At 62.6% G+C, this 47,030-nt stretch carries 44 protein-coding genes and 2 pseudogenes; 20 read left to right on the forward strand and 26 right to left on the reverse strand.

Features of this window, described 5'->3' with window-relative positions:
• Window positions 1–65: 65 nt before the first annotated feature.
• The 5 genes from U5A58_RS26365 to U5A58_RS26385 all read right to left on the reverse strand — a co-directional run bounded on the left by U5A58_RS26365 (window position 66) and on the right by U5A58_RS26385 (window position 5,812).
• Window positions 66–854 carry a helix-turn-helix domain-containing protein gene (locus U5A58_RS26365; RefSeq protein WP_321963601.1) on the reverse strand — a complete coding sequence of 263 codons (789 nt, stop codon included), beginning with the start codon at window positions 852–854 and terminating at the stop codon, window positions 66–68.
• Between the two features lie 13 nt (window positions 855–867).
• Complete coding sequence (locus tag U5A58_RS26370) at window positions 868–1,275, reverse strand: response regulator transcription factor (protein WP_321915650.1); 408 nt, start codon at window positions 1,273–1,275, stop codon at window positions 868–870.
• A gap of 137 nt (window positions 1,276–1,412) precedes the next feature.
• Window positions 1,413–2,066: a response regulator transcription factor gene (locus U5A58_RS26375; RefSeq protein ID WP_321915649.1), complete on the reverse strand. Its 654-nt coding sequence runs from the start codon at window positions 2,064–2,066 to the stop codon at window positions 1,413–1,415.
• A complete protein-coding gene (locus U5A58_RS26380) occupies window positions 2,063–4,156 on the reverse strand; it encodes a PAS domain S-box protein (RefSeq protein ID WP_321915648.1) in 2,094 nt (697 codons plus the stop codon). Before U5A58_RS26380 ends, U5A58_RS26375 begins: the two co-directional genes overlap by 4 nt.
• A 216-nt stretch (window positions 4,157–4,372) precedes the next feature.
• Window positions 4,373–5,812, reverse strand: a complete 1,440-nt coding sequence (locus U5A58_RS26385) for an MBL fold metallo-hydrolase (protein ID WP_321915728.1) — start codon at window positions 5,810–5,812, stop codon at window positions 4,373–4,375.
• 200 nt (window positions 5,813–6,012) lie between these two features.
• On the opposite strand from U5A58_RS26385, the gene U5A58_RS26390 reads away from it, so the two are divergent.
• The gene (locus U5A58_RS26390; protein ID WP_321915647.1) at window positions 6,013–6,486 is read left to right on the forward strand and encodes a hypothetical protein; all 474 of its coding nucleotides are present in this window, start codon (window positions 6,013–6,015) and stop codon (window positions 6,484–6,486) included.
• Window positions 6,487–6,503: 17 nt separating this feature from the next.
• Here the strand turns inward: U5A58_RS26390 and U5A58_RS26395 are convergent, their stop codons facing one another.
• The 4 genes from U5A58_RS26395 to U5A58_RS26410 form a co-directional block, all read right to left on the reverse strand.
• Complete coding sequence (locus tag U5A58_RS26395; RefSeq protein ID WP_321915646.1) at window positions 6,504–7,628, reverse strand: PAS domain-containing sensor histidine kinase; 1,125 nt, start codon at window positions 7,626–7,628, stop codon at window positions 6,504–6,506.
• 157 nt (window positions 7,629–7,785) lie between these two features.
• Window positions 7,786–8,811 carry an Acg family FMN-binding oxidoreductase gene (locus tag U5A58_RS26400; RefSeq protein ID WP_321915645.1) on the reverse strand — a complete coding sequence of 342 codons (1,026 nt, stop codon included), beginning with the start codon at window positions 8,809–8,811 and terminating at the stop codon, window positions 7,786–7,788.
• Between the two features lie 43 nt (window positions 8,812–8,854).
• Complete coding sequence (locus U5A58_RS26405) at window positions 8,855–9,661, reverse strand: universal stress protein (RefSeq protein WP_321915644.1); 807 nt, start codon at window positions 9,659–9,661, stop codon at window positions 8,855–8,857.
• Window positions 9,662–9,718: 57 nt separating this feature from the next.
• Complete coding sequence (locus tag U5A58_RS26410) at window positions 9,719–10,537, reverse strand: universal stress protein (protein ID WP_321915643.1); 819 nt, start codon at window positions 10,535–10,537, stop codon at window positions 9,719–9,721.
• A gap of 234 nt (window positions 10,538–10,771) precedes the next feature.
• Between U5A58_RS26410 and U5A58_RS26415 the strand changes: the two genes are divergently transcribed.
• A complete protein-coding gene (locus tag U5A58_RS26415; RefSeq protein ID WP_321915727.1) occupies window positions 10,772–11,518 on the forward strand; it encodes a beta-ketoacyl-ACP reductase in 747 nt (248 codons plus the stop codon).
• 59 nt (window positions 11,519–11,577) lie between these two features.
• Here U5A58_RS26415 and U5A58_RS26420 read toward each other — a convergent pair.
• Window positions 11,578–11,802, reverse strand: a pseudogene (locus U5A58_RS26420) (hypothetical protein); the annotation flags it as partial.
• A gap of 150 nt (window positions 11,803–11,952) precedes the next feature.
• On the opposite strand from U5A58_RS26420, the gene U5A58_RS26425 reads away from it, so the two are divergent.
• Window positions 11,953–12,897 (forward strand): 1-phosphofructokinase family hexose kinase, encoded by a 945-nt coding sequence (locus U5A58_RS26425; RefSeq protein WP_321915641.1) that lies wholly within the window; start codon window positions 11,953–11,955, stop codon window positions 12,895–12,897.
• A gap of 70 nt (window positions 12,898–12,967) precedes the next feature.
• Here the strand turns inward: U5A58_RS26425 and U5A58_RS26430 are convergent, their stop codons facing one another.
• On the reverse strand, window positions 12,968–13,810 hold the full coding sequence (locus U5A58_RS26430) for a universal stress protein (RefSeq protein ID WP_321915640.1): 843 nt from the start codon (window positions 13,808–13,810) through the stop codon (window positions 12,968–12,970).
• A gap of 199 nt (window positions 13,811–14,009) precedes the next feature.
• Between U5A58_RS26430 and U5A58_RS26435 the strand changes: the two genes are divergently transcribed.
• The 5 genes from U5A58_RS26435 to U5A58_RS26455 all read left to right on the forward strand — a co-directional run bounded on the left by U5A58_RS26435 (window position 14,010) and on the right by U5A58_RS26455 (window position 18,987).
• The gene (locus U5A58_RS26435; protein WP_321963607.1) at window positions 14,010–15,146 is read left to right on the forward strand and encodes an ABC transporter permease; all 1,137 of its coding nucleotides are present in this window, start codon (window positions 14,010–14,012) and stop codon (window positions 15,144–15,146) included.
• Between the two features lie 4 nt (window positions 15,147–15,150).
• Window positions 15,151–15,852, forward strand: a complete 702-nt coding sequence (locus U5A58_RS26440; RefSeq protein ID WP_321963602.1) for an ABC transporter ATP-binding protein — start codon at window positions 15,151–15,153, stop codon at window positions 15,850–15,852.
• Window positions 15,849–16,934 carry an HlyD family secretion protein gene (locus tag U5A58_RS26445; protein ID WP_321915638.1) on the forward strand — a complete coding sequence of 362 codons (1,086 nt, stop codon included), beginning with the start codon at window positions 15,849–15,851 and terminating at the stop codon, window positions 16,932–16,934. Before U5A58_RS26440 ends, U5A58_RS26445 begins: the two co-directional genes overlap by 4 nt.
• Window positions 16,912–18,447 (forward strand): efflux transporter outer membrane subunit, encoded by a 1,536-nt coding sequence (locus U5A58_RS26450; RefSeq protein WP_321915637.1) that lies wholly within the window; start codon window positions 16,912–16,914, stop codon window positions 18,445–18,447. Before U5A58_RS26445 ends, U5A58_RS26450 begins: the two co-directional genes overlap by 23 nt.
• An 81-nt stretch (window positions 18,448–18,528) precedes the next feature.
• A complete protein-coding gene (locus U5A58_RS26455) occupies window positions 18,529–18,987 on the forward strand; it encodes a universal stress protein (protein ID WP_321915636.1) in 459 nt (152 codons plus the stop codon).
• Here U5A58_RS26455 and U5A58_RS26460 read toward each other — a convergent pair.
• The 5 genes from U5A58_RS26460 to acs form a co-directional block, all read right to left on the reverse strand.
• Complete coding sequence (locus U5A58_RS26460; protein WP_321915732.1) at window positions 18,981–19,181, reverse strand: hypothetical protein; 201 nt, start codon at window positions 19,179–19,181, stop codon at window positions 18,981–18,983. The two genes, U5A58_RS26455 and U5A58_RS26460, sit on opposite strands and share 7 nt — an antisense overlap.
• 132 nt (window positions 19,182–19,313) lie before the next feature.
• Complete coding sequence (locus U5A58_RS26465) at window positions 19,314–19,754, reverse strand: hypothetical protein (protein ID WP_321915635.1); 441 nt, start codon at window positions 19,752–19,754, stop codon at window positions 19,314–19,316.
• A 51-nt stretch (window positions 19,755–19,805) separates the two neighbouring features.
• A complete protein-coding gene (locus U5A58_RS26470; protein WP_321963603.1) occupies window positions 19,806–20,456 on the reverse strand; it encodes a nitroreductase family protein in 651 nt (216 codons plus the stop codon).
• 22 nt (window positions 20,457–20,478) lie between these two features.
• Window positions 20,479–21,075 carry an acetate uptake transporter gene (locus U5A58_RS26475; RefSeq protein WP_321915633.1) on the reverse strand — a complete coding sequence of 199 codons (597 nt, stop codon included), beginning with the start codon at window positions 21,073–21,075 and terminating at the stop codon, window positions 20,479–20,481.
• A gap of 16 nt (window positions 21,076–21,091) precedes the next feature.
• Entirely contained in the window at window positions 21,092–23,068 is a 1,977-nt protein-coding gene (gene acs, locus U5A58_RS26480; protein WP_321915632.1) for an acetate--CoA ligase, read from the reverse strand.
• A 226-nt stretch (window positions 23,069–23,294) separates the two neighbouring features.
• Between acs and U5A58_RS26485 the strand changes: the two genes are divergently transcribed.
• Window positions 23,295–23,750 (forward strand): universal stress protein, encoded by a 456-nt coding sequence (locus U5A58_RS26485; RefSeq protein ID WP_321915631.1) that lies wholly within the window; start codon window positions 23,295–23,297, stop codon window positions 23,748–23,750.
• A 40-nt stretch (window positions 23,751–23,790) separates the two neighbouring features.
• On the opposite strand, the gene U5A58_RS26490 is transcribed toward U5A58_RS26485, so the two are convergent.
• Window positions 23,791–25,134, reverse strand: coding sequence for a cation:proton antiporter (locus tag U5A58_RS26490; RefSeq protein ID WP_321915630.1), 1,344 nt, complete (start codon window positions 25,132–25,134; stop codon window positions 23,791–23,793).
• Between the two features lie 577 nt (window positions 25,135–25,711).
• Between U5A58_RS26490 and U5A58_RS26495 the strand changes: the two genes are divergently transcribed.
• Window positions 25,712–26,698 carry a zinc-dependent alcohol dehydrogenase family protein gene (locus U5A58_RS26495; RefSeq protein WP_321915629.1) on the forward strand — a complete coding sequence of 329 codons (987 nt, stop codon included), beginning with the start codon at window positions 25,712–25,714 and terminating at the stop codon, window positions 26,696–26,698.
• 48 nt (window positions 26,699–26,746) lie between these two features.
• Here the strand turns inward: U5A58_RS26495 and U5A58_RS26500 are convergent, their stop codons facing one another.
• Window positions 26,747–26,995 carry a hypothetical protein gene (locus U5A58_RS26500; RefSeq protein WP_321915628.1) on the reverse strand — a complete coding sequence of 83 codons (249 nt, stop codon included), beginning with the start codon at window positions 26,993–26,995 and terminating at the stop codon, window positions 26,747–26,749.
• 268 nt (window positions 26,996–27,263) lie between these two features.
• Here U5A58_RS26500 and adk point away from each other — a divergent pair, with 268 nt between their 5' ends.
• The 4 genes from adk (at window position 27,264) to U5A58_RS26520 (ending at window position 30,869) form a co-directional block, all read left to right on the forward strand.
• Complete coding sequence (gene adk / locus U5A58_RS26505; protein WP_321915627.1) at window positions 27,264–27,926, forward strand: adenylate kinase; 663 nt, start codon at window positions 27,264–27,266, stop codon at window positions 27,924–27,926.
• Between the two features lie 74 nt (window positions 27,927–28,000).
• Window positions 28,001–28,945: a histone deacetylase family protein gene (locus tag U5A58_RS26510; protein ID WP_321915626.1), complete on the forward strand. Its 945-nt coding sequence runs from the start codon at window positions 28,001–28,003 to the stop codon at window positions 28,943–28,945.
• Between the two features lie 47 nt (window positions 28,946–28,992).
• Window positions 28,993–30,501, forward strand: a complete 1,509-nt coding sequence (locus U5A58_RS26515; protein WP_321915625.1) for an acetyl-CoA hydrolase/transferase family protein — start codon at window positions 28,993–28,995, stop codon at window positions 30,499–30,501.
• A 209-nt stretch (window positions 30,502–30,710) separates the two neighbouring features.
• Window positions 30,711–30,869 (forward strand): hypothetical protein, encoded by a 159-nt coding sequence (locus tag U5A58_RS26520; RefSeq protein ID WP_321915624.1) that lies wholly within the window; start codon window positions 30,711–30,713, stop codon window positions 30,867–30,869.
• A 566-nt stretch (window positions 30,870–31,435) separates the two neighbouring features.
• On the opposite strand, the gene U5A58_RS26525 is transcribed toward U5A58_RS26520, so the two are convergent.
• Complete coding sequence (locus tag U5A58_RS26525) at window positions 31,436–31,999, reverse strand: YSC84-related protein (RefSeq protein ID WP_321915623.1); 564 nt, start codon at window positions 31,997–31,999, stop codon at window positions 31,436–31,438.
• A gap of 619 nt (window positions 32,000–32,618) precedes the next feature.
• Here U5A58_RS26525 and U5A58_RS26530 point away from each other — a divergent pair.
• The gene (locus U5A58_RS26530; RefSeq protein WP_415774295.1) at window positions 32,619–34,151 is read left to right on the forward strand and encodes a diguanylate cyclase; all 1,533 of its coding nucleotides are present in this window, start codon (window positions 32,619–32,621) and stop codon (window positions 34,149–34,151) included.
• Between the two features lie 41 nt (window positions 34,152–34,192).
• Here the strand turns inward: U5A58_RS26530 and flhD are convergent, their stop codons facing one another.
• On the reverse strand, window positions 34,193–34,513 hold the full coding sequence (gene flhD, locus U5A58_RS26535) for a flagellar transcriptional regulator FlhD (RefSeq protein ID WP_321915622.1): 321 nt from the start codon (window positions 34,511–34,513) through the stop codon (window positions 34,193–34,195).
• A 106-nt stretch (window positions 34,514–34,619) separates the two neighbouring features.
• Window positions 34,620–34,766 carry a hypothetical protein gene (locus tag U5A58_RS26540; RefSeq protein ID WP_321963604.1) on the reverse strand — a complete coding sequence of 49 codons (147 nt, stop codon included), beginning with the start codon at window positions 34,764–34,766 and terminating at the stop codon, window positions 34,620–34,622.
• Between the two features lie 656 nt (window positions 34,767–35,422).
• On the opposite strand from U5A58_RS26540, the gene U5A58_RS26545 reads away from it, so the two are divergent.
• Window positions 35,423–37,570, forward strand: coding sequence for an EAL domain-containing protein (locus U5A58_RS26545; protein ID WP_321963605.1), 2,148 nt, complete (start codon window positions 35,423–35,425; stop codon window positions 37,568–37,570).
• Between the two features lie 141 nt (window positions 37,571–37,711).
• Here the strand turns inward: U5A58_RS26545 and U5A58_RS26550 are convergent.
• Window positions 37,712–37,903, reverse strand: a pseudogene (locus U5A58_RS26550) (IS6 family transposase); the annotation flags it as partial.
• Window positions 37,904–38,530: 627 nt separating this feature from the next.
• Here U5A58_RS26550 and U5A58_RS26555 point away from each other — a divergent pair.
• Window positions 38,531–39,544: a LysR family transcriptional regulator gene (locus U5A58_RS26555; RefSeq protein ID WP_321915619.1), complete on the forward strand. Its 1,014-nt coding sequence runs from the start codon at window positions 38,531–38,533 to the stop codon at window positions 39,542–39,544.
• Window positions 39,545–39,569: 25 nt separating this feature from the next.
• Here the strand turns inward: U5A58_RS26555 and U5A58_RS26560 are convergent, their stop codons facing one another.
• The 4 genes from U5A58_RS26560 to U5A58_RS26575 all read right to left on the reverse strand — a co-directional run bounded on the left by U5A58_RS26560 (window position 39,570) and on the right by U5A58_RS26575 (window position 43,285).
• The gene (locus tag U5A58_RS26560; protein WP_321915618.1) at window positions 39,570–40,745 is read right to left on the reverse strand and encodes a porin; all 1,176 of its coding nucleotides are present in this window, start codon (window positions 40,743–40,745) and stop codon (window positions 39,570–39,572) included.
• 182 nt (window positions 40,746–40,927) lie between these two features.
• The gene (locus U5A58_RS26565) at window positions 40,928–41,278 is read right to left on the reverse strand and encodes a hypothetical protein (protein ID WP_321915617.1); all 351 of its coding nucleotides are present in this window, start codon (window positions 41,276–41,278) and stop codon (window positions 40,928–40,930) included.
• A gap of 344 nt (window positions 41,279–41,622) precedes the next feature.
• On the reverse strand, window positions 41,623–41,934 hold the full coding sequence (locus U5A58_RS26570; RefSeq protein WP_321915616.1) for a DUF4148 domain-containing protein: 312 nt from the start codon (window positions 41,932–41,934) through the stop codon (window positions 41,623–41,625).
• Window positions 41,935–42,313: 379 nt separating this feature from the next.
• Window positions 42,314–43,285 carry a LysR family transcriptional regulator gene (locus U5A58_RS26575; RefSeq protein WP_321915615.1) on the reverse strand — a complete coding sequence of 324 codons (972 nt, stop codon included), beginning with the start codon at window positions 43,283–43,285 and terminating at the stop codon, window positions 42,314–42,316.
• A 208-nt stretch (window positions 43,286–43,493) separates the two neighbouring features.
• On the opposite strand from U5A58_RS26575, the gene U5A58_RS26580 reads away from it, so the two are divergent.
• From U5A58_RS26580 to U5A58_RS26590, 3 genes are all read left to right on the forward strand, one after another.
• The gene (locus U5A58_RS26580; protein WP_321915614.1) at window positions 43,494–45,707 is read left to right on the forward strand and encodes an FUSC family protein; all 2,214 of its coding nucleotides are present in this window, start codon (window positions 43,494–43,496) and stop codon (window positions 45,705–45,707) included.
• A gap of 129 nt (window positions 45,708–45,836) precedes the next feature.
• Complete coding sequence (locus U5A58_RS26585; protein ID WP_321915613.1) at window positions 45,837–46,058, forward strand: hypothetical protein; 222 nt, start codon at window positions 45,837–45,839, stop codon at window positions 46,056–46,058.
• Window positions 46,059–46,424: 366 nt separating this feature from the next.
• Window positions 46,425–46,859 carry a hypothetical protein gene (locus U5A58_RS26590; protein WP_321915612.1) on the forward strand — a complete coding sequence of 145 codons (435 nt, stop codon included), beginning with the start codon at window positions 46,425–46,427 and terminating at the stop codon, window positions 46,857–46,859.
• Window positions 46,860–47,030: the final 171 nt, after the last annotated feature.

Below are 47,030 nucleotides of genomic sequence, written 5' to 3' on the forward strand. Positions count from 1 at the left end.
TGAGGCTTACTGCGCCAACACCAGTGAGCGGTCCCAACGCCGCGATTCGTGCACCACACCTTGCGTCACACGCGCGCGAGTCCCTCGACGTCGACGACGCGAATCTGCTTGCCGTTCGGTTCGACGAGGCCTTCGCGCTGAAAGCGCGAGAACATCCGGCTCACCGTTTCGAGCTTCATGCCGAGGAAACAGCCGATTTCCTCCCTGCTCATCTTCAGGTTGAATTGCGCGCCGGAGTAGCCGCGCGCCTGGAAGCGCGCCGCGAGATCGAGCAGAAACGTGGCGAGGCGCTGTTCGGCGGTCATCGTGCCGAGCAGCATCATCAGGCTGGATTCGCGCACGATCTCGCCGCTCATGAGCTGGTAGAGATGGCGCTGCATGCGCCGGCTCTCGCGGCAGAACGCTTCGAGCTGACCGAACGGCATGATGCAAACCGTGCTGTCTTCGAGTGCGATGGCGTCGCAGCTGTGTGTGCCGGAGCAAACGCCGTCGAGCCCGAGCGGCTCGCCCGGAATCTGGAAGCCCGTGACCTGCTCGCGCCCGTCCCGATGCATGACGACCGTCTTGAACGATCCGGTGCGTACGGCATAGAGGCTCTGAAAGGCGTCGCGCGCACGAAACAGCGTTTCGCCGCGGCGCACATTGCGCGTGGTGAGAACCACAGCGTCGAGTTGCTGGAGTTCGGTCGACGTGAGGTCCGGCGGCATGCAGACCGCGCGCAGCGAACAGGTCGAGCAGCGCGTAGCCGGCTGGCGCGGCGCGGCCTCGCGAACGGCTGGCTGCAGCGGCACCGCGTGCCAGCTCGCGGACGGCGGCGTAGATAGTGAGGTTTCGCAGTCGGGCTCGGCGTACATGATCGTCTCCAGTTCAGCGCGCGGGTGTGACGCGCTGTTTCACTAACGCTTCAATGGCTTCGCAGGCGGCTTCGAACTCGGACGTCTTGTCGAAGAAAAAATGGGCTCCCGCTCGTTGGCAGGCTGCGCGAAACGGTGCGCCGGAGTGATTCGTCAACACGACCGTCACGACCGAGGGTTGCTCGAGAGCAAGCAGGGAGAGCAATTCGATGCCGCTGCCGCTCGCGAGCCTCACATCGACCACCGCGACGTCGGCACCGCTTTGCGCGATGCCGGTCAGGGCGCTAGCCGAATCCTCGGCTTCGCCAATCACGCTCACATCCGGAATAGCCGACAACGCCTCGGCGATTTTCCTGCGCACCGCAGTCGCATCCTCGACGAGGAAGACCTGCAGGCGCTGACGGACAGGACTGGCTTTCATGTAGCCAGTATTGGCAACGCCGCCTCAAAAAAATATCGGCGGCGATGGAAATTGACGTACGCGGAACGGAAGACGTGTAGGGCGATTCCTACAGTCATGCGGCAATCGGCCGCGACACCCCAGCGTCAGGCCGAGCGTCAGGCTTCGTCGGGATCGTCGACGAGCTTGTGCCGCATCGCGTAGCGCACGAGCGCGGCTTCGTGCGGCATCTGCATCTTTTCGAGGATGCGCACCTTGTAGGTGCTGACGGTCTTCGCGCTCACGCAAAGCTCTTGCGCTATTTGGGTAATCGTCTGGCCGGCCGCGATACGCCGGAATACCTCGAACTCGCGGTCGGAAAGCCGCTGGTGGGGAAGCGTGTCGGCGGGCTCGTTCAGGCTCTGCGCGAAGCGCTCGGCCAGCGTCATGCTGATGTAGACTCCACCGGAAGCAATCTTCGTCACGGCGGTGACCAGCTCCGTGCTGGCGCATTCCTTGGTGAGATAACCCGAAGCCCCCGCCTTGAAGGCGCGCACTGCGTATTGCTGCTCCGCATGCATGGTCAGCACGAGAATGCGCAATTCGGGTTTTTCGTCCTTGATCTGCTTGACGAGATCCACGCCGCTGCGTCCCGGCATCGAGAGGTCGAGCACCAGGACCTGGGCTGCGCGCTCACGCACGAGCGCGAGTGTGGTCGCGCTGTCGCAACTTTCCCCTATGACTTCGAACTGGGTGTCGCGCGCGCTTTCCAGTATGCGGCGCAGACCGTCGCGCATAAGCGCATGGTCGTCGGCGATGATCACCTTGATCATGAAGCGGCCTCTTCGGGCAGGAGAGCATGGAGTGCGAACGTGATCGTCATGGCAAAACCCTTGTCGGGCGCTGTGTCGATTAGAACGGTGCCGTCGAGCATGCGGGCGCGCTCGCGAATGCCAAGCAGGCCGAACGACTTGTCCCGCAAGGCGTTGCGCTGCGGGCCGGTGGGATCGGCTGGGTCGCCGGTCGCACCAAGCCCGTCGTCTGCGATGCGCAGGACGCAGATTGGGCCGTCCACCTTGAGTGTAATCTCGACCAGGCTCGCTTCGGCATGGCGGGCGACATTGGTCAGGGCTTCCTGAACGATACGAAAGAGTGCAGAGGAAGCGGCGTTTGAAAACATCGTGGCGTCGGCGTCCAGATCATGCTCGACGGCAATACCGTAACGGCTCGTGAAGTCGTTTGCCAGCCACTCGATGGCCGGCACGAGGCCGAGGTCGTCGAGCATGACCGGCCGCAGGTCGGCCGCGATACGCCGCAGGGCCGCCACCGTCGCATCGATCAGGTTGCGCATGCCGGCGATGCGCGCGGGGACGTCGGTGGCGTTGTCCTCCCCGAGCCTGCGCTCGAGCGTGGAGAGATCAATCTTGAGCGCGGTGAGCTGCTGGCCGAGATCATCGTGCAGCTCGCGCGCAATGCGTGTTTTTTCGGCCTCGCGCACGTTCTGGAGATTGGCCGATAGCTCGCGGAGCTCTTCGCGCGAACGCTTGAGCGCTTCCTCCGCGCGCACGCGTTCGGTGATGTCGCGCAACATGACCGTGAAAAGCTTGCCTGAGTCGTCACGGATCTGCGAAATCGATGCTTCGATGGGAAACTCCTCGCCGTTAGTGCGCAGCCCGTGGAGCACACGTTGCGGACGGCCCATCTGGCGCTCGGTGACGCCGGTCTCGCCAAACTGTTCGACATGCTGCGCGTGTGCAGCCCGAAACCGCTCGGGAATAAAGCGCGAAAGCGGTGAGCCGATCGCCTCCATGGCGGACAGGCCAAACACCTGTTCGGCGGCTGGATTGAAGATCACCACGCGCTGGGTTTCGTCGACAGTGACGATCGCCTCCATCGACGAGCGGATGATCCCCATCATGCGCGCTTCGTTGAGCCGCGCGTCGCCCGCGACCCGCTTGGGCACCAGGTTCGCGCGCATGAGGCGTTGCGTGAGAAACGCGAGCGCGGCGGCGCCGAGCGCACCGGCGAGCAGAATGGCCGTGGTGCACGCAGCTGCACCCGTGAGCAGAGGGCTGGCGTCGGCGCTGACGTCGAGTGCGAGCGTCGCGCCGCCAAACAGGAAGGAATCGCTGCGCTGGAACCGCATGCCGGGCATCACCTCGTCTTCTTCGCCGCGCTCACTCGTGTAGAGATCCAAAGGCGGCGATCCAATCCGGGCGCTAATCGCAAGTCCGGGATCGGCGGCGGCGAGCGGCGCAAACAGCCGCCGTGCGTCCAGCAAGGCGACCGCGAAGCCAATCACCTTCTGAGCATTGTTTTGTGCATTGGGCGCCGTCTCGTACACGGGCAGCCAGAGCGTGAGGAGCGCAGGCGCACCGGCCACCCCCGGCACCGCCGCGAGCGCGGCGGTGCCGGTTTCGGCGGCGTAGCTGCGCGCGGCACGCGTCGCTGAGGTCTCCACGAGCGCTTCTTCGGGCACGGTGGCGCTCAGCCCGGCCCATTGCGTCGTGACTCCTGCGCTGTCGGCCGCGCTTGCCGTCGGGTTTGCGTGCGGGGTGACGTAACCCAGTGCGGTAATCGCCGAACGGGAGTTGTCCAGATCGATCGCTGAAACGAAGCGTTTCCACGCCGCCGCATCGGGGTCAGGCGTTTGCGAGAGCGAAGCGCGGGCGCCGCGCACTATGGCCTCGTCGGCAATCAGCGCCTGCCTGAGCGTTGTCTGCAACGCCACTGCGCGCCGTGTGAACCGCTGTTCCGCCGCCGCTTGCCACTGCCGCGTAACGAACGTTGCGATCACGCCAGCCAGCGCAAAGGCCACGACGAACGCCAGTACCGCCGAGACGGCTGGATCGCGCAGGCGGGCGGCAATTGGCAGATGGGCGCCTTGTCCGGCGCGCATACGCGGGTCAGCGCCGGAGCCCATGACGTCTGTCCGGGGCGCGACGCTTGCGCGAAATCGATGCGTAGGCCATTCGCATAGGTAGTACCGACTCCAGTGGGAGGGACACCGGTATCCCGTGCCACGAGGGATGTATGCCCATTTTATGAGCCACCTGGAACAGTGTCCCAAAAAGTTTGGCACTTGTCCTGCCAGCACCCGCAGGGCGTGCAGTGCCCAGTGCCGTCTTCCGGAAGCCTTTCAGGGCGCCGCGCCTGCCCCCGGTGCGCACGCCAGTGCATCCGGTGGGCACGGCGGGCAGGGGTGGGTTCGCACGGATTCCTCGGCGAGTTCAACCGACTGACCGTATTCCGGCACGCAGCAATCCCAATGGAGCGTCTCGACGATGCGCCGACGCAAGGCGTCGGCCGCCGCGGGATCGCCGTGCGTGACGAACGTGCGAATGGGCGGGCACGTCATGCTGGCCAGCCAGCGCAGGGTCTCCCGGTAATCGCTATGTGCGGAGAGAGAGGTGATCGAGGAAATCTCGGCGCGCACGCGCACGTAGTCGCCGTGCAGCTTGATGGCGGGCGCGTGGGCCTCGAGCGCCGCGCCGCGCGTGCCGGGGGCCTGGTAGCCGACGAGCGCGATCGTGTTGCGCGGGTCGGAAGCGTACAGATTCAGATGATGCAATACCCGACCTCCCGTCGCCATGCCGCTGCCGGCAATGATGACCATCGGGCCGTGGCGACCGGCAATGGCCTTCGATTCCTCCACGGTTCGAGCCATGAACGCCGCATGATCGATGGCGTGCAACTGCGACACCGTCAGCCGATGGTCACCCATGTGACCTCGGTAAAGCTCGGTCACGCTGATTGCCATCGGGCTGTCGAGGTAGACCGGGACATTGGCCATGCGCCCGGACTGTTTCAATCGCGCGATGTAGTAAAGAACTTCCTGCGCGCGTCCCACGGCGAAGCAGGGCATCACCACGATGCCGCCACGCGCGAAAGTGCGCGCGAACATCTCGGCAAGTTCGTCCTCGGGGTTGAGCGCGTCGTGCAACCGGTCGCCGTAGGTCGATTCGACCACCAGGTAGTCCGCATGCACAGGCGGCGATGGCGCGCGAACGATGGGATCGTCGGGGCGCCCGAGGTCGCCGGAAAACGCAAGCACCGTATGCCCGTTGCACAGCACGACGCTCGCCGCGCCTAGGATATGGCCAGCTGGCAGCAGCCGAAACGTCAATTGCTCGCCGAGCGCAACGGGCTCGTCGAACGGGCGCGGCGCGATGAGCCGCAATGCCTGTTCGGCGTCCTCCAGGGTGTAGAGCGGAAGGGCGGGATGGTGTTTGGAGAAGCCGTGGCGGTTCGCAAACGCCGCGTCTTCCTCCTGCAAACGTGCGCTGTCGCGCAGCATGATGCCGCACAGGTCCGCTGTTCCGGGCGTGCAATAGACGGGGCCGCGATAGCCGTTGCGCGCGAGGACTGGCAGGTAGCCGCAGTGGTCGATATGGGCGTGCGTGAGGATCACTGCGTCGAGCGAGTCGGCTGGAAAGGGCAGTGGATCCCAGTTGCGCAGGCGCAGGTTTTTGGTGCCCTGGAAGAGCCCGCAATCGATCAGCACCCGCTTGCCCGCCGCCTCCAGCAGGTAGCGCGACCCGGTGACCGTCTGTGCCGCGCCCAGAAACGTCAGCTTCATCATGCTCTCCTCGCTTCACGCGCCACGTGCGCGCCTGACATCGATTGGAGCGCGTGCCAGCTCGGCAGCTTTGACTTGCATCAGAGGAACGGGCTTCGCCTCTCCTTGAGGCAGATCAATCGAAGCACGCGGGGCGATTCATACATTGGAGTGAATGGGTGGCCCGCAGTCGCGGGCCGGTTCTCGGACGGGGGCGAAAAATGTCGAGCAGGTTGTCCTTTGGCTGGGCGCTTGGTCTGGTGCTGTTGATCGCACCGCTTTCGGCCTGTACCACGTACAGCGACATGCACCACGACGAAAATGTTGCGTTTCGTCGTTCGGAGACCGAACTGGAAGCTCGGCGAGAGCAGAGCGCGATCAAGTGCGCCACGCCCGAAGACTGCGCAGAGGCCTGGAACCGTACCCAGCGCTTCGTCCAGCGGCACTCCCCCACGCCTATCGAACGTGCGACCGACGAAACGATCGAGACACGCGTGCCGCATGAATTCGGCATTGCCTACTTCTGGGCGGTGCGGCAGATGGCGGAGGACGGGACCACGACAATCAGGCTCAAGGGCTTGTGCCGCGGCATGTACAGCACCGACAACGGGCCCGGATGGCTCTACGCGCGCTGCGCCGAACAGCTCGAGCAGGCGCAGCTCGAATTCGTTCGCGAAGTGAGTGGCGTCAGATGAGCGAATGGGGATGTTTGCTAGCGTGCAGCGCCAGTGAGCGCCGAATGAATGTCCAGCGGCAAGCGAAGCTCCGCCGAAATCGTGACGCCCGTGCCAGGACGGCTCTCAACCGTCAGCAAGCCGCCGAGCTGCAAAATACGTTCGCGCATGCCCATGAGCCCGAATGCATCAGGACGTGCCGCCGCAAGCGGGTCGAAGCCGACGCCGTCGTCGCTGACGCGAAGCCTGCAATCTTTCGCGTCGTTCTCAAGCTCGATAGTCACACGGTGCGCGTGAGCATGGCGCGCGACATTCGTCAGCGCTTCCTGAACGACGCGAAAGAGGGCCGTTGCCGCGAATTCGCCAAGATCAGGCTCCGAGATAGCCAGTTGACACTGGATCGTCACGCCGTAGCGGCTCTGAAAGTCCTCTGCCAACCATTCCAGCGCGGCCTGCAGCCCGAGATCGTCGAGCATGGCGGGACGCAGGTCGGCGGCAATGCGCCGGACCGCTACAGCAAGCGCGTCGATCTGCGTGCCGATCTGTGCGATGGCCTCCAGTTCACCGTGCATTTGCGTCGGCAATGCATGCGCGAGTTCGGTCCCGTGGAGGGTGAGCGCCATCTTCAGTGCTGCGATCCGCTGTCCGAGATCGTCGTGCAGTTCGCGGGCGATGCGCTTCTGCTCATTCTCGCGCGCCTGCTGGGTGAGCGCCGACGCCGCATGAGCGCGCTCGAGTTCTTCGAGCCTGCGCCGCTCGGTCATGTCCCGCGTAATCTTGGCGAAACCGACAAGCACATCCTGGTCGTCGTGCACAGCGGTGATGACGACGTTCGCCCAGAAGCGGCTACCGTCCTTGCGTACCCGCCAGCCCTCGTCCTCAATGCGCCCGTAAAGCGCCGCAGCCTCCAGCAGGCGCGAGGGCTTGCCTGAGGCGATATCGTCCGGTGTGTAGAACACGGAGAAGTGCTGACCGACTATTTCATCTGACGAATAGCCTTTGATGCGTTGCGCGCCCGGATTCCAGCTCGCAACGCGTCCGCCTGGGTCGAGCATGAAAATGGCGTAGTCGCGTACAGCGTCGATCAGGAGACGATACCGGTCGACGATCGCAATATCGCTCTCGTTGCGTGCAAGCCAGGACTTGGGCTCTGCCGTTTGCATGTAGCGCTCCGGAAGATTGGCCGAATCTCCAGGTATCGTGCGCATCCTGGTGTGCCAGGCGTGTCACGCCGATAGGGCGCATGGTAAGGCAAATTGCTTGCTGTAGCCTGACAGACCGCACGCCGCGGGTTTCCCGCGGTCTTGTACGTGTTGACGCTTACGCCACGACCTCGCTGAGCGGCCGGCGCGGTGACGGTGCATCCGGCGTACCGTGCCCGATGCGCAGCAGAAGCTGCGGACACGCGGCTTTCGGCATGCCGAGGAGCGCACTGAGCTGCGCGCGGAGTTCGACCACCTCGATGGGCTGATTCAGATAGGACGCGCACAGGCCGTGCGAAGTCAGCACAAGCAGCACCCTCTCGAGCGCCTCGCCGGCGGCGAGCCACGCCTGCGCGTCGTCGACGCTCGTCGCGATGCACAGCAACAGGGGCGATCCTGCCGCGAGCTGCCGGTGGGTCGCCGCCACCCCGCCACCCACGTCGAATGTGCGTATCGCGGAGGCGACGAGCGGTGTTGCGAAGTCGAGCAGGGAACCCAGTCCGGCCGCATAGGCCGGCATGCCGTCGCCAGTGTGGCGCGGGTGGATCCATTTCGCCAGTTCGCGGCGAAACCTCGGATCGGCGAACTGCCGGTGGTCGGCTTCGGCGACGAGATCGGCGATTGCCTCGCGCGTTCTGGCTTCGGTTGCGCAGGCAACTTCGACACCCTCCGCGCGGGCCGCTTCGACCAGTTCGTGTTCGACGGCTGCCGAGACCGGCGCCGGCGAAAACGGTTGACGTGTGGTGACCCTCAGGGAAATTGCACTGACGAGCGGAGCCAGCTCCGCGCCGACGGGCCGCTCACGAAGCAGGCGCACATCGGCGAGCAGGTCGGGATCGAGGCTCGTTGGAAAGAGCGTGATCGCATAGCCAATGCCTAAGCTCGCGAGCGCCACGCGCAGATTGAAGAGCGCCGCGCCGCAACTGATGATCAGTTCCCGATCGAACGGATCGACAACGGGCAGCGCCCGCAGACGGTCGGCGCACAGCAGGATCCGGTCGTGGCTGGGGACGAATCGCCACGGCTGGCTGTTGTGGCTCGAGGGGGCGAGCGTGGCGTGGCGCACGGCGTAACGCAACGCGTAGTCGTCGAGCTTGTCGAGCGGTGTGGCGCTGGCGGCAGGGTCGTGTGGATGGTCGAGCATGGTGAATTCCCGCCTCTTTAAAGGTGCTGCGCGCCAGATGGATTCAATGGGACATGAGGACCGGAACCGTCATCGCTTCCAGCAATGTGCGCGTCACGCCGCCGAGAACACTTTCATGAACCCGGGAATGCGCATAAGCGCCTGCCACGATCAGGTCAGCGTGCAGGTCGCTGGCGCGGCTGAGCAGCGTCGCTCCGGTCAGGACCCCGGGATCCTTCGCACTTTCGTGAAACGACGCCTGCACGCCGTGCAGATCGAGCCATGCGGCTGCCTCGATGGCTTCGCTCTCGGCGCGCGCGCGCTGCGCGCCACGGTGCGAGGAGACGACTTCGATCGAGACGGACTGGGCACGCTGTAATAACGGAAACGCGTCGGATACGGCGCGCGCCGCCTCACGGCTGCCGTCCCAGGCGACCAGAATGTTTTGCGCGAATTCCGTGAAGGCGCCGGAATAGGGAACCACGACGGCCGGTCGTCCGGCGGTCATCAACAGATCCGCGACGAAGCCGCCTGTGCTTTGAGCGACCCAAGCCGCGGCTTCTGGCTGCCCCAGCACGAGCAGGTCGGCATGGCGAGCGTGCAGTGTCGCGATCGCGGCGTCGCAAGGCTGCGGCGCGCGCCACTCGGCAATGCGGCCCGCACGCTCCGCAGCGAGGAGAAAGCGTTCATGCGTTCGCGCAAGGCGCGCCTCTGGCGTTGGCGCGGCTTCGGAGGTTTCCCGGTGCGCATGCGACACGTACAGTCCGGTCAGATGCGCATCGAAGCGTTCCGCCAGGTCGAGCGCGAGCGCAAGGCGCACCGCGCACTGTTCCGAGTCGTCCAGATGAACGAGCAGGCTCTTGTAGCACATGGCGATTTTTCCTTGAACCTGAGCGAATGCGCCGGGCAACGCAGGCGCACGATACGCTCAATGCGACATCAAAACCGGGATCGGCATTGACCCGAGCACGGTCTGCGTGACGCCGCCGAGCACGAGCTCCTTCCAGCGCGCGTGACCGTATGCCCCCATCACGAGCAGGTCGCTGCCGACTTTGCCCACGCGCGAGAGAAGGGCATCGGGAATCGACACCGTGGGGGGCGTGTGCAAATGGGTAACTTCCACGTCAATGCCGTGGCGCGCGAGGACGAGTGCAATGTCGGCGCCTGGTATGCGGCCTTCCCGCTCGGCGTTAAGGGTGACGACCGTGGTATGCGCGGCCAGCCGCATGAAGGGCAGCGCGTCGTACAGCGCGCGCGTGGCCGATTGACCTGCGTCCCACGCAACGACGATCCGTTCGCCCACAGTGGGAAACGTCCCGACATAGGGCACCCATAGCACCGGCCGTCCCGCTGCAAGCGTCACCTGGATCTGCAGGCGGCTTCTGGGTGATGCGTCAGGATCGTTTGGATCGCTTTGGCCCACCACGATGAGATCCGCAAACGGCGAGAGGGCGAGCAACTCATGCTGGGCGTGATGCGTGGCAGTACGCCAGGTGCCTTTGAGGTTCGCCTGCGAGAGTCCGTTGAGGAACTGATGTTCGAGCGCTCGGCGCTTGTCTTCCCGGGTCCGGAAGCGATACCCCGAATCGAGCGTGATCGACCATGCGCTTTCATGGTCAATCGTGACTGGTGCGAATAGCGCATTGACGTGGGCGCCGTGCTGCCGCGCAACAAGCAATGCAAGATCGATGCATGCGCTCGCGCGCTCGCTGCCGTCCAGATGAACAAGGATGCTGCGGTACTCCATGATCGGCGCTCCACGATTGAGAAAACCGCGAACCAGAGTGGCGTGGGATCAGTCTAGGTTCGGCCAGGGAGTCGCAATTGATTTGAGTCAAACCCTCGCGGATACGGATGGCTTCCGCTGCGCAGGCCTCCGATTGATGCACATCAATCGCGAGCGACTGCGCCTTTTTATAGTGGAGCGACATCTCGATCGTGCCGATCCGCGGCCGATCACCCATCTGCGAGGAGAAGCATGATGCGCAAGGACCGGATTGCCTTTGTGAGCGGCGGAATGGGAGGGCTCGGCGCCGCCATTAGCCGGAAACTGTACGACGCTGGCATGACCGTGGTCGTTTCCCATTCGGAACAGAATGACCACGTGGTGACGTGGCTGCACGGCGAACGCGAAGCAGGACGCACATTTCATGCATTCGGGCTCGATGTTGCCAGCTACGACTCATGCGAGGAGGGCGCGCGAAAGGTGATCGCGGAGTTCGGCGGCGTTGATGTGCTCGTCAACAACGCGGGCATTACCCGCGACGCGAGCTTCATGAAACTTTCCAAGCCCGAGTGGGACGCCGTGATGCACACGGATCTCGACAGCATGTTCAATCTGACGAAGCCTTTCCTGCCAGGCATGTACGAACGGCGGTTCGGCCGCATCGTGAACATTGGTTCCGTGAATGGTTCGCGTGGGGCCTTCGGGCAGACGAACTACTCGGCGGCAAAGGCCGGCATTCATGGATTTACGATGTCGCTCGCGCTCGAAGTTGCGAAACGCGGTATCACTGTGAACACGGTGTCGCCAGGCTATCTCGCTACCGCCATGGTGGAAGCGGTGCCTCAGGAGGTCATGGATACGCGCATCCTGCCGCAAATTCCCGTCGGGCGCCTTGGCCGGCCGGAGGAGGTGGCGTCGCTGGTTGCGTACCTGTGCTCAGACGACGGCGCATTCGTAACAGGCGCAAATTTTGCCGTCAATGGCGGCATGCACATGGAGTAGGGCACGTGCGATTTGCGCGCCCTGGATCGCGAGGTGGCGGGCTATGCGCGCCGAACTCAGGGCGCGCCGGCCGCCACAAGGGCGTCGCGCAGCGCGGCAGCGAAGCGCTGGAACGCATGCAGCGAGCCCGCCACGCTTTGATACTTCTCGCGGCCTATCTGACCGTCGAGCGTGACGAGCAAGCCGGCGGTACGGGCGAGCGCGAGCAAGGTTTCGGGATCGTCGGTGGCGCTGGCGTTCGGGCGCGTTGCGGCGATCGGCGTGCGGATTTCGACGGTGGACATGTCAACACTCCTGGCAACGGATGGAGTCAAGCGGCTGCGGTGGTACGTCTCCAGTATGTAACGCCGCCGGACGCGTTCCAATGAGCGGCCGCTGAAACTGGCGTAAGCAATTTACTTGGTGTGTAGGCAAACGCCTACGAAGGGGGGAAGGTGGTTGAGATCCTGACACTTACGCTGAACCCTGCCGTCGACGTATCGACGGCAGTGGAGCGGGTCGTCGATACGCACAAGCTGCGTTGCGACGCCGCGCGCCGTTATCCGGGAGGCGGCGGTCTCAATGTCGCCCGCGTGATCCAGCGGCTCGACGGCCGCGAGACGAACTGTCTCGCGCTGTACCTAGCGGGGGGCACTTCGGGGAGTCTGCTCGAACAGATGCTCACAGCGGAACGTGTCCCAGGTCGACGGCTACGCATCGCAGGCGAGACGCGCGAAAACTTTTCCGTCACGGAACGCTCGACGGGCCACGAATTCCGTTTCGTCCTACCAGGGCCGCAAGTCAGCGCCGATGAGTGGTCGGCGACGTTAGCCGCTCTCGATGCGCTTACGCCCGCGCCGCGCTATCTCGTGCTGAGCGGCAGCCTGCCGCCAGGACTGCCCCACAAGGCATATGCCGACCTGACCCGCTGGGCGAACCTGCGTGGCATCCGCGTGGTGCTCGACACCTCGGGGCTGCCGCTCGCGCTTGCACTCGACGCGGGCGTCTATCTCGTGAAGCCCAGCCTTGCCGAACTTGCGGCTCTGGCGGAGCAACCTCTCGCCGATGAGGCCGCATGGCTGTCCGCTGCGCGGCAACTCGTCGATAGCGGTCGCGCGCAGATCGTTGCGTTGACGCTGGGGGAACGCGGCGCGCTGCTCGTCACGTCAGACGAAACGATTCGCGTGCCAGCGCTGACCGTGACCGTATCAAGCGCAACCGGCGCTGGCGACAGCTTCCTCGCGGGGCTGCTGATCGCGCTGCGCCGCGGCGACACCCTGCGGGACGCCGCACGTCTAGCACAGGCGGCGGCCTCCGCGACCTTGCTATCGAGCGGCACGGCGCTGTGCGACGCGCAAGAGGTGGAGCGACTCTACGTCAGCACGCAGGAGGTGGTGTGACGCGGCAACAGTGAAGCCCGTAAGCCCGCCGCGACCTGATGCCCTCGGCGGGGCCGCGGGCGCGCTTGCTTCAATGTGACATCAGCACCGGAATGGTCGCCGATTCGAGCAGGGCGCGCGTCACCCCGCCAAGCCATTGCTCTTTCCACTGCGGATGACTGTAGGCCCCCGCAACGACGAAGTCGCAGCCGTTCGAAGCAACCCAGGAAAGCAGGGCGTCAGCGGCTGTTTCGTCGGTATCGCTGATCACCTCCGCAAAATCGACGTTGACCGCGTGCCTTGCCAGCATAAGGTCGATCTCCCTGCCTCGGGCACCCAGCGCCGCGAGCCGTTGTGTATCGCCAGTGCGGATGCGCAGCACCGTCACACGTCCGGCACCCATCAGAAACGGCATGGCGTCGTGCACGGCGCGGGCAGCTTCGCGACTGCCGTCCCACGCGATAGCGATCGACTTACCTGCTGGCCGCAGGGCTCCGGCATAGGGCAAAACCAGCACAGGCCTGCCCGAAGTCAGCACCACGGCTTCCAGAAAGCACTTGCGCAACGCCCGTGAATTGTCATTGGGGCCCGCCTGACCGGCGATCAGCAGATCGGCGTGACGGCTGCGCCGGATCATGGGCTGTTCGGCATAGTCGTCGAATGCGATCCATTCGCCGTCCAGGCCGTCGCCGCGCAGCGCATGACGAAAGGCCTCCTCAGCCGCGTCTCGCTGGCCACGCCGCGCGTCGCACCAGGCGTCGTAATAGTGAGCGCTGCCGGCGATTGAAAAATATTCCCGGGCCTCAGGCAGGAATGTTGTGTAAAGCCCGATGAGAAGCGCGTCGAATTGCCTGGCCAGTTCGAGCGAAAAGCCCAGCCGCGCCTGAGCGCGATCGCTGGAGTCGAGGTAGGTGAGTACGGTTTTGTACGACATGGCAGCGTCTCCTCCGGGGGATCGAAACCGGCTAGCGCTTCTATTAGTCCTCCCGGCGTGCTTCGTTCATTTGACGCACGTCAAAAGGACTCGACCGCCGTGCCCGAGAATCGGCTCACGGCCACAATCGCAGTCGGTGTGGCATGGCCAGTCATCATCTTCAACCCAGGGCCGCTCAATCATGGCTAAACGGTTCGTCATGCCGGGTATCCTGCGCCTCGCGTTCAAGCTGCTCGTCAACGACAGTGCCAAATTCACGGCGCTCCTGATCGGCATTACGTTCGCCGTGTTCCTGATGGTCGAGATGATGTCGATGTTCGCCGGCATTCTCAATCGTTCGTCGTCCACGGTCATCAACGTCGGCGCGAAGATCTGGGTCATGGACCCCGCTGTGCAGACGATCGCCAGCAGCATCGGTATGCCCGACTACGTGCTCGACGCCGTGCGCAGCATCGACGGGGTGAAGTACGCCGTACCGCTGTATTCGGGCGCGGCGCTCGTCAAACTGCGCGACGGCACTTACCAGGCCACAACGGTCATTGGTCTCGACGACACCACGCTCTATGGCTGGCCGCGCATGAAGCGTGGGCGCATCGAAGATATTTACGCGGAGAACGGCTTTATCGCCGTGCAAGACGCCGAGTTCTACAAGTTGGGCAGCCCCGCGCCGGGCACTGACTTCGAGCTGAACGACCATCGTGCCGTCGTTGTCGGCATTGCGACAGTAGCGAGCAGCGGGCTCTTCGGCACGCCTACGCTCTACACCACATACAGCCGGGCCATCCAGTACATCCCTTCCACGCGCTACACCACGTCGTACATCCTCGTCGAGCCGAAATCGGAGCGCGATATCGCGCACATCAAGGCCGTCGTGGCCTCACTCGGCTATATCGCCTATACGAAAGAGGAGTTCATGCAGCGCATCGCCAACTTTTACAAGTACGAGACGAGTCTTGGCACCAATATTCTGCTGATGACCGTAATCAGCTTCATTGTCGGACTGTCGATTTCGGGTCAGACGTTCTACACCTTCATCCTCGAAAACCTCGAAAAATTCGGCGCGCTCAAGGCAATCGGCGCAAAGCGCCGGGAACTCGTTGCGATGATCCTGTTTCAGGCGGCGTTCACCTCGCTCACAGGCTATGGGCTGGGCGTGGGCCTGTGTGCCGCCTCCATCACACTCGCGCGACTGCGTATCCGCGACTACGCGGCGATGATCACGTATGGCAACCTTGTCCTGGCATTCGCCATGGTGGTGGTGATCGCCTCGCTATCGAGCTATCTCGGCGTGCGCCGCGTGCTGCGCATCGAGCCGTTCGATATCTTCCGGGGTTGATGCGATGACGGATTCGATCGCCATCGAGGCACGCGCGCTCGACAAATGGTTCGGCGAGGGGGCGGCGCGCACTCAGGCGCTGCAAGGCGTTTCCATGCAGGCGCACTTTGGTGAAATGGTCCTCATCGTCGGCCCGTCGGGCAGTGGCAAGACCACGCTGCTCAGTGTGATCTCCGGCATTCTGAGGCCCGATGGCGGATCAGTCTCGATCGACGGTGTGGACCTCTGGGCGCAGCCCGACGACGGGCTGGCCGACTTCCGGCTCAACCGCATCGGCTTCGTGTTTCAGGACTATCACCTGTTTCCGCGTCTCACGACGGCGGAGAACTTGGCGATTCCGCTCATTCTCAAGCGCCGCCCGTGGGACGAAGCACTGACTGAAGCCGCGCGCTATCTGGAAGTGGTGGGCCTCGCCGGCCGCGCGGCGCTGCCACCCGTGAAGCTCTCGGGCGGCGAGCAGCAGCGCGTGGCGATCGCGCGCGCGATCGTGAGCCAGCCCGACATTCTCGTGCTCGACGAGCCTACCGCTTCGCTCGACGGCGACACGGGCCGGACCATCATCGAGTTCGTGAAGCACCAGGTGCTCAATGCGCGCCGGTGCATCGTGATCGTCACGCACGACAGCCGCATTTTCGAATACGCCGATCGCATCCTGCATATGGAGGACGGCAAACTCAAAGGCATCGACACAGGAGGCGCGCGATGAAGCATCGCATCCTGTTCGCCGCCGCGATTGCGGGGTTCATTGCGAGCGTCGTTGCCGCATGGGTTTTCGGCGTCCAGCAGGCGCCGCAGCCGCCGGTGTTCCAGCCGGCGGCCAACCCCTACGAACACGGCGTGTACGCAACAGGCATCGTGGAAAGCGACCAGCCTGCCGGCGCGAACGTCAACATCTACCCGGACGTCGGAGGCGCCGTCACGCGGCTCTACGTGCACGACGGCGAGCGCGTAAAGGCTGGCGACGTGCTGCTGACGATCGACGATTCCGTGCAGCGCGCCAACGCCCAGCAGCTCGCCGCACAGGCCGACGCCGCGCAGGCGCTGCTCGAGGAACTACAGGCGCAGCCGCGCCCAGAAACGCGCGATGTCGCGGACGCCCAGGTGAGCTCGGCGCAGGCCAACCTCAAGATGGCTGAGGATACCTATGCGAAGCAGAAGGAGGCCTGGAACATCGACCCCAAAGCCGTGAGCCGCGACGTGCTCGACAACGCGGAGAACGGAGTTCGGGTGGCGCGCGCGAATCTGGAAGTGGTGACGCGGCAGGATCGCCTCACGCGTGCGGGCGCATGGGTATACGACGTGCGCAACCAGCAAGGCCAGGTCGAGGCGCTTCGCAAGGCCGCCGCCTCCGCCGAGGCGCTGCTCGCCCATTACACGTTGCGCGCGCCGGCCGACGGGGTGGTGCTCGCAGTGAACACGGCGCAGGGCTCCTACCTTTCGCAACAGGGCGTCTACGACACCTACACGCAGGGCATGGCTCCTGCAATCGTGCTCGGCACCGCACCGGAGCAACTCGCGGTGCGGTGCTACGTGGACGAGATCCTGATATCCCGGCTGCCGGAGCCTGCACGGCTCAAGGCGCGCATGTCGGTACGCGGGGCGAGCATTGACGCCGATCTTCAATTCGAGCGTATCCAGCCCTATGTCACGCCGAAGATCGAACTCTCGGACCAGCGCACCGAACGCGTGGACTTGCGCGTGCTGCCAGTCATCTTTCGCGTGGTGCCGAAAGCGGGGCTCCATCTCTATCCTGGGCAGATCGTCGATGTCTATATCTCCGCTCGCTGACAGGATGCCCGCGCGAACGCGCGGCCACCACGATTGCGCAGGTCGGCGAACGCATCGCGTCGTCGCCACGCTGTCGGTCTGCCTGCGCGCGTTGTTTTGCGCGGCGTCGCTCGCGGGTTGCGCCGTCGGACCGGATTTTTCCCGGCCGCCGGCGCCGAAAGTCGACACGTTCCTGCCGGGCGGCGGTTCCACCACCTTCTCGGCGGCCGGAGCGTCACAGACCCTGCGCGCTGAGGTAAGCGTGCGCGACGACTGGTGGACGCAGTTCGGCAGCGCTGCCATCGACACCGCAGTCGACGACGCGCTCACCGACAACGCAACGCTCGCACAGGCGCAAGCCTCGCTGCGCCGTGCCGACGACCTGCTGCGCGCGGGGGCGGGCGTCTTTTATCCTCAGGTCAATGCTGAAGCGGGCGCGTCGCGCGAACGCTATTCCCCGCTGCACGTGGGCTCGCAGGCGGCACCCTCCGTCTTCAATCTTTTCACGTTTTCTGCCTCGATCAGCTATGCCATTGACCTGTGGGGCGGCAACCGACGTTATGTGGAAGGCCTCGCAGCCGAGCGCGATGCGCAGCGCTACGCGCTGGAGGCGGCCTTGCTGACCATCGCATCGAACGTGGTCAACACGATGATTGCGCGTGCGGCGTGGTGCGACGAGATCGACGCGACGCAAGAGATGATCGGCCTCGTTAGCGAGCAGGTGCACATCGCCGACGAACGCGCGCGTGCTGGAACGGCCGCGTATGCGGCGGTGCTCACGCTGCAGAACGAGCAGGCCACGCTGGAGGCCACCTTGCCGGTGCTGGAACAAAAGCGCGCTCAGGCAGGCGACCTGTTGGCCTCGCTCACAGGCGCACTCCCTGCCCAATGGGTCGCGCCTGGGCTCTCCTTGCGGGATGTCACTCTCCCAGCGGAGCTGCCGCAAACCGTGCCGTCGCAACTCGTACGCCAGCGGCCCGACGTGATGCAGGCCGAAGCGCTTCTGCATGCGGCGAGCGCGCAGATCGGTGTGGCGACGGCGGCTATGTTGCCGAACATCACGCTTTCTGCCGAGGGTGGACTCTCGGGTGCGTCCCCCGCATCGATCGCACAGCGCATGGGGCAGTCATGGAGTCTTGCGGCAGACGTGGCCGCACCGCTCTTTCAGGGCGGGACGCTTTGGTATGGACGCAAGGCCGCCGAAGAGGCTTACGCGGCCTCGCGCGCGCAATATCGTCAAACCGTGCTTTCGGCCTTCGCGCAGGTCGCGGACGTGCTCTATGCGCTCGACTACGACGCGCTCGCGCTCGACGCGCAATCGCGCGCGCTGACAGCGGCACAGGAAGCGCTGCAGTTGCTGCGAGCCGACTATCGGGCGGGGACCGTGGATTACCTGCAGATTCTCATTGCCGACGGCCAGTTGCATCAGGCGCAGATTGCCTGGCTGGAAGCTGCGGCGCAGCGGCTGCAGGACACAGTGGCGTTGTATGCGGCATTGGGCGGGGGCTGGCGCGACGATGCCCAAGTTCATTGATTCAAGTCAAGCGCATAACGCCGACCGATTCGAAGATGGCAACACACGATCCGCAGGGCAATGGCCCGAGAGGAGATTGCTATGTACGAAAAAATACTGGTGGCTTACGACGCCAGCGAAACATCGAAGCGGGCGCTTGCCGAAGCGGTGAAGCTCGCGGGCTTAACGGGCGCGCAACTGCGTATTGTGCATGCGCTCGATATCGTGGCACCCATGGGCGTGGGCATGGGACTCACCTACGTGCCCGCCGACACGATCGCAGCGTACCGCGAGGATGCCGTGATCCAGCTCGAAGAGGCCCGTGCCGAAGCGCAGGTGGCTGGCGTGCAGTGCGAAACGGAACTGCTCCATATTGAGGACATCAACGACAGCGTGGCGGAATGTCTGCAGCGCTGCGCATCGGAACACGGTGCGCAACTGGTCGTGCTCGGTACCCATGGCAGGCGCGGTATCAAACGCGCACTGCTCGGCAGTGTCGCGGAGCGATTCGTGCGCTCGGCACAGTGTCCGGTGCTGCTCGTTCGCGGGCCGGCTCAGTAACCGGTGGTGGGTTGCGCAGGGAGGAGACGTTTGATCCTGGCAGCATCATGCTGTTTATCGGAGTCCTGGTCCTGCTCGCGGCCCGCGACTTCATGAGCATCGGCAGAAGCCATGCACGGATTGACATGCAGCAAGCCACCGGCACGACGTTCAACGACACTGCCGGCATCGACGAAGCCAAAAAGGAGCTTCATCAGATCGTCTCTTTTCTTTGTCTTCCTGGGCGATATCGCCGGCTGGGGGAACGATTCAATCGACCCCCATTGAATTTATGCACCGTTGCGGCAACCGCGGCCCCGCTCCGAATCGAATCACATCACACCCGTTCAGTGTGCAGCGTCCGACGTCACTTGCAGCCTGGGGAGTTCTCCCCAGCCTAGCGGAGCGTAGACGATTCCCCCTGCCAGTTCGACCAGTTCCGTAAACCGCTGCAGCGTTACACCCGCCATGATGTGAATGGGGGGGCCGCAGAGATAGCTCTCGGTGCGCAGCCACGGCGCCGCTTGCGTGTTGATCTCCTGGACGCTGTACGGGTGAGCGTGCTCTCCCGTTTCCGGATCCAGCAGCGGCGCGTCGAAGCCGACCTTGAGGATCTGTTCGGGCGCATCGGAGTAGGGCAGGCCGGCCTCGCGCGTGAACGGCGCCCGTTCCCAGTGCTCGCCCCATTGCTGGTCAAGTGGAATGCGCGTGAACCATGCCCAGGGCGTACGGACGTAACAAAGCCGATAAACGCGTTGCACGGCGCTCAAATCGACGCGTGTCATCATCGTGGTTTCCTTTTCCGGCTTACGCCGCTTCGCCTCGGCCCAGTCTGCGGATCAGTTCACCGGGAGCTTGCCGACCGTTTGCGCGAGGAGCGGTATCTCGTCCTCGTTCAGACGCAGCGCATCGGCGAGCAGCCTGCGATTGATCCAGCCTCGCACTACGGTGGCAAGCCCCTCGGACGCACAGTAAAGCGAAACGTTCTGGCAGATCGCACCCGCCGCTATCCCAGCGAAAAGTTCGCGTTGCTGCGGCGGCGTATCGAGAACCTGCGACCCTCGCAGCACATACACGAGGTCGAGCGGCGCCTTCGCCACGAAGTCCTGATAGCCGGTCATGTTGCGCGCGTCGACGCGATGCTTGAGCACGAGATGGTGAAGCGCAGGCTCGTAACGATACACACCGAGGGGGAGCGCAGCGTAAATGTCGATCTCGTGAATGCCGTGCGCGGATGGCGCGGTGTGGCCACCGCTTTCGGGCCGGTTGATGCCGTCGGCGGCCCAGAGCAGTTCGCCGATCGTATTGAGCGTCAGGGCCGAGTCGGCATAGGTGCGCGTGCTTTTGCGGTGGGCTAGAACCGTCATGAGAGGCGCGCCGCCGTCGAGGTGAGGGCGCGGAAGGCTGATGAACTCTTGCGCCTCGCCGCTCGCGGGGGCGGGCGGCAGCAACGGCGCGGGTTCGTATTCGATGCGTTGAAGCTCGGTCATGGTGTGCTCCAGTCGTTCAGGTTCACGCAGGGCGTGCAGCGGCGAGGTCATCGGCATTCGAGCGGGCCGGCGCGCCGGTCGGCAGCACGCAGCGGCCGTGGGTTTCGTTGATGATCTCCGCCGCGGAAAGGTAGAACGCGACGAGTGCCGTAAAGAGCCCGGCATAACCCCCTGCGTGATGGATCAGGAGCGAGCCTGTCCATTCGCTCGCGGCCAGCAGGAAGAACGTAATCCACAGCGCGAGGAAGAGGAGTTGCAGGACCCGCGAGGCGCGCCATGTGGCAATCCACATGTAAAGTGTGAATACACCCCAGAGCAGCAGATACCAGCCGACAAAAGCCGGCACGACGTGCTCGTGCAGGTACATGAGATACAGCGCGAGCGACCACCAAAACGCGCCATAGGCGATGAAGGCCGTGGCGCCGAACGTATTGCCACGCGGAATCTCGATCAGGCCCGCAATGGCCTGCGCGCTGCCGCCGAACGCCAGGGCGCAGGCAAGCACGAGACCGAGCGCCTCGCCGCCGAACCATCCGGCATTGATCATGCTGAGCAGCCACGTCGTGAGGGCGAACCCGGCAAGGCCGAGCGCAGCGGGATTGGGTGCGGAAGTTTTCATGGTGAGTGTCTCCTGTTTACGCAGCCTTGCCGAACTGGGCAATGACGCCGGGGTTTTCGACGGTCGAAGTGTCCTGCTCGATGGCTTCGCCCTTCGCGACGGAGCGCAGCAGGCGGCGAACGATCTTGCCGGAGCGCGTTTTCGGCATGGCGTCGCCGAAGCGGATTTCCCGCGGCTTGGCGATCGGTCCGATTTCGTGGCCGATCCAGGCGCGCAATGTATCGGCTACGCGCTGCGCCTCTTCCTCGACCGGACGCGGGCCCTTGAGCACGACGAAGGCGACGATCGCTTCGCCCGTGGTCGCATCGGGACGGCCTACCACGGCAGCCTCCGAGACAAGCGGGTGCGCAGCCAGCGCAGACTCAATTTCCATGGTGCCCATACGGTGACCGGAGACGTTGAGCACGTCGTCCACGCGGCCCGTGATCGTGAAATAGCCGGTTTGCGTGTCGCGAATGGCGCCGTCTCCGGCGAGATAGAGCTTGCCGCCCAGTTCTTCCGGGAAGTAGCCGGCACGATAGCGTGCGGGGTTGCCCCAGATCGTACGCAGCATCGAAGGCCAGGGCCGCTTGATGACGAGCAGGCCGCCTTGGCCGTTTGGAACATCGTGTCCCGATTCGTCGACGATAGCCGCCTCGATGCCGGGCAGCGGCAGTGTGCACGAGCCTGCCACCAGCGGCGTGACGCCAGGCAGCGGCGCGATCATGTGGCCGCCGGTCTCGGTTTGCCAGAACGTGTCCAGAACGGGGCAGCGGCCCGCGCCTACATTTTCCGCGAACCAGCGCCAAGCCTCCGGATTGATTGGTTCGCCTACAGTGCCGAGCAGGCGCAGTGTGCTGAGGTCGTAACGAGAAGGGTGCACAGCAGGTTCGCTGTCCGCCGCCTTGATGAGAGAGCGGATGGCGGTGGGCGCGGTATAGAAAATCGAGACCTTGTGGCGCTCGATCATCTGCCAGAAGCGGCCAGCGTCGGGCCACGTCGGCACGCCTTCGAAGATAACCTGCGTTGCGCCCGCAGCGGTCGGGCCGTAGCAGATATAGCTATGGCCCGTAATCCAGCCGATGTCGGCCGTGCACCAGAACACGTCGGACGCCCGGATATCGAAAGTCCACTTCATCGTGAGCGCCGCCCACAGCAGATAGCCGCCGGTGCTGTGCTGCACGCCTTTAGGTGTGCCCGTGGAGCCGGAGGTGTAAAGAATGAAAAGCGGATGCTCCGCGTCGACCCATTCGGGTTCGCACTCGGCTGACTGAGCCTGCTCCAGTTCATGCAGCCAAACGTCGCGCTGCGCGTTCCACGGAATCGGGCCGCCCGTGCGGCGATAGACGATCACGGTGTGCACGTTCGCAGCGCCGCCCATCTCGAGCGCTTCGTCCGCGATCGTCTTGAGCGGCAAATGGCGACCGCCGCGCACCTGCTCGTCGGCGGTGATGAGCACACACGCGCCGACGTCGGCCATGCGTTCATGCAGGGACTTGGCGGAAAAACCACCGAACACGACAGAATGCGGCGCACCAATGCGCGCACACGCCTGCATCGCGACTACGCCTTCGATCGACATGGGCAGATAGATCATCACGCGATCGCCGCGCCGCACGCCGCGTGCGCGCAGAGCGTTTGCGACCCGGCATACGCGTGCGTGCAATCCGGCATAGGTGAGCGTCGTGACCTTGCCGTCGTCCGCCTCGAAGATCAGTGCGGTGCGCTCGCCAGAACCGTTTGCGAGATGGCGGTCGAGGCAGTTGTACGAGGCATTGAGGAGGCCGTCGTCGAACCACTTGAAGAACGGCGCATTCGACGCATCGAGTGTGCGTGTGAACGGGCGTTTCCAGTCGAGGTGCTCGCGGGCGAGACGTGCCCAGAACGAGTCGGGGTCGCGCTGCGCTTCATCGACGAGCGCGCGATACGCCGGCATGCCGTCGATGGTGGCGCCCTTCAACAAGGGGATCGGGGATGGAGCGACGCCGGCGGGCGTTGGGTCGGGGTGGGACATAGTCTCCTCGCATGTGCAAGTCGGTAGCAGTCACGACGCATATCGCTCGTGTCGTGTTGCTTCAGTCTCACGGCCTCGACCGTGAACGCGGTTGACTCAGATCAATTAGTTTTGGGGCGCGCAAAGCCGCCGCCGGTTCGGCTTCACTTGACGCAGATCAGCCGAACCTGGAGCCAGTCGGATACGGTTGGGCGGTCGTCACGTCGCGCCCCAGGGAGACCGTCAAATGACAAAGCCCGCTTATAGAAAAATTCTGCTGGCAGTCGACGGTAGTGAATCCGCTCGCCGCGCTGCGAAGGAGGCCGCCTCGCTCGCAGCAGTGGCTCACGCGCACGTGCATGCGGTGTACGTCGTGCATAAATGGGGCCTTGCGCCTTACTCCGGCTACTTCGATCCTGAAGCGCTCGGCAGGGTGCTGAACGAGGACGGCCGCGTCGCACTCGAAGAAGTACGGCTAGCGATGAAAGACCGCAAAGTGGCCGCCACGTATGAGATTTGCGAGACACTTGGGAAATCTGACTCGATCCCGGAATGCCTGCAGCGCTGCGCAAAAATACAGGACGCCGATCTTGTTCTGATGGGTACGCACGGCAGGCACGGTGTGAGCAGGGCGGTGCTGGGCAGCGTCTCCGAGGGGCTTCTCCGTATTTCGTCGTGTCCGGTGCTGGTCGTGCGTGGCTAGCGCAGGCGTTCTTTTGCGCAACCAGCGAGACCATCGCGAATCAGGGACCACCCGCGCTCGCACGATCGACGCCGACAGTCTCGTGCTCGGGCGCGTCGTCACCCAGAGTCGCGAGTGCACGCGTATAGCTGCGGATCGCGGGCAACGCGGTAAGCCCGTGTGCGACGATGCTCAACAGTACCGTCGCCATGACGACCAGCTTGATGGTCGCCTCGCCAAGCAGCTTTGTGTCACCTTCAAGGTAGACGAGGCCGAGTACGATCGATGCGAGCCCTCTCGGGCCGAACCAACCCATGAACAATACGGTCGGCGAACTGAGGTGCGTGCCCCTCAACGCGAGCGCGACGGGAATCATGCGGATCAGCGTGAGACTCAACACGCTATAGGCAATGACGGCGAAATCGAACTGCCGCCACACACGCGTGACGAGGAGCCCGAACAGGAAGAAGACGAAGTAGTTAAACAGTTGCCCCCAATCCTCCGTGAACTCGACGCTGTGCTTGCCGATTTCGCCGAAGCCCGCCTGGGTCGACAGCCCGGCGACGAAGGCGGCGATGAACATGCTCGCGCCGGTGGCCTCCGAAGCCAGGACGCAGGCAAAGGGGAGCGCAACGACGGCAAGCTGCGTGAGTGGTACGGCCATCCATTCCTTGCGACGGCAGAGACCGAGCAGCCAACCGCCGCTCAGACCAATGCCAAGTCCGATCAGCGTTCCGTAACCGAGCTGCTCAATCAGGAAGCGGGCCAGCACCGAACCGCCCGCGCCTGTCTCCCTGGTCTGCGCCAACGCGATGAAGAACATGAGGAAGGGGACCGAGAGGCCGTCGTTCAACCCTGCTTCCACATTCAGTGCCTGACGAATGCGCCGCGGCACGCGTGGGCTATTGACGATGGCCTGTCCGAGCCCCGCGTCGGTCGGCGCCAGGATTGCCGCGAGAATGCCTGCTTCCCACCACGTAAGCGACCGCACGACAACCATCGCACCAAGAATGCCAAGCGTCATGGTGAGAAGCATTCCACCGCTTAGCAAACGGACAGGCAGATTGGTCTCACCCTTGAGCATCTGCGGTCGCACGCGGGAGGCGTCCGTGAACAGCGTCATCACGAGACCCAGCTCGGCGATCAGCAGCAGATCTTTCCGGTCCAGCGCGAGTTCTGTCAGCGCCTCATGCGAGAACGACATGAGTGCGCCGAGCGCTGTGAACAGGATAGGCGCAGTAACTACGGTCCGCTCGAGGCGTCGGGACACGAGAGCGTAGAGGAAGACGAGCGCGACGAATGCGGTGATGAGCGTCATCTGTGCGACCCCACTGGCAGATGGGGTCTGCCGCATTTGAATGCCGACCCGTAGCGAACATGAAACAGCCAACCCGTGCACGATCATTTGATGCAGATCAATGCTGCCCCTCGAACGCACTCCTCACGTTCACAAAGCGCTATCGAGGACAGGTTCCGTAGCGCCTTTAACGCATTGCTTATCTGTTGGGTCGGCCCACCTAATGGTTGAGGATGAGCACAGGGCACGTAGATTCGCGCGCCATGCAGGCTCGTAGCCCAAGCATCGCAACCATGGCGGTATTTGACCGAGATCAAGCGGAATTGCGCGGCCCCTGACATTGCATACGGCAACGCGCCCCCATCAAACAGACCGGACTCAAAGAGCGTCCCACCGCGCGTACCTAAATTGATCTATATCAGGATGAAACCGCCAAGGCAGTGGGACGCTCCGGGTGGCGACATGTCAGGCGCATCGAACAGTGATTCGCGAGGAATCCAACACTCGGCCGGGGTACGACGTCGGTTCACTTCGGTTAGCCCGATGAACACTGCAACTCGGTGTTGATGTATGGAATGCTGCGGCGGTATTGGCGCGCTGCCATGACAAGCTTGGTGGAGATCGAGGGCATTGTCGCCAGATCGTACTGTCGAGACAGCGCTAATACGGCGGCGAGGAGCGAGCAATGCGAGCGATGATATTTGATGGTGGGAGTCCTCTCCTGCGCGATGTCGAGTTGCGAGACCCTGCGCCGGCCGACGGCGAGATTTTGATCAACGTGCTTGCATGCGGGGTGTGCCGCACCGATCTCCACGTGGTAGACGGCGACCTCGAGCACCCGAAAAAGCCGGTGATTCCCGGCCACGAGATCGTCGGCACGGTCGCGGCGCTGGGAACCGGCGTGACGGGCTTCGCGCCGGGCGACCGCGTGGGCGTGCCGTGGCTCGGCCATACCTGCGGCCAGTGCCGCTTTTGCGCCGAGGGGCGCGAGAACCTCTGTGATGCGCCCGGCTTCACGGGCTACACGATCGACGGCGGCTATGCTACGCGCACTGTCGCCGACGCCCGCTACTGCTTCCATTTGCCGCGCCAGTACAGCGACGTCGAAGCCGCGCCGCTGCTCTGCGCGGGGCTCATCGGCTATCGCTCGCTGGCGATGGCGGGCGATGCGCGGCGCATCGGCATTTACGGTTTCGGCGCTGCGGCGCATATCGTCGCGCAGGTCGCGCGTCACCAGGGGCGTACGGTCTACGCCTTCACGCGTCCGGGCGATACCGCGGCGCAGCAGTTCGCGCGGCGGCTCGGCGCAACGTGGGCCGGCGGCAGCGACGAGCGCGCGCCCGAGGAACTCGACGCGGCGCTGTTGTTCGCGCCGGTCGGCGCACTCGTGCCCGCCGCGCTGCGCTCGCTGACGAAGGGCGGCACGGTCGTATGCGGCGGCATCCACATGAGCGACATTCCCTCGTTTCCTTACGCGTGGCTGTGGGGGGAGCGGCGCATTGTCTCGGTGGCGAATCTCACGCGTGAAGACGGCGTGAAGTTCATGGAAATCGCCGCGCGCCACAAGCTCGAAATCGAGACCACGCCGTACCCGCTCGCGCGCGCGAACGAGGCGCTCGCCGATTTGCGCGAAGGGCGGTTGAGCGGCGCTGCAGTGTTGACGATGACGTGATACTTGCCTCGCCTGAATCGCTGGAGCGTCGCGCTCCCGACAACGAGCTCAGTGCGCGGCAAGACGTTGACGCATTGCCGGCTTTGTCTGCGCGGGCGGAAATACGCACCACGAGCCGTCGTTGTGGCGGAAGAAGACTATTGTGAGTGTGCCGCTCGAGGTGCGGCCTTCGATCCGCACGAAGCGGCTACGAGTGGCCAGCAAGCGACCCACTTGCGCGACGCGCGCCGGCGCCGAAAAAGTGGGAGCCAGCCACTTGTCCACGAGTGATCGAAGGGTAACTTCGCTGCCGTTCATCGCTTTCTCCTGATTCCGGTCGCACTGCGCCGAAGGGGGCGCGGGTCGAGTATGTGAAAGCATTATTGTTTGCGTTCTGGAGAGGCGAAATCAGTGCGGGCTGAAAGTGTCGTAGTCGTATGTGCGATGTTGTAGGGATTTGCCTACATTCCGCGCTGACACATTGCTCTGCTTCGATTGATGCACATCAAGAGTCAGCCTGCGCCGGCGCCGAGAATTCAATGGCATGCAATGCCGTGCCCTGACGGCCGGAGACAGGAGACATCAAATGCGTTCGATATTGTTGGGTGCGCCCGGCGCGGGCAAGGGTACACAGGCTCGCTTCATCGGCGAAAAATTTCGGGTACCTCAGATTTCCACCGGTGACATGCTTCGGGCGGCAGTGAAGGCCGGCACGCCATGCGGCCTCGAGGCGAAGCGCTACATGGATTCGGGCGAACTCGTGCCCGATGAGCTCATCATCAATTTGGTGAAGGAACGCCTGCGCGAGCCCGATTGCAAGAACGGCTATCTGTTCGATGGATTTCCGCGCACGCTGCCGCAAGCCGAGGCGATGAAGCAGGCCGGCGTCACGATCGATCACGTCCTCGAACTCGACGTGCCGTTCGATCAGATCATCGTCCGTATGAGCGGCCGCCGCTTCCATCCGGCATCGGGCCGCACGTATCACGTGAAGTTCAATCCGCCGAAGGTCGAAGGAAAGGATGACTTGACGGGCGAACCGTTGATCCAGCGAGATGACGACACGGAAGAAACGGTCAGGAAGCGCCTCCAGGTCTACGTCGCGCAGACCAGGCCGTTGATCGACTACTACACCGAATGGATGCGGCGCGGCGCCGAGCATGGCCTGACAGCGCCGCAATACCGGCGCGTCTCGGGCCTCGGCAGCGTCGAGGAAATCCGTGCACGCGTACTCGACGCATTGGAGTAAGCCCGCGCGTGCTGGCGAGACCGCAGGCTCCCGTCAGTCACGCGGCCAGTTCTTCTCGATTCGGAGCAGCCGACGTGTTTCCAGCCTATATTTCCCACCCCGATTGCGAGCGTCATGAGATGGGGTACATGCACCCGGAGTCGCCCGATCGTATTGGCGCCATCCATGACATGCTGCTCATGAAGGGGCTCCTCGACTACATGCGGACCTACGACGCGCCGCTTGCCACCGAGCAGCAGCTCGCCCAGGTACACTCCGTCGCGTACATCCGACACCTGGTGGGCATGACGCCGATTGAAGGGTATGTGCATGTCGATCCCGACACCAGCATGAATCCTTGTACCTATATCGCTGCGTTGCGCGCGGCAGGGGCTGCTGTGCTCGCAGCCGACCTTGTGATCGGCGGCGAGTGCGACTCGGCATTCTGCAACGTGCGGCCCCCAGGGCACCATGCTGCGATTGCTGCAGCTGGAGGGTTCTGCTTTTTCAACAATGTCGCGGTGGGGATTCGTCACGCACTGAACGTGCACGGTCTCTCCCGCGTGGCCCTCGTCGACTTCGACGTGCATCACGCGAACGGCAGCGAAGACATCTTTCATGACGACGATCGCGTCCTCATGTGCTCGATTTTCGGGGATCAGCTTTACCCGTATTCGGGACACCTTGCGCGGGGCAGAAACATGGTGAATGTGCCGCTGCCGCCACGTTCCGGCGGAGAGGCACTTCAGGCCGCGGTCATCGACAAGTGGCTCCCTGCGCTGAACGCCTTCAAGCCAGAGATGATTTTCATCTCGGCGGGCTTCGACGGGCATCGTGAAGACGACATGGGCAACCTCTGCCTGACTGAGCGCGACTATGCATGGGTTACGCAGCGCATCGTCGAAGTCGCCGGGCAACATGCGGCGGGACGTGTTGTTTCGTGTCTGGAGGGTGGCTACGCACTGTCGTCACTGGGGCGAAGCGCCGCCGCGCACGTGAAGGCACTGGCTGGCGTCGATGTTGCCCTTGAGTGCTCCTGAGTCCGGCTCGAGTGGGCGCCTCGCAGTTCAAACATGGGGGAACGCGTATGGAAACGCGAATTCAGCAAGCCTCGCTCATGTCGAGAATCATGCCCGCTGCTGCTGCGGCGAAATTGATTCAACCGGGTATGACGGTAGGCATGAGCGGGTTCACCGGATCAGGGTATCCGAAGGCCGTGCCGCTCGAGCTCGCGCGGCTGATCGAGGGCGCACATGCCCGGGGCGAACGGTTCGCCATTCGCGTGCTGACTGGCGCATCCACCGCGCCGGAACTCGACGGGGCGCTTGCCAAAGTGGGAGCGATCGATTTTCGGCTGCCTTACCAGAGCGACCCCGAACTGCGTGCGCGCATCAATCGCGGCGAGATCGAGTACATGGACATCCACCTCGGGCAGGTGGCGCAGTACGCCTGGTTCGGCTTTCTCGGCCCGATCGACATGGCGGTGATCGAGGTGGCCGGGATTCTGCCTGACGGACGCCTGATTCCTTCGACTTCGGTGGGCAACAACAAGACGTGGCTCGATCTGGCGAGCCAGGTGATCCTTGAGGTGAACTCGAATCAGCCCGCCGGACTCGACGGTATGCACGACATCTACTACGGCACCGCGCTGCCGCCGGGGCGTAAGCCGATTCCGCTCGTCGCGCCCGGCGACCGCATTGGCGAGCCATATTTACGCGTTGATCCCGCTAAAGTGGTGGCGGTCGTCGAGACACACGCGCCCGACCGACTCGGCCGCTTCGCAGCACCCGACGCAATCAGCGCGCGCATCGCCGGACATCTCGTCGAATTCTTCCGGCATGAGATCGCGCACGGACGGCTGAGGCCCGAACTCCTGCCGCTGCAATCGGGCGTGGGCAACATCGCCAATGCCGTACTCAGTGGTTTGCGCGACGGCGGCTTCGAAGGCCTCAGCGCATTCACTGAAGTGATCCAGGATGGCATGCTGGACCTGATCCGTACCGACACAATGCGCGTCGCCTCAGCCACAGCGCTCTCGCTGAGCCCGGAGGGCGTCGAGGAATTCCAGCGCAATATCGACCATTACCGCAGCCGTATCGTGCTGCGTCCCCAGGAAATCTCGAACCACGCCGAACTGGTGAGGCGCCTGGGTTGCATCGCCATCAACGGTATGGTGGAGGCCGACATATACGGCAACGTCAATTCCACTCACGTCGCGGGTACGTCGATCATCAACGGCATTGGCGGGTCGGGAGATTTTGCGCGTAACGGGTTCCTGTCGTGCTTCGTGACTCCAAGCATTGCGAAGAATGGCGCCATTTCGTGCATCGTCCCCATGGCGAGCCATGTTGACCACACCGAGCATGACGTGACCGTGATCGTGACCGAGCAGGGGCTCGCGGATCTGCGCGGACTCTCGCCCAAGCAGCGCGCACGGGCCATCATCGCCCAATGCGCTCATCCCGATTATCGTCCGTTGCTCGAAGACTACTTCGAGCGCGCCTGCCGCGAGAGCGTCGGCAAGCACACGCCGCATCTTCTTGGCGAAGCGTTGTCGTGGCACCGGCGCTTCGTGGAGAATGGACGCATGCGGTGAACAGCTCGGCGTTCGCTTGCTCCCGGACTTATATTCGCGTTGCTTTGGCTTCAATCACAATCGGTCCAAAACCCGCGACGAGTGTGGTGATGATTATTCAGGTAGCGCGGGGCATGGATGCGTGTGGGCCTGTTTCAGGTGGCCGGCAGGCGTCTTCGCCCGCAGCGAACGGCAGAGGAACACTCGTTGCCGTCTTCGGCTGCACGGATATGACCCCTCGTCAGCAGGGAACGATGAGCGGCTCGGCGATCGGGCCGGCCGGCGGCGCGGGCATTGCGGTGATCGCAGGTGGCGACGCGTGGACCGGCGCAATTATTGGCGGCGTCGCGGGCGGCGTGGCCGGCAACATACACGGTGGTCGTCAGTAAGCTTGCTGATCGGTTGAGAGGCAGTTTCCCTTTCGTGTAGGGCTCGGTACGGGCAGTCACGTGAATTCCAACACGCAACGGTAATGCACGGCGGATTGATCCGCGAACACTCCGCGTGCGAGACAACCGCATGAAATCCATGAATTGCCAGTTTGGCGGTTACCGGCCCATGTCCCGCGATTGGACGAGTGATAACGTGCGGGCAATTTTTGGACCGCGGGCGGAAAGCGGGTTATTCCGTCGCGCACTACGCGAATTCTGGTCGTATCGCTACATGGGAGGACAACATCAAGCCCATCATGTTTCCATTTCTCGATTGACACTACTGGCGAGGAAAGCGGAGGCTGGTCCCGTGCAGAAGACGGTTTACATGTAGTTGCTCACGGCGATAGTCGCAGGTCCGTTGTGCGCCGGGGTTTTAGGCCCGCCACAGACTTTCGGCAATGCAATGGTTCCGTTTGTCGGAGTCTATGCATGGCACGTGGCGGGCGGAGACGACTACCAGCGCGAGCGAGTGTAGTGGAATAGTGGCACTAACGTGATGTGCGATGAAGCCGTTGTCCAACTCATGGATTGAGCCTCGTAATCCGTTGGCCTTGTACGCCGAGCCCGGCCATCAACCCCTGCTGACCAAAGATAAATGCGTAGACATCCGCCTGCAGCGTTGTCGTGTTCATCGACCTGCCTGCACCCGCATCCACGACGACGACGGTCGGGCCTACGCCAACGGCCCAACCGCTACTATCGAAGGGTTGGCGCGCGGCGCTGTCGGTCATCAGGAACAACGCTTCCGAGAGCGTCTGCGCACCAGCCTGCAGGCCCCAGGAAACCCCGGTATTTCTGAAGTAGCCCAGAACTTTACCGTCGGAGTCGAAGAGTACTCCTCGTCCGCCTTGCGCGCCTACCCCGAGGCCCGCGCGAACGATATTTGGAAATACGAGTACAGTCTTTGCCCGATCATGAAGGTCCCTGGCTCTGGGCGCAGTGTCAAACAGTTGCTGCAGCGCTGCGCGCGCTTGAGCCTCCAGTTCTGGATCACCCGCTCCCGTTGAAAAAGCCTCCTGCGTTGAACAGGCTGCCGCGAGTAGTAAAAACGGGACCGCAAGGAATAGTCGCAGATACTTGCTCATGACACTTTCGCTCCATCCGGGATTCGACCTCGCGGTTTGAAACGAACTCCCGCGTCGGGCCTTGCCGGGTCATATCAATAGGGGTCTGTGCTTGCCATCAAGGCAATTGGGCCATGCTCTACGACATTCGTTGTTGCAATTGAACTATAGGCAAAGGCGGGAGACTTTCGAAAATACCTTGCAATGCGGCGCGGCCCGTCCGGCAACATCTCCGGCGCCGCCTTGCGGCCGATGCTGATCCCCCGGGCTGCTGATCGCCCAGATCTCGTTGGGCCAGTGATTCGGCGCGGACGCCCCATAAGCGCCAATATTGCCCGCGAGTTCAAGATGCAGCGTGGCGTGGTCGACCGATGCCGGCGCGCCTTTCGGGAATCCGATTGCAGGAGAAAGTATGTACCGCATCGTCGCACCTCTGGCCCGACTGGCAGGCCGGTTTGATCTGGATCAGTTCACCGCGACGGCTTAGTTCATAGGGTATAGCCATGCGCAGTGCATAACAAAGGGCGCAATCCGCCCACATGAGCAGAATCGGGGAAAGCAGGTGAAGCCGGAACAATATAAGCGGCCAAAGGCCGTGACGGAGTTGTGGGCGAGGTCAAGGTCGTCCAGTGCGGTCCGGATGCTCGCCCGGTTCTGTTCGACGGCTGCGAAATCTGTCCTCACACCGGCTGGATTGTTGTGTTGCAGCGTGATGCTCTGGTTGGGCACCGCGGGAATCGGGGTCGCGATGCTCCTGGAGGCGCGAGCAGATGCCTATGATCGTGCCGTCCAGAACGCAAGCAACCTCACTCTGGTGCTGGAGCGGGACGTACAACGCAGCATAGAACTTTATGATCTTTCCCTGCGGGCCGTTGCCGAGGGAGCCGCAGACCCGGGTTTGATGTCTCTCCCCGCGAAACTGCGCCACCGGGCACTGTTTGATCGCGCGGCGACTGCCCGCTACCTTGGGCCGATCACGCTCCTGGACTCAAACGGAGATCCGCTTGTCCGTTCCGATGACGCACCGATGAAGCCAAACGAACGGGCAGACCGGACGTCATTGCCGGACCACTCGAGCGTGACGGACTCTGGACTCTCTATCAGCCGCCCCTACGTTTCCGCCGCGGCGCGGAATACTCTGGTTATCGCGCTGGCTCGACGCGTCACGCGCCCAGATGGCACGTCGGCGGGTACGGTGGTGGGTCGGCTGGACGTCGACTATTTTCGTGGTCTCCTCGACGGACTGTCGATTGGACCGGGCGGTACGGTGGCGGTGTTCGAGACAGACGGCACGCTGATCGCCAGGCTTCCTTACGATCGTGCCACGGTGGGAAGAAGTCTTGCGAAGACGGCGGTGTTCGTGCGCATCATGACGGGGACACAGGGCGCGTTTGCTGGCACAGCCAGCATTGACGGAGTACGCAGGCTGTACGTCTACAGGCACCTGGCGGGATTGCCGATGGTTGTCGAAGTTGCGCCCGCCATGAGCGAGGTTTTTGCCGACTGGTGGTCACGAGCCAGGTGGTTTGCAATCCTGATGACTGTGTTCACCGCGGTCAAGGCGGCCGGGACCTGGGTGCTCGTCAGGCAATTGCGCCGACGCCAACGTATCGAAGCCGAACTGCGGCGGCTGGCGCAACGCGACGCTCTGACCGGATTGGACAACCGTGGCACGCTTGACAAGATCACAGCCACCGAGTGGCGCCGGGCCAGGCGCAAGGGCGGCCCGCTCTCGCTGCTCTTCGTCGACATCGACAACTTCAAGGCCTACAACGACTACTATGGGCATCAGGCTGGCGACGAAGCGCTGAAGGCGGTGGCAAGAAGCATATCGACCAGCATCACGAGGCCTTGTGACCACGTGGCGCGCTACGGAGGCGAAGAGTTTGTCGTGGTCCTGCCTGAAACCGGTACGGCCGGGGCGCTGTGCGTTGCGGAGAAAGTTCGCCGCGCAATCGAGCATCTGCAGGTCGAACATGTGAAAAGCCCGTTCGGGCATGTTACGGTGAGCATTGGCGTTTCGACTACTGGCGCGCCAGGTATTATCGACGTTTGCACGCTGGTGAAGGCTGCAGACGATGCGGTTTACGCAGCCAAGGGGCTGGGGCGGAACCGGGTATGTGCTGGCAGGCATCACGAAGCCCGACTACCTGTCAGATCGAGTCCCGGCTAATACACATGAATGACAGATGGCGCAATGTCAGTCGGGCCGTTTCACTCGGCGACCCGTTCGACGGGTTCGGTCGCACTAGTGGCGGCTGCGTCCCCCTCAGCAATATCAATGCGTTTGTCGCGTTCCGCCAAAGCGCCCAGTATCTGATGATCAGTAATATTAAATATACACAGAAGGTGATCATTTGCTGCAAGCTTGAGCGTTTGCTCGACGGTAAGCCCCGTCAGCAGATCGGCCACCTGTTCCGATATACCTCGCCGGAATATGCCGATGCGACGGTTCTCACGAAGCATGCGCTGCGCAAGCAAGATGTATGAAAGATTGACTTCCCCGATTGCCCGCAGCGTGCCGTAGTCGCTCATGATATGTACGCCATCGCCGGTTGCCTTTAGTGCCGCCAATCGACGCTCACTTGTGGTTGGTGCATTTCCCGTGCGCTCGCAAACGTTTGCCACGAGGTCGGGACGGTCAGCTACTACCGTGAACACTGGCGACGCCGGGTGTGATCAGACTCCCGGCAAGTTCAAACAGGAGATGCTGGGTCAGGGCGCCAGCGTCGTTTCTGGCGATGCAGAGCAATTCGACAAGGGTTTTCGCGATCGGGCTCATGCTCATGCTTGCCTCCGTCCGGCAGCGGGAGGGTGATACCGCTTGTTCTCCTGTCGTGGCGGAAGTATTGGTCAGTTAGATGCCAATTAGAATCAGCTTCGGCGGATCTTTGCGTAGGTATTAGGCATCGCTTTGTCACTCATTTCCTACATCGCTTGCCTCTTAGTGGAAAAGCAACACGTATCCCTTTGACTGGCCTTTCCGTCAGTGCACTCAGTCGTAACGGCTGCTCAGCCGCTCTCCCGGACCGCTGCCACTGGGTCACGGACAGGAATCGTGACCGGACAGGCAGCAACCGACGCCTGGCGATACCGAATGGCGACGGCGCTGGGAATGCGTTGCTGCTTGCGGGGCACCTACAAGCAGCCATTTCGGGTTTTCGCATCATGGAGGCATCGGCGCAGCACGTCACTCTTCTGGCGGAAGCTGCCGTGAGGGCCGCGAGCGAAGCATGTCTGATGTTCAGCTAAGCAGTACCGTTGAAATTCCCGATGTGCGCACGTGCGTGGTTTCGACACGCGCACGTTACACTTACCGGTGCTTGATCGATATCAAGCCGGACACAGGTGCTTTCCGCCAGACTGGTTGCAAATGCCAGGTCCGGGACCGTGACGCGCGGCAGGAGAACTTGAACATGAAACAAGCGGCGTAACGGACAGCACATGAGCGAACTACGTGCAGAAAACGATAAAACTCTCGCGATCCCGGGCGAGCCGGATCAAACAGCTGATGCTGGAATTTCCCAGCTCTATGACCAGGACGCTCGCGGGGTACTTGGCGCCATGCAGGATATCCTCGAACAACGTATTCCGGACGTTATCGACCTTTTTTACTGCCGACTTAATCACCTCGACGTTGCGAGGCAACTGCTGGACACGCTGCCGGAAAGTGAACGCAACCGGTTGCACCTTCGGCAGATCGCAAATCTTAAGCTGATCGCCAGCCCTGGGTTGACCAGCGAAGCGCACTACGACTCGGCGATCAGGGTAGGGCGCACGCACGCCATTGTTGGACTAAGCCGGCAGGATCTGGTCCGCAGCCGCGGGGTTCTCATTGGCGCGCTTCACGATTGCATCGATGGACCTTCCTGTCGTGAAGCGCTGTCCGTGTTGTTGCGCCGGCTTAACCGGGATCTTGCGTGTCAACTGGAAGCATACGAGAACTTGCAGGACGCGCGTCAACGCGCCGTACTCCAGGTGACTCGACTCGCCTGGGCGGCCCAGTGCTATGCCGAACTGATCCGGCAACTCGTCGTGATTGTAGGATCGCTAGAGGAGGTATCGGGATGTGCCATCGGCCGTCCGGATCATCTGGGCATACTCAGGTTTGAGGCTGTGTCGGGTAAGCGAATGGTTCGCTATCTCACAGCAGCTGAGCAATCAAGTCACCCGATCTCGATTCGTTCCGAAGAAGAGAGGGGGCAAGGTCCGGCAGGGCGTGCATGGCGGAGCGGCAGGCCTGAGCGCGTTCTGAATTTTCAGACTGATCCTTGTGCCGTCATATGGCGCGAGGCAGCGCGTCGCGAGGGGTTTCGTTCCAGTGTCGCCATACCGATTCGTGATCCGGCTCATCACCCGCTGGCGATACTGTCCCTGTATAGCTCCTCGCCCGGCGGATATAGCGGCGCCGGTCAGTGTCTTTTCGTTGATCTGCTTCAAACCGTACTGGGCTTTGCAATTGCGCGCATTCAGGCGGCGGAGGGGGCCGCGCGCACGGTTCCGTTTGGCATCCGGCAAAGATGGATCGAACTGATAAGTTCGGACGCGCTTGAGATGTACTATCAGCCGATCATGGATCTGGCATGCGGATCGATTAAAAAGGTCGAAGTATTGGCACGTTTGCGCGACGGAGAGCAACTCATCACGCCTGGCGAATTTTTGGGAGTCCTCTCTGCCGAAGACTATTTCATGCTCTATGTGCGGGGACTTAAGCAAGCACTTGGCCAGCGAAATCTCTGGTTAAAGGCGGGTATTGACATGGGATTGTCTGTCAACCTCCCGACGGAGGCCCTGCAGGACAACCGTTATTTTCAGGCGACACGGGAGGCGCTGGATGAGTTCTCGTGTGCCGCCCGGTATCTGACGCTTGAAGTTCTGGAGACGGAACGTGTACCAACCGGCCTGGAAACCCGTGACGAGTTTGGCAAGTTCAAGGCAATGGGTATTCTGCTGGCGGAGGATGATCTCGGCTCGGGACACAGCAGTCTCGCAAGGCTCAATGAGCTCCCGTTTGACCTCGTCAAGATCGATCGTGCGATCGTTGGGGTTGTGAACCGCGCTGCACTGGATCCGCTGCGCTTCGTCTATCAGTTGACCCGCCTTGGCCATTCTTTGGGAATGTCGGTTGTCGCAGAAGGTATTGAAGATGCTGACCTTATGCCTGCGCTGCATATTCTCGGTGTCGATGCGGTACAGGGATATGCACTTTCACGCCCCATGCCCGCAGGGGAGTTCACTGCGTGGATGCGCGCCTGGAACGGCGCCTCGAGATCCGACTGCATGTCAAACATTTACGTGCAGCATGCGAAACTGATTCTCTGGGAGGAGAGGCTCGCACTGCTGATGCACGATCCGTGGAGTTTGCGGTGGCTGAAGGGCGTGGAAGCTAGCTGGGAGCGAACGTCCATGCCAACCGGTGAGCGCGCACATTTCCTGCTAGCCGCGGAGCCGCCGGGTAGCCCAGGATCGGCTGGCGACCAACCTTTTAATGCTCAATGGCAACGCGACCTGGCACGTATCGCGCTCAGGTTCGGTATGCAAGGTCCAGACTACCGATCGGCTCGTGATCGAATTGCCTCGGAGTTGGGCTAGCTTCTCGTTGTGTAATGCGTCTGGCGGTCGGGATGGTAGCCTCCTGGCGGTTCTGTGCCACGCAGGCAGTGTAGCGTATCAGTTAGGGTGCGAACGGTGACTGCTCCCACCTGCGCGTGGAGTTCGACTCAAGCGGGGACACCGGTGCGTCGAGTGGGCAACGTTGACGCTGCGCTCGGCCCATCATCTCTTCGAGATTGCGCAGACTCAACGCATAAGCCATATCACTTCAGGCATACAGAAAATCACATTAGGCCGATAGTGAAGGCGCTTGAACAACTTGCCGATCCCGGCCGGCAACGGCGTCTTCGACTTCGGCATTCTGGTCTTCATGGAGTTGAAGAGGCGAATTCGGCCGCAGCGCCTTACCGCGACACTGCCTCGTAAAGGGATGGCATGAAAAAAACGAATGGATTTAATGATATTAAATCGCGTTATACATCGAACAATCTTCTTTAAACTTGATGACATCCGGAGTTGGAGAGGCGTCATTCCTCGTACGGAGGGCAGGTAGACAGTTTCATATCAAAGGAGAAAGAGGTGCTCGAGGAGCGGATTCGCCTGACGCAGCTTCGCGACAGGATTGCGACCTCGGATCAGGCCACATCGCTGATTCGTGACGAGATGAGAGAATATGATGCCCCCGGTGCCTCCAAGGCGTCCGCTCTCGTGCTCGACGAGCTCATCCCAAAGTACTCTTTAAGGATTGCCACCAATAACGTGCACGCCGGTGGGCCACGAAATAGACGCGGTGCTTGCCGAAGGGGGCGTCATCGAGCATCGCATGCCGTTCCAGTCGGACCGAATCCTGCGCAATCAAATCAACGCAGGCGAGGCGATGTTCATCGACCCCCATCTTTCCAGAATGGCTGGGCAACGGCCACGATTAGACCGCGCACCTAGCTCCGCAACCGGATCCCAAACCAGCTTGTCCCGTCTCATCTTGCCTGATCTTGCCCGATGGATACGCTACAAAACATGCGGGCCTTCGTCCGCATCGTCGAGGCCGGCAGTTTCACCGCCGCGGCCCACTCGCTCGATTCAACCACCGGCGCCATGTCGCGCGCTCTCTCGGAACTGGAGGCGCATCTGCGCACCCGCCTGCTCAACCGCTCGACTCGCCGCCACGCGCTCACGCCCGCCGGCGAAGTCTACCTGAAACGCTGCAAGCAGATTCTCGCCGACGTCGCCAGTGCGGAAGAAGAAGCCAGCGGCGCTCATGCGCGTCCTGCGGGTACGTTGCGTATGCACAGTTTCGCGAGCATCGGGCAACAGTATGTGCTACCGGCGATTTCGCAGTATCGGGCATTGCATCCCGAGGTGACAGTCGAACTCACCCTGTCGCAGCGCATGGTCGACCTGTTCGAGGGCAGCAGCGATGTATCGCTGGTGACCGCCGTTTCCCTGCCGGACTCCGATCTCGTTTCGCATCGACTGGGCGTGTCGTGCAGCATCCTGTGTGCCTCGCCAGATTACGTGCGGACACACGGCACGCCGCGGAGTCCCGCCGACCTCGTGCATCACGACTGCCTGATCCTCAAGACGCCGACGTCGCCCGTGCATGAATGGACGCTCGAAGGACCGGAGGGCAGCGTCGAAATGCACGTGGACGGACCGGTGCAGGTGAATATCGCGGAGTCGCTCGCGGTGGCGATTCGCGAGCACATAGGTATCGGCATGCTACCCGTTTATGCGGCGATCGAGGGCTTGCGCAACGGCACGTTGGTGCGCGTGCTGCCGCAATTCATCCTGCAAAAGGTCGACGTGTATGCGCTGTATCCATCGCGCAAGTTCGTCGATGCGAAGACGAAGACATGGGTGGAGTTCCTGCGCGCCTATCTGCCGCAGGTAATCGATCGCGACATGGCGCTGCTGGAAGAACTGGCGCGGGGGCAACTCGTGGATACGCCAGTGAACATGGCGGCAATCGCGATGCGTGACGCGCCATATGTCGCGACGAGAGACGCGCGTTGAATGATCGTGCGGGTGATCCGCGATGCTAGAAGCGATGCCTCAGGCCCACTGCCGCGACGAGCTGGTTCGCGCCTGACGCACGGGAGAAGTTCGAGATCTGCGCGCCTTGAATGCCGGTGCCTCCTAGCTGGTTCGCGCGCTGATAGATCGTCTCGGCATAGACGTCGGTGCGCGGCGTGAGAAAATACGTGGACACGATGCCCGCCTGGTGCCACTTCGGATAACGCACGCCGGTAGGCATCGCGAAGCGGCCGAGCGTGAACGTGTAGCCCGCCGATAGGTTCCAGTTCGTCGTTACGTAGTAACGGAGGTTGACTTCAACGTTGTCGAAGCGTACGTCGTCGCCCGGCAGGCTGATCGCGGTGTCGGCTACGTTGTTGATCGAGGTGGCGTTGTCGAGACGCGTTTCGCTGACGATCAGACCCGCCGCGCCTGGACCGAAATGGTACAGGCCACCTGCCGCCCACGTGCGCTGCCGCTCGGCATTGAAGGGCGCGCCGGTGGGGACGGCGCCATCCGTGTTGGCCGTGGACAGGTTCGAGGCGCGGTCGAGCTGGAGGTAGCCTGCGCCAGAGTCGAGGTTGCCGTACTGGTACGAGAAGCCGAAGCTGTATGCGCGGTTGTTCGCGAAGCCGCCCGCTGCATTCGAGAATCCATACAGGGCCCCCAGTTTCAGGTTTCCCAGCACGGGCGTGACGTATTTGACCGAATTGTTGATGCGCGTGTAGTTGTCGAGATTGTCGTTGTCGTAGACGTGCGCGAAGCCCGCGCCGCCATAAGACGTTCCGCCGAGCGCGAACGGTTCGACGAACTGAACGACTTCGTCGAACTGACGCCCCATCGTGAGCGTGCCCGCGCGCTGCGACGAGAGCCCCATCCATGCCTGGAAGCCGAACAGGCGCCCTTGTTGCGCTGCGTTGCCATTCATCACGGAGAATCCGTTGGTGAGCGTGAAGATCGCACTAAGATCGCTGCTGAGCGGCTCGGTGCCAGACAAGGCCCAACGGCTGATGTTGATGTCGCCGTTCTTCGCCTGCCAGGCGCTTTGATGCCCGTTCGTGTTGCCCGCGTCGCTCACATACGCGATGCCGGCGTCGATAGACCCGGACAGGCGTAGGGACTGAGCGTCGCTGGTGGAACTGGCGAGTGCGATCGCGACATTCACCATGCCAATTTCGAGTTTTATTTTCTGACTAGGCATATGTTTTTCCTTTTTATAAGTAATGCGTAATAAGTCTTCGAGTCCATCGTGTTGACGGAACTTCTGATTATGTGAGTATAAATTTTGTAATGCTATGCGTTTTAGCATCGGTATATTTGATTGAGAACGGCGACGAAGAAATCACGGCTTCTGCAAGAGAGTGTTCCAGATAGCTCAACGATTCAGCTGACAGGCGGCTGAAAGCCGTGCGAGGGGTATCGATCGATTTGCGATTTGGAAATCGCCATATCTTGCTTGACGGTTACCGGAGCGGCGTCAAGAAGACCGGCAACAGCTATGTCCGGCGGGTATTCATCGAAGCAGCGTGGACCTATCGTTATGCTGGACGAAAGACAGCGATGCAGCAGCGGTGCGCAGAGCGTACAGCCCTTGAAGTCCGGGAGATCGTCAAGTGCGCGAAAAAGCGTCTGTGTCAGTGCTTTCGAAACTTGATAGCTCGTGGAAATCTGGAGAACCAGGTCTGTACTGCCATTGCGCGCGAGCTCATCGGCTTTATCTGGGCTATCAGTCAACAAGACGCACCGCTCAGCCGAGCTTGGTCGGAGGCCGGGGGACGAGCACGCAACAGGGTGTTTGGGTCAGGACAAGGGAGAGGTGGGAGAAGCCTCGCGCTTACACTAGGAGGCAACCGGAAACTGCATGGAAGTGCGTGACAAGCGCCGCCCGCTAAGGCCCGTTCGCCTCGATCGGGTCACGCCGTGGGGGACAAACGGCACGGCTGCGAAAAAGACCCAGACCGTGGCGGTCTGGGCAAGGTTGGAGCGCGGGGCGCGCGCTCCAACCGGAGGGTCCGCCAGGAACCGGCGCTTCACGCGCGCTCAACCCGGCTTGCCTGCGACTCGCAGGCCGCAGGGGATTACTGGCCGAAGTAGACCGGCTTCATGCCGTCATCCGACGGGCGCACGACGGCGGGTGGACCCGATGCCGACGAACCCGCGGGAGCACCGCCCACCGCGCTGTTCCGCGCAGCGACCTTGGCTTCGGCAGCCTCGATGGCCTCCGGATAGTGCGCGTTGTCACCGTCGCCGGGGCGATAGCCTGCGTTTTCGAGCTGGATGAGTTCTGCGCGCACTTGTGCGCGGGTCAGCGGCGCGTTCGACTGGGCGAACGAAGCAACCGGGACGATAAGGGCAGCGGCAACGAAAATAGCCCGAACAAGCGACTTCATGATGACGACCTCCAGTTTGGTAGGTATTGGGTGCGGCATTTGCTGCAACCCATGACAAGAAGTGTAGAAGTCGTATGACTTGCGGTTAACCCCTGATTACCAAAGGCACTTTTCCGGCAGACGGAAGGATCGGCAGGGCCCATCTTCCGCGTGCTCGTGCGAAAACATCGCAAGGCCACGCCGATCACCACGGAACGGTTCGCCAGAGATAGTCGACGTCATGCCGCCGGCGCGACTTTCGTGAGCGTCGATCACCGTGCTGTGGCACCCGCGTTGGGGAGTGAACCCCGCGCGTCGTTGGCCCAGACAACTGGGCTTCGATTTGCCGCTGGAAGTTTCCGCGCTGACTGGATCGCATTACGAATCGAAAGGGAAGCGGCTAGATCGCTGCTATCGCAGAGGCGGCACCGGCGAGTTGTTGCTGCGTGAGTTGTTCGAGCAACGCCATGTCCCGGGCGATGACTTGTGAAAGATGCACGCGCAGGAATTCCACCCACGTCCTCGTTTTTGCATCCACGAACTTGCGCGACGGATAGAGCGCATGAATGCTGTTCTTCTGGAGTACGTGCCGCGGCAGCACGCGCACGAGCGTGCCGTCGCGCAGGCCTTCTATCGCCGTATAGACTGGCAGCATACCGATGCCCAGGCCCTCGCGTATCGCCACCGCGAGAGACTCGGCAATGTTGACCTGAACCGGACCGCTCACATGCATTTTGGCGCTGCCTTCGAGGCCTTCAAGCGTCCATTCGTGGGCGGGCGTGCCTGGCGTCCTGAGTATCAGGCAATCGTGACGCGCGAGATCCGCCGGTGTGCGAGGCGTGCCGTGCTTTCGTACATATTCCGGCGACGTGCAAAGGATGCTGCACGAGCTGCCCAGTTGATGGGAGATGAGATCGGAATTCGGCAGCGACGCTGCGGTGATGACCGATACGTCGCTGCTGCCCTCGAACAGATCCGGCAGCGACTGCGAAAGGGTGAGTTCGACTGTTACTTCGGGGTGCATCATGCGATAGCGCGAGATGGCGGGCAGGATGTACTGCTGGCCGATGCTCGCAAAGCTGTGCATGCGCAGCGCGCCCGCGGGGCGTTCGTGTGCGCCGCCGGCTTCTTCTTCCGCGCGTGCGACGTCGGCAAGTATCTGCTTGCAGCGTCTTAGATAAACCTCGCCGGCCGGCGTGAGCGCGAGCCGGCGCGTCGAGCGGTTGAGCAGACGGGTGCGAATACGGGCTTCCAGTTCCGAGACCGCGCGTGACACCGCACTCGTGGGTGAATTGAGCGACTGGGCCGCAGCCGTGAAACTGCCGGCTTCGACGACGCGGACCAGTACTCGCATGTTTTGTAGAGTATCCATCAGACCTGCCAGACTTCCTTGTGAATATTTTTTGTTCGCTGTAAAAGCGATATTGTCGCTGGTTGCGATTCGCCATTGTTGAGCGATCTGGAACGGAGGTTCTTTTTGTCTTCCATTAATTCGGCCGATTGAGCCTCATACAATCGGCGCCCGAACCCGCCGTGCGCAGCGGCTCTCTTCGTAACATATCGGGTGTCGTGCTTTCTCCATGAATCGCGTGCGAGCAGTAAATCGAGCGATAAATCTGCGTCATCGCGCCCGAGTTATCTCACGCGCATTGCGGCTCGGCCTGCGCGATTGGCAGGCCAGTCATGGCGCGATCTGGCTTCACCTGCTCAAGACGGTCACGGCCGCTTTGCTCGCAACGGGCATTGCGATGCTGTTCGACATGCCGCAGCCGCGTATCGCGATGACGACGGTATTCGTGCTGATGCAGCCGTTGTCCGGCATGGTCTTCGCAAAGAGCGTATATCGCATCGTGGGCACCGCTGTGGGTATGATTGCGGCGGTGGTGCTGGGCGCGGTGTTTATTCAGCAGCCCGAGCTATACATCATGGGTATCACGGCATGGGTCGCCGCCTGCACGGCGGCGGCCATGCGCAATCGGCATTTTCGCTGGTATGCGTTCGTGCTGGCGGGCTATACTGCCGCGTTGATCGGCATTCCGCTCGTGATGCAGCCCAACGGTCTCTTTCTCGCCGCACTCGGGCGCGGGGCCGAAGTGGCCGTGGGGATTCTGTGCTCTGGCGTGGTTAGCGCCGTCATCTTGCCCCGGCAAACGGTCTCGCTGCTGGAGAGCACACTGCGCACACGGTATCTGGACTTCACCTCGTTCGCGGCGCTCGTTTTGTCGAGCGGGCTCGAAAGAGGCGCGTTCGAAGGGCGATTCGCGAAACTCGTCGATGAGATCGTGGGTTTCGAGGCCACGCGTGCATTCTCGTTTTTCGAAGACCCGATCATGCGCGCGCGCAGCCAGTTGCTGGCGCGGTTGAACGGGGAGTTCATGGACGTGTGCGCGCGTTTGCACGCGCTGCGACAACTGAAAAAGCGCCTGCGCTGGAGCGAGGAAGCCATCGCGCCGCTCGCGCCGTATTTCAGCGAGCTTGCCGCGCTGCTCGCGCAGCGACCGCGCCAGGGCGAAGATGATCACGCGTACGCGCTGCGCATCGCGCAAGGGCTGGAGACGTTCATGCGGACGCTGCCGTGCCACGTGCGCGAGACGCGCCGGCCGCTAGAAGCTGCCTTGCCCGACGTGTTGCAGGAATTCGATACGTCGGCCGAGCTGATCTATCGCTTCGCGGCCGAGATCGTCCGTTACAGCCGCACCTGGGCGTCGCTCAAGCACGCGGGCCTGCCCACCGAGCGCCGCATCACCCGATATGTGCCGCGCACGAGCTGGCACGTGGTGGCGTTCACCTTCATGCGCACGGCCGTGGTGGTCGCCACGCTCGGCTGGTTCTGGGTGGAGACGGATTGGCCCAGCGGTGGCCTTGCGATGATCGCGGCCGCTCTGACATGCGCACTGACTTCGTCCGCGCCGCGCGCCACGCGCATGGCCTTCCAGATGGCCGCAGGCGCGGGTTGCGCAGCCGTGTTGGGCTATCTGCTCATGTGCTACGTGTATCCGAACGTCGACGTTTTTCCGCTGCTTTGCGCCGTGCTCGCACCGTTATTCGCTCTGGGTGCATTCCTCGCGACGCGCGCGCGCATCGGAGGCTTCGGTGTGGGCTTCTCCGTGTTCCTGTGCTTGCTCGCAGGCCCCGACAACGTCATTGTCTATACGCCGGATCTGCTGATCAACAACGGCATCGCGGTCGTCGCGGCGATGGTCGTGGCCGCGCTCGCATTCGCGGTGGTGTTTCCGCCTCACATGACCTGGCTTGTCGAGCGCATGCGCGCGGCGTTGCGCGCTCAGGTCATGCTTGCGTGCCACGGCGAACTGGATGGCCTCAATCAGGCGTTTCAGTCGGGCACGCACGATCTGATGCACCAGTTGCGGCTTCTCCTCAACGGGCGCGCGCAGGCGCATCGGCGCGCACTGCGTTGGATGCTGATCACGCTGGAAGTGGGCCACGCCGTCATCGACCTACGCCACGAGGCGCAAACCGCCGCGTGGATGGATGCAACGGACAGCCGATGGGGCACGTGCCTCGAGCAGGTCAAATGCGATATCGCGCAGCTTTTCGAACATCCCGGCGCCGAGCAACTCGAACGCGCGCTGATTGCGGTGCGCGCGGTCACTTGGATCGCTCAGCAGGCGCTTCCCGGCGTTCGCCACGACCGCGAGCGCCGCCACGACGTGCAGCGGCTCCTTAGCCATCTGCATTTCATCCGCAGCGCGCTCATCGACCATGACACTCCGCTCGGCGCGATTGCGCGCCAGGCCGCGTTTCACCGAACGCGGCGCGGGCGGACCGCTTGAAGACGAGGGCCCGTCGATCTTGCTGTGGTCTGCAAAGATGCGATCCACGCCGCGTCCTTAATCATTTCGACTCCAGATCATATAGTCGCATCACTGCTTACACAGTACGTGATAGCACTGGAGATAAAGATGAAGTCCGTGAAGATCGCTGTTGCTGCCTGTTCGCTGTTTGCCGTCGCCGGTGCTTATGCGCAGAGCGAGGCACCGGCAGCGGGTGTCCCCGAACATGTCGCGCAATCCGCCGCACCACAGGCAGCGCAAACCCCTGCCGGTAGCGAGAGCGCAAAACCTGCAAAGAAGGACGAATGCGTCGGACCAGTCAGCTTCTGCAATATCTATTTCGGTAGCTGAGATCGAGCGCAGCGCGCGCAGAGAAGACGCTTCTCCCTGGCCACGGCGTCGGCAGCCTTGCGAGGCAAGTGCGAAAAGTTTTGCTGGAAGCGGGATGGCGTACCGTGGGGCGGAACCAGGATTCGTTGACCCCCAACGCGCTGGGATTACTGCGTGAGTGCCCGTGTTGCCTACCCAACCCGCAGAGCCTGCGGCTCACATGGAGGAGCGTGGCAGGCACTTATTCCCTTTCGGCGTTGCCGGCTTGATCCGGTGTTTTGAGAGATCGCACCCTACGCCGCGAGCAATTTGCTCCGCCCGTTCAGTGAGCCATCAGGACACTCATTCATGGGGCGCCCCACATTCAGGAAAACAGGTTGCAAACGCGTGACCCGCAACAAGCTCTTGCCGCTGGCTGCCTCAATGGTTCGCACGACCTCGTTGCAAAACCATCTGGCGCTCGAGGCGCTGCGCAGCCGCTACGGCGCGAGCCTTCATGTCACGCTGCTCTTTCGCACCCTCTATCTGACCTACCTTCTGCATGACACCATCGAGCAGGGCTGCGAGCCGGACGTGTTCCAGAACGCAGAATCCGCGTTGTATCGATGCAGCCTGCGTGCCGGCGAGGACGGTTCATGGCAGCTTGCCGCAGCCGATATCGACGCGCTAAAGATCGTACTGACCGTGCACGATTGGCAGCTTCAGTTGGTTCCAGCACATGTGTACGAGTCTGCATGTGCGTACCTGCGTGACTACTTGATAAGCGGTGAGCAGACTGTCATCCCCGCGTCATCGAGTGATGCGATGGGCCGCAATGCCTAACTTGCGTATTGAGAGCATCAGCGTGCCGAAAAATTATTTCGGCACGCTGATGTTTTGATCGTTGTCGCAGAACGCCGATCGTCCGCCTGGCCGTTGTTGCGACAGGAGTCGCGGTGAGGCGGTCGTCACGGTCTCGCGCGCCAGCGAAGGCGCGCGCGGCGATGGGGGTCA

The sequence above is a fragment of the Paraburkholderia sp. J7 genome (assembly GCF_905220155.1).
GTDB lineage: Bacteria > Pseudomonadota > Gammaproteobacteria > Burkholderiales > Burkholderiaceae > Paraburkholderia.

Excerpts from the sequence above, each read along its gene's own strand:
- U5A58_RS26365 (WP_321963601.1), bottom strand. The coding sequence starts at position 854 with ATGTACGCCGAGCCCGACTGCGAAACCTCACTATCTACGCCGCCGTCC.
- U5A58_RS26370 (WP_321915650.1), bottom strand. The coding sequence starts at position 1,275 with ATGAAAGCCAGTCCTGTCCGTCAGCGCCTGCAGGTCTTCCTCGTCGAG.
- U5A58_RS26375 (WP_321915649.1), bottom strand. The coding sequence starts at position 2,066 with ATGATCAAGGTGATCATCGCCGACGACCATGCGCTTATGCGCGACGGT.
- U5A58_RS26380 (WP_321915648.1), bottom strand. The coding sequence starts at position 4,156 with ATGGGCTCCGGCGCTGACCCGCGTATGCGCGCCGGACAAGGCGCCCAT.
- U5A58_RS26385 (WP_321915728.1), bottom strand. The coding sequence starts at position 5,812 with ATGAAGCTGACGTTTCTGGGCGCGGCACAGACGGTCACCGGGTCGCGC.
- U5A58_RS26390 (WP_321915647.1), top strand. The coding sequence starts at position 6,013 with ATGTCGAGCAGGTTGTCCTTTGGCTGGGCGCTTGGTCTGGTGCTGTTG.
- U5A58_RS26395 (WP_321915646.1), bottom strand. The coding sequence starts at position 7,628 with ATGCAAACGGCAGAGCCCAAGTCCTGGCTTGCACGCAACGAGAGCGAT.
- U5A58_RS26400 (WP_321915645.1), bottom strand. The coding sequence starts at position 8,811 with ATGCTCGACCATCCACACGACCCTGCCGCCAGCGCCACACCGCTCGAC.
- U5A58_RS26405 (WP_321915644.1), bottom strand. The coding sequence starts at position 9,661 with ATGTGCTACAAGAGCCTGCTCGTTCATCTGGACGACTCGGAACAGTGC.
- U5A58_RS26410 (WP_321915643.1), bottom strand. The coding sequence starts at position 10,537 with ATGGAGTACCGCAGCATCCTTGTTCATCTGGACGGCAGCGAGCGCGCG.
- U5A58_RS26415 (WP_321915727.1), top strand. The coding sequence starts at position 10,772 with ATGCGCAAGGACCGGATTGCCTTTGTGAGCGGCGGAATGGGAGGGCTC.
- U5A58_RS26430 (WP_321915640.1), bottom strand. The coding sequence starts at position 13,810 with ATGTCGTACAAAACCGTACTCACCTACCTCGACTCCAGCGATCGCGCT.
- U5A58_RS26435 (WP_321963607.1), top strand. The coding sequence starts at position 14,010 with ATGCCGGGTATCCTGCGCCTCGCGTTCAAGCTGCTCGTCAACGACAGT.
- U5A58_RS26440 (WP_321963602.1), top strand. The coding sequence starts at position 15,151 with ATGACGGATTCGATCGCCATCGAGGCACGCGCGCTCGACAAATGGTTC.
- U5A58_RS26445 (WP_321915638.1), top strand. The coding sequence starts at position 15,849 with ATGAAGCATCGCATCCTGTTCGCCGCCGCGATTGCGGGGTTCATTGCG.
- U5A58_RS26450 (WP_321915637.1), top strand. The coding sequence starts at position 16,912 with ATGTCTATATCTCCGCTCGCTGACAGGATGCCCGCGCGAACGCGCGGC.
- U5A58_RS26455 (WP_321915636.1), top strand. The coding sequence starts at position 18,529 with ATGTACGAAAAAATACTGGTGGCTTACGACGCCAGCGAAACATCGAAG.
- U5A58_RS26460 (WP_321915732.1), bottom strand. The coding sequence starts at position 19,181 with ATGAAGCTCCTTTTTGGCTTCGTCGATGCCGGCAGTGTCGTTGAACGT.
- U5A58_RS26465 (WP_321915635.1), bottom strand. The coding sequence starts at position 19,754 with ATGATGACACGCGTCGATTTGAGCGCCGTGCAACGCGTTTATCGGCTT.
- U5A58_RS26470 (WP_321963603.1), bottom strand. The coding sequence starts at position 20,456 with ATGACCGAGCTTCAACGCATCGAATACGAACCCGCGCCGTTGCTGCCG.
- U5A58_RS26475 (WP_321915633.1), bottom strand. The coding sequence starts at position 21,075 with ATGAAAACTTCCGCACCCAATCCCGCTGCGCTCGGCCTTGCCGGGTTC.
- acs (WP_321915632.1), bottom strand. The coding sequence starts at position 23,068 with ATGTCCCACCCCGACCCAACGCCCGCCGGCGTCGCTCCATCCCCGATC.
- U5A58_RS26485 (WP_321915631.1), top strand. The coding sequence starts at position 23,295 with ATGACAAAGCCCGCTTATAGAAAAATTCTGCTGGCAGTCGACGGTAGT.
- U5A58_RS26490 (WP_321915630.1), bottom strand. The coding sequence starts at position 25,134 with ATGATCGTGCACGGGTTGGCTGTTTCATGTTCGCTACGGGTCGGCATT.
- U5A58_RS26495 (WP_321915629.1), top strand. The coding sequence starts at position 25,712 with ATGCGAGCGATGATATTTGATGGTGGGAGTCCTCTCCTGCGCGATGTC.
- U5A58_RS26500 (WP_321915628.1), bottom strand. The coding sequence starts at position 26,995 with ATGAACGGCAGCGAAGTTACCCTTCGATCACTCGTGGACAAGTGGCTG.
- adk (WP_321915627.1), top strand. The coding sequence starts at position 27,264 with ATGCGTTCGATATTGTTGGGTGCGCCCGGCGCGGGCAAGGGTACACAG.
- U5A58_RS26515 (WP_321915625.1), top strand. The coding sequence starts at position 28,993 with ATGGAAACGCGAATTCAGCAAGCCTCGCTCATGTCGAGAATCATGCCC.
- U5A58_RS26520 (WP_321915624.1), top strand. The coding sequence starts at position 30,711 with ATGACCCCTCGTCAGCAGGGAACGATGAGCGGCTCGGCGATCGGGCCG.
- U5A58_RS26525 (WP_321915623.1), bottom strand. The coding sequence starts at position 31,999 with ATGAGCAAGTATCTGCGACTATTCCTTGCGGTCCCGTTTTTACTACTC.
- U5A58_RS26530 (WP_415774295.1), top strand. The coding sequence starts at position 32,619 with ATGCTCGCCCGGTTCTGTTCGACGGCTGCGAAATCTGTCCTCACACCG.
- flhD (WP_321915622.1), bottom strand. The coding sequence starts at position 34,513 with ATGAGCGACTACGGCACGCTGCGGGCAATCGGGGAAGTCAATCTTTCA.
- U5A58_RS26540 (WP_321963604.1), bottom strand. The coding sequence starts at position 34,766 with ATGAGCATGAGCCCGATCGCGAAAACCCTTGTCGAATTGCTCTGCATC.
- U5A58_RS26545 (WP_321963605.1), top strand. The coding sequence starts at position 35,423 with ATGAGCGAACTACGTGCAGAAAACGATAAAACTCTCGCGATCCCGGGC.
- U5A58_RS26555 (WP_321915619.1), top strand. The coding sequence starts at position 38,531 with ATGGATACGCTACAAAACATGCGGGCCTTCGTCCGCATCGTCGAGGCC.
- U5A58_RS26560 (WP_321915618.1), bottom strand. The coding sequence starts at position 40,745 with ATGCCTAGTCAGAAAATAAAACTCGAAATTGGCATGGTGAATGTCGCG.
- U5A58_RS26570 (WP_321915616.1), bottom strand. The coding sequence starts at position 41,934 with ATGAAGTCGCTTGTTCGGGCTATTTTCGTTGCCGCTGCCCTTATCGTC.
- U5A58_RS26575 (WP_321915615.1), bottom strand. The coding sequence starts at position 43,285 with ATGGATACTCTACAAAACATGCGAGTACTGGTCCGCGTCGTCGAAGCC.
- U5A58_RS26580 (WP_321915614.1), top strand. The coding sequence starts at position 43,494 with ATGAATCGCGTGCGAGCAGTAAATCGAGCGATAAATCTGCGTCATCGC.
- U5A58_RS26585 (WP_321915613.1), top strand. The coding sequence starts at position 45,837 with ATGAAGTCCGTGAAGATCGCTGTTGCTGCCTGTTCGCTGTTTGCCGTC.